Consider the following 57,671-nt stretch of genomic DNA (forward strand, 5'->3'; position numbering starts at 1 on the left):
CAATGTCCGGCTATCGAGAGTATTCTACATGCGATATGGGGACCGGATTTACACCCTATTCAAGCCTTGAGTTTTATTTATGGTGAAGAAGGTAAAGGTTATAATAATTGTATTGAGCTGCAATTCAGACGTCAGATCACTGAGGAACAAATGGAGGATATCCCCGACCTGTTGCAGCATCTGTTGCAAAGTGCAGAGGAACTTGAAGTGATATAATTCAACATTCTAATACATTGCCATATTTCGACAACGAGGTGAACAACCATGAAATTTATGCCACCTGCCAAAAGCGAACGCTGGATCACATGGATGCTGATTTATGCCGTACTACTCTGGCTGCCCTTCATTCTGCATCGGTTCGTCCTACTAGGACAGACATTTAGCCTTACGATATCTCTGCGCTTCGCCCTTCTTGCCCTCGTAATGTCTGGTATTGTTAATGGTCTCGGATGGCTCGGTGTCCGTTTAGTATGGTTAATCACCACAATCGGAATTGTTATTGGACTGGGGCTTATGTTCATCTATTCCAACAGAGACATGTCTGGCTGGGCTGATCTTGCGGCCTTTTTGACCTTCTACTTATGTACATTAGGAGGATTTACCCTTGGCTTATTGACAGAAGGAATGTATTGGCTGATAAGGAAGCTTCATAAATCTTAATTATGGAACTATCAATGAGGTGATATTCGTGTCCAACTCTTTGCTGACAAAAAATGCTCTAGCCCATTCGTTGAAATCCCTGATGGAGCATACTACGATAAATAAAATATCTGTGCAGCATCTTGTAGATGATTGTGGACTGAACAGACAGACCTTCTACTATCACTTTCAAGATATATTTGATTTGCTTGGTTGGATTTACAAGACTGAAGCAGTCGAAAGCATCGCTCAATATCGTAGCTATAGTACCTGGACTGACGGTTTCTATAAAATTTTCTGTTATATTGAGAGCAACAAGGCCTTCTGTTGTAACACGCTAGATTCACTCGGTAGAAACCATTTAGACAACTACCTCTATTCCGTTACGAATGATCTCATAATGGGGGTTATTAACGAACTATCTAGCGGTATAAATGTCCGTCTCGAGGATAAGCAGTTTATTGCTAACTTCTATACTCTAGCCTTCACTGGCCTCGTAATTCAATGGATGAGAGACGGTATGAAGGAACAACCTAAGCAAATTATTGAGAGGCTCAGCATTCTAATCGAAGGAAATTTTCTAAAGGCTTTGCACAAATATGAGAATAAGTAGTCGTAGCATAAATCGTCATCCTCATACTAAATTGATATACATTAAGCTCCTCTTACCTTAAGATAAGAGTAATTATCCAATAGGGGGTCACTTAATAACGTGAATCATAAATTCGGTTATACTCAATACTTAGTTAGAAAAAAGATCATTTCCATCGTCGGTGCCAAGTTCCATATTTATAATGCGAATGAGGAGCTAGTGATGTTCTCCCAATTGAAAGCCTTTAAGTTGAAAGAGGACATTCGGCTATACAGCGATGAGAGTATGACCGAGGAGTTACTTACAATTTCAGCCCGTAGCATGGTGGATTTCTCCGCAACCTATGACGTTAAAGATCCGAGCACTGGAGAACATGTAGGTAGCTTACGCAGAAAGGGATTCAAGTCCATTCTGAAGGATGAATGGATTATAATGAGCCCGAATGAGGTTGAAATTGGACGGATTAAGGAAGAAAGCAGCGTTCTTGCCTTATTACGTCGTTTCTTATCCAATCTGATCCCTCAACAATATAATGTATTGATAAATGGGAACACAGTTACTACTTTCAAACAAAATTTCAATCCATTTGTCACGAAAATGAATGTCGATTTCTCAGCCGATCCAAGTCATGTTCTTGATCGCCGGTTAGGGCTTGCCGCGAGTGTATTGCTCTGCGCAATCGATGGGAAACAGAACTAGAACTTATATATACACAATAAGCAGGATGAATTTCATCCTGCTTTTATTGTGTTAAATTATTTAATTCAATTGATATGCAATAGCTTCGTAAGGTTTCAATACAAACTTATCATCCGTCTGCCCAACACGTTCATAATTGGAGAGAATGACATGCCTACTCCGTTCGTTTAGCTCCTTCGGCATCGCAAACATTGGCGTATTCCCGAAGAAATTTAGCAAGATTAGAAATGTCTGATCTTCGAACGTCCGTGTATATGCGAAAATTTCTGGATGCTCCGTAAGCCTACTCTCATATCTTCCGTATATAAGCGCTTCATTCTCCTTACGCAGAGCGATTAACTTCTTATAATAATTCAGAATCGAGTCTGGGTCCGACATCTGCTGATTCACATTAATCTCATGATAGTTAGGGTTAATGCGAATCCAAGGTAATACTGTAGAAAATCCACTGTTTGGAGTATCATCCCATTGCATTGGTGTTCTTGCATTATCACGCGCCCGGTACCTGATCCTGCGCATCGTATCCTCTATATCTTTTCCATCCATCAGACGTTCACGGTAAAAATTATAAATCTCCACATCGCGATAATCACTAAGTTCATTGAACACTACATTCGTCATACCAATTTCCTGTCCCTGATAAATAAATGGGGTTCCCTGCATTAACATATAGAAGGTGGCAAGCATTTTGGATGATTCTTTATGATAGTGCACAGGATCACCAAAACGCGAAACAGAACGTGGTTGATCGTGATTTTCTAGATATAACGCATTCCAACCCACACCTTCCAGACCCGTCTGCCATTTGTTCATAATCGCCTTTAAGTCGACCAAGTTCCACGGAGCGCAATCCCAGCGCCCCTCCGGACCAAAGTCTATGTTGACATGTTCGAATTGAAAGATCATATTAAATGCGCCGTTCTTTTCGCCAATCCACGAGTCAACTTCAGTTATAGGGATTCCACTCGCCTCACCAACCGTCATAATATCATAACCAGCAAACCCTTCACGCCTGAACTGACTAATAAACTCCCCAATTCCTTCGATGTTTTGGTGTCCAGCCATAGAATTTACGAAACGGAGATGATTCGGATTTGGCATATTTGGTAGTCCGGGTAGCTTCTTAATATGTGATATCGCATCTACCCTGAATCCATCAATCCCTTTATCCAACCACCAACGGATCATTTGAACTAATTCCTGCCTTACGACTGGATTTTCCATATTTAAATCTGGCTGTTTCCTCGAATAGAGATGCAAATAATACTGATCCGTCGTCTCATCGTATTCCCATGCCGAGCCATTAAACATCGACTCCCAGTTATTTGGTTCCGCCCCATCCTTTGCGTCCTGCCAAATGTAATAGTCCCGTTTCGGGTTGTCCCGGGAAGACCTGGATTCAACAAACCATGGATGTTCATCCGATGTGTGATTAAGTACCAGATCTAAGATGATTCTCATATCGCGCTTATGAACTTCTCGTAAAAGTGTGTCAAAGTCCTCCATAGACCCGAAATCATCCATAATATCCTGATAATCACTAATATCATAGCCATTATCATCATTTGGAGATTTATAAATGGGACAAACCCAGATGACATCAATCCCAAGTTCCTTCAAGTAATCCAACTTGGAGATAATCCCTTGCAAATCCCCTATACCATCACTATTCGAATCCATGAAGCTTCTTGGATATATTTGATAAGCTACTGCTTCTTTCCACCATATTTTACGCATGCGCTAACCCCCTTAGATGCTATAACTCTGGCACCTAGTTTAAGTATTTATCTTGAATCTTCAAGTAAAACAGACACTTTCCCGATCTGCATATAAAAGAGTATGGTCATCCTCGTCCAAAATATCCGGTGCATCTCCCAAAATAGCTAACTCTTGGGTTACATTACCCATAATTGTCTCATCCTGCTTACGGAGGAACAAAAAAGGCTATGATAATTTCTTATCATAGCCTGTGCCCCATAAGGGTCATGAATAATTATTATATTTACTCGTTACCTGATTTATCTTCCGTGATCTCCGATTTCCAGCCAAGTTGTCTACACATCTCATTCATTTTGCGGATATCGCGTCTTGCCTCTATTTGGGTTAGCCCCAATTTGGATGCTGTTTCCGCAGCCCAGCGGAGAAGGTACACTAATGTATCCGCTTGCGCTTCTCTAGCCGCATAATCTAATAATACAAGACTATCTTCTGTAACGCCGGCACGTACATAACCCCAATACGTACCTTCGAATTCACGGATGGCAAAGAGCTCACGATTCTCCGTAATACCGAATTCTTCAAGAGGATTCTTCAGATGTTCAAGCCATTCGCTCTTCGAATTAAACTGCAGCGTATACTCCGGAATATCCCATTTAACCGTCTGAGCTGCTAACTCGGCAAATTCCTCGTCCTGCAAAGTGATCCAGTTATCTACGGGATGATCCAGCTCAGCAGGAACCTCTACAGTAATCTTCCAAGGTCTGTAGCCCACTTCTACTCCAATGGACTCAAGTATTTCGGGAATCCCTACACCTCTTAGTCCTCTTTGTTTGGCTATCTGGATAAGTTGTCTTAAGGCTTCAGGTGAACCTACCGCAATATCATTGCTATGTTGGACAACAATCGTTCCATTTTCAAGACCAGGCTGGACCTGTGCTACGATATCCTCTGCAGATATGCCTTTCCAGTCTCTAGAATCGATGCCTTCGATATCCAGATATCCGCCCCACTCAGCAAGCCAATCCAGATTTTCTTCACGAAACGAACAATAAGGAAAGCGCATAAAATTGGGGCAAGGGAGACCCGTTGCATCCTGATAGGCCAGCTCAGTCAATTTCAATTGCTCCAGAAATACGTGCTTCGGCACTTGTGCCATGCGGCGGTGATGATACGTATGAGGGGCAAGTACGTGACCCCGGGAAAGGACTTCTCTTGCTCTATCCGGGTGTTTATCCATCCACTCTCCGGTGAAGAAAAAGGTTCCAACGACTTCTTCTTGTTCCAGAACATCTAACCACAACTCTAGTGGTAGCCTGGAAGGTCCGTCATCAAACGTAAACGCGCAGATTGCTTGGTTAACATCCCCTCGCCAAACCGCTTTTGTTGACATATTGCCGCCTCTTTTCTATCTTGTTATACAATATATTATAGACGGGTAGCTAAAGTTATTCTACTATTGTCCTCTCTCTATCTAATACTATCTTACTGTTCTTATTTCAATACGGTGCTCTTGTCGATATTCTGTAGGCGTAACGTTAAACTTTTTACGAAACACCTGTGTAAAATGCTTCACATCCTGATATCCAACCTTTTCTGATATATCGGCAAGCTTAAGCTGGGGATGAAGAAGAAGTTGCTTCGCTTGTTCCATACGCAAATGAATCACGTATTCCTTGAAACCATAACCCGTCTTTTGTTTGAACACTTGACTAAAGTAAACAGGATTTAAATAAACAATCGAAGCGACCTTTTCCAATGTTAAGTCGGTATTATAATAGGTTCTAATGTACTGCAATGCTACCTCGATGACTCGGCTCCCGCCTGTTGCATAATACTCAAATTCATGGGATATCGAATCCTGATGCATCCGCCGCACTTCATTAGGTATGACATCAAAGTCGTACAACACTTCGGTCTGTAGGATTTGGAAAGGTACTCTTAAATACTTTTTCAAATGAATACGGAGTTGTTCCAACATGGCCTTTATACTTTTCTCTTCATTAATCGTTATGAGACCCAATACACTTTTAGCATCAAAGCTAGTAGCAAACCCCTTACCATACGTATCCATCATTTCAGTGAGCACGTTATCAATAATAAAATGTTCTAGATGGACTAACTTATCACTTTCCATCTTCACCATAATTAATTGAAACTTCTGGTGATTGGCTATAACTGAAGCCATATCCATGCCTCCAATATTAAGGCCCGATGCCCAGCGCTGAAACACCGCTTCACGGAGAAATTTCAAATTATTCTTTAACATTTTGGATTCCTTAACAATCTCTACTTCGCTCCCAATTTTGTCACTTAGCCTCACAATCATCTCAAGCAGCATATCCTTGCCTATCGGCTTAAGCAGATAATCCACCGCTCCCAACCGAACCGCTTCCTTAGCATACTCAAATTCAGAATACGCGGAAATAATCACCCATTTTATATTAGGATATTTGGCTTTAGTCAGTTGCATCAATTCAAGTCCTGTCATACCTGGCATTAGAATATCCGTCAGCACAATATCGATAGGGCGACTTCGCAGTAATTGTACGGCCTCATCTGGATTGGCTGCCAGATAGATACCGTACTTCGGATAAGCCTTCTGGATCGTTCGTTTAATACCTTCCCGAATGGCCAATTCATCATCCACGATGAGGATGTTCATCTCCATATCCCCCTTTTAAATAAATCGAAACCGGTATCGGTAGCACAACTATAACGGTTGTTCCTTCCCCTTCTTTGCTCTCAATACACACGCCATAAGCTCCCCCAAACATCATATTGATTCGGGCGTGAACATTATGTAATCCGATGCCTCTTCTCGGACGGTTTATTGGCTCCAATACCGAGTTAGGATCCATTTGCAAAGAAGCTCTAACCTGAGACAGTATTTCTTCATCCATTCCCATCCCGTTATCGGTAATTCTAATATGAAGTTCACGATGATGTTGAGTCGCAGATACCAGTAACTTACTCGGACTACCTAGCATAGGCTCCAAACCATATTTCACAGCATTTTCGATAATCGGTTGAATGGTCACTTTCGGCAATACGACTTCAAGCCACTCCTCATCCACTTCAATTTTCGTCTGAACTCGACCTTCTAGACGACTCTCAATAATGGTCAGATAATGCCGGATCTGCTCAAGCTCCTGACCAAGTGTGGTTTGAGAAGCCTCCTCCCAATCACTGCTGTAGCGAAACATTTGGGATAGAGCAAGGATCACTCGACTGAGTTTTTCGTTTCCCTTTTCATCTAACATCCAATAAATCATATCTAACGTATTGTATAAAAAGTGAGGATTTACTTGAAATTGCAGCGCCTGCAATTGCGCATTCTTCTCACTAACTGACGATACTTTGATACGCTCGATCAATTCATCCATTCGATGAACCATGCGATTAAAGGAAGAGACAAGGCTGTTGATCTCATCAAATGAGTCTACGTTCACTGAACCGCTAAAATTCCCTAATTCAACTTTTTTCATTTCACGAATCAATAATTTTAAAGGTGAAGCAATCGTTCGCGATACAATTGAAGCTAACACCGTGGATAAGACAATGAGGACAAGAACAACAACGATTAAGTATAGTCTCGTCTGGTTGATCTCAGCGTTAAAATCACTCTTAGGTGTAAGACCGTATATTGTCCAATCTGCAAGTGAAGTTTTTGCCGCAACGATCAATTGATCTGATTTATCATCGACGATAATTGCCTGCTCATCCGTAGGCATAGGGAGTTCGGTGAATTCAGGTAGTTCATCCCCTTGCTCGCCATTGCTAGCAATCACCACGTCATTAACTCCCGTAATATATACCTTACTATCAGGACTGATACTTACATTAGATAACGCCTCTGTAATTGGGGTTGGGTCCGTCTCAATAACAATGATTCCTATAGATTTATAATCCGTGAGGTCATAAAGCTGCCGACCAAATACGAAAACCTGATCTTGCTGTAACGTGTTAATGGGTGACCTATCATACATTCCAAGCCAAACCATATTCCCTGAGGACGCTTTCAACTTGCTATACCAGTCGGTTTGCGCGTAATTAATATCAATAACACCGGCAAATTGTTTCTCATAGCTGTAGACTTTACCAGTATTCGTAATGATATGGATCCCCACAATCTCCTTGCGGGAATAGTAGGCCGCACCAATGATATTCGTAATCCATCGCTCATTGATAACCGAAACCGCCGGATTACCAGAATTCTCTTGGAGCAGCCGAGTTAACTCATAATTTCCGTTCAGCGATTTCGTGACACTATTATAGCCCTCTAGCATGAGATCGAACAGACCCGCTGTTTGGGAAATGTTCTTCTCTGCAATGTCACTGATTTTAGAATGGATAATGCTAATCGCACGTGTATAATACAGGAAACTAACGAGGATTAGGATAACAGTCATACAAGTTAAGAAAAGCAGAAAAAGACGGCTATGAATAGAACGGAATCCTCGAGTAATCATGGTATCTCCTTTCACTCGATATGTTTCCATTTTATCACAATACCCGTCATGCAAATATTACCCTTTTACAGCTCCTGCTACCATGCCCTCTGTAATTTTGTCTGCTAATAAGAAATAAACTACGATGACAGGTAGTGCACCTAATACTAGAAAAGCCCCAATAGCTCCGTAGTTTACTGAGTATTGGCTGACAAAGCTGTTCACACCAAACGGCAATGTCTTCAGTCTTTCTGCCGAAATAAATGTTGCCGCCAAGATGTATTCGTTCCATATATTAATGAAAGTTAGAATACAGACGGTCACGACCGGTGGTATAGATACTGGTAATATAATGTTCCAGTAAACCCGAAATACACTTGCACCATCCATAATCGCCGACTCTTCAATCTCTGCCGGAATCGTCTTCATGAAACCATGGAGAATGAACACAGCGATGGGAGTTTGAAAAGCAATATAAGGCAAGATGAGCGATAAATGCGTATTGAGAATGTTCATGTTTTTAAAAATAATCATGAGGGGTAATAAAGTTGCTTGCATTGGAATCATCATACCCACTAGAAACATCAGCAATAGCACTTGATCATAACGCCAACGGAAACGACTTATTGCAAAGGCAGCCAGTGAACTGAAGATAATAACACAGATCATCGTCACCGAAGTAACGAAGAAGCTGTTCCCTAAGTAGCGGAAGTATCTCCCACCTGCAAGGGCATTGCTGAAGTTGACCCATTGCGGTGAGTGTGGAAGTGAGAAGAAGCTTCCAGATAAAATCTCCTCATTCGTTTTGAAGGAGTATAGGACGAGCCAGATCAACGGGTAAACCTGCGTTATTACGAGCACCGATAAGAATAGAATAACGATTCCTTTTGTAAGGGAAAATCGCTTGCGTTTCTGTTCGGGTATGACTTTCTGATTCCTAACACCCACTATACTTGGTGTATCCATATCGATTTCCCTCCTTTATGAGAATCGTTTCTCTAATTTATTAAATATAAAATTAATGATCACTGTGGCGATTAAGCATACGACAACTAGAACTGCAGCTATCGAACTACCATATCCATACTTCATGGACAAGAAAGACATATTATACATATGTGTGGAAATCACATCCGTAGCGTGAGCAGGTCCTCCGCCCGTCATGACCATAACCATATCGAACGCCTGAAGCGAACCGATAAACGCCAACACAATGGAAATTTTAAAAATGGGGATGATCATGGGGAAGGTAATGTAACGATCTGCCTTAAAGCCTTCTGCTCCATCAATTCGTGCTGCCTCATAAATTTCAGCCGGAATATTGGAAATTCCAGTAAACTGGATGAGCGTATGATAGCCCAAGTACTGCCACAATGCCACGAAATATAATGCAAACATAGCTACCTTTGGTTCGGTTAACCATGATCTCGTCCATGATTCAAGTCCAACTGTCTCTAATATTTGATTCAACATCCCACCCATCGCCGCTGGATTGTAGATGGTTTTCCACAACTGGCCAATGATAACAACGGATAGAATAACAGGCATAAAATAACTAGAAACTAAAAAGTTAGGTTTGCGAATATATCTTCGAAGAAAGATAGCTACCATCAATGCAAGCGGAATCTCCGCCATCGAGAATACTGCAAACATAAGAGTTCTCCGTACGGAAGGCCAAAATACTGGGTCCTGGAAAAATAAATTTCTGAAATTCTCAAGTCCTACAAAGGAAGATTGACCAATTCCATTCCATTCCAACAACCCGCTATATAACGATACAAGTATGGGCACGAATACAATGCCGAAATAAATTAGTGTACACGGAAGTATAAAGGCTACAATCGTAAAACGGGAGACCTTAAGTACATTCACGCCCCATCTCCTCCTTCTGTCTATCATGATAGAGATGAAGGGAACAACTAGTGTCCCCTTCACATCAGGTTTCAAATCTATTTATTATTGTCCTCATACGCCGCTTGATGTTCTTTACCTACTTCAGCAGAATCTATCTTCTGTACGAATAGATTTTGAATACTGTTCAAGTGAATTTGGGCTGTACCCGGATTCATCGTATTATCAAATGCCAAGTCTCCGCCTTTTACTTCTTTGAATAGACCTAGTACCTCCATAGCCATATCGGAATAACCAGCAGCTGCAAAGTCACCGTCTACGATCTGGCCAACTCCCACAGCGCCTTTTGCTTCAAAAGCTTCTTTCGGGAAGTTCAACATGAAGTAGTTCAAGAAATCCTTCGTTTCTTGCAGATGTTCGCTATCCGCAGAGATCGCGAATGCACTACCTGGTGCTAACATAAATTCGTTTGGATCACCCTTACCGTTAATCGTTGGGAACTTAAATACTCCCACTTTCCCATTCACTGAAGATGTCTCGATCCCACCTGTTGCCCATGTTCCCATGAAATACATAGCAGACTTTCCTGTTTTAAATAAGTTCTCGCCTGCATTGTAGTCAAAGGAAGTTGCTCCCTCTTGGAATGCTCCAGCAGCGACTAAACTTTGGAATGCATCAACTGCTTCGGTAAAAGCAGGATCTTCAAATGTCTTCTTCTTATCTACAACATCCTGCAAGAACCCAGGACCACCATTCGTACGAAGTAGCATATTCATGAACAAGAAGGAACCTGTCCAGGAATCTTTTTCACCAATTGAGATCGGCGTAATGCCTTTACTCTTAAGTGTCTTAACAACCTCAAGCATTTCTTCATAAGTTGTCGGTACTTTCACACCTGCTTGTTCGAATAGTTCCTTATTGTAATAGACAACAGCAATGTTATTTCCATCTGGAAGAGCATAGGTGTTGCCATCAAAGCTATAGAAATCCAATAAACCTTCTTGGAAAGTAGCCTTCAAGCCGTTTTGATCCAACATATCATTTAATGGAGCGAACAGCTTAGCATCCACAAAAGGCTTCATTTGTGCTGCTGGGTTTACAATGGTGATATCAGGCACTTCTTTCGATGCCGCCTGTGTTTTTAACTTCAACTTTTGTTGATCCGTGTTAAGGGAATCCAGTTCAATCGTGATGTTAGGGTGATCTGTATGATATTGATCTACTAGTTTCTTCATAATTTGATTCTTCGGATCAGTAGGGTCTGGATAAATGTTCTGGAATGTAATCGTAACTTTCTTATCTTCAACCTTTTCTGCTGGTTTCTCAGTTGCATTTGTGGAACCTGAATTTGCGCTGCCTGTATTCTCTTTCGTCTTGGCATTGCCTCCACACGCCGCTAAACTAAGTAATAATGTAGTTGCTAGTACGAGACTTAACAATTTAGATGTCTTAACCAATTTTATTCCCCCCTTGTAAATGCTTACCTTCATTATGGAGGCGATTACATCCCTTGGGGAGGTGTGATATTAAGGAGTTAGGTTTGTTTTATTCAGATATGCTGGATGGGATTGTAAACCGTAACGGGCCGTTTATAGTACAATGGGTTACATATAACAGTACAAGTACATATAATTATGAGTATATTTAAGAACCATAAGTAGCCGATCTAAAGGTTAGAGGAGTAGGAGTATGAAAAGGCCCAGATCACTGAGAAGTAAAATTAATGTCTATTTTATTACGATGCTCATCGTCATTTTGGGTATTTTTAGTCTCGCTATCACCCAATATTTCAAAGAGACTTTTCGTGAAAATGCGGTCAGCAACGGGGAACAAATCGTTGGACAATCGATATCAACTATGGATACTTACTTCAGTCATCTCAAGAAGATCATCCAAGTCTTAGGCAGTAATGAAAATATATTAAAAGCTGTTGAATATCGAAATTCGGTCGACGAGGTCGACTACAAATACGAGCTAGGTAATAAGTGGACCGTCGAATATGCGATGCAGAATGCAATTGGTTATAACTATGACATCAAAGACATTATAATCATCGGAAAAGATGGTAACGCTTTATATCATTCTGGAGGCTCTATCAGACAGGATTATAACTTTTGGGAGCAAAACTGGTTTCCGTCAATTCAAGATGATTATGCCATCGTAAATTTCTCAGGCTTACATGCACAAGACTATTATTTCAATAAGACGGATGAGCAAACGATCTCCATGTTCATTCCAGTTAAAGACTATCGAAACGTACATAAAAACTATAATGCTACATTAATGTTTAACTTTTATGTAGATAAGATGTTTTACTCCGGGGATTTATCCTTTTCTCATGCTATCATCATCGTTGACTCACAAGACAATATCGTCTGGGATACTTCGAATGGCTTAAATGACGAGCAAATGAATCAATTAAAGCAGCAACTTACCGATGATAAAGGTAGCTTTATTGTTGATCAGACGGACTCGAATACATCCCCCTACTCTGTTGTGTACGATACTTCACGGATCACAGGTTGGAAAAATATCGGTCTGAAATCACTTGATGAAGTGGATCGCCACATTCATGTGTTGATGATGTTCTCTTTATATTCCGTACTGGCTACCATCGCAGCCGTATTGATCTCATCGATGATCATTTCGAAAAGTATTACGAAACCGATTACAAAGCTAGCTCAGAAATTCAAAAGGATTCCATCAGAAAGTTTAGATATAGATTTATACGATGACAGCACCAAGGAAATTCTCATTCTATCCACCACGGCAAACAAAATGATTCAGAAACTCCATGATCTTAATCTAGAGGTTTTACTGGAGCAAGCCAGTGCCAAAGACGCCCAAGTACGGGCACTACAGCATCAAATCAATCCGCATTTCCTGAATAATACATTGCAAAATATTAAAGCTTTAGCCTTAAGTAATGACTCCCAAGCGATTTCGGAAATATCAACAATTCTAGGTAAAATGTTGACATATTCCATATACCAGCCGTATGAAATGGTTGAATTGCACCGAGAGATTCATCATGCGGAAAATTTTATTAAAATTCAAATGTATAGATATCCGGGCATGTTTGATTACGAGGTCGCTTGTCCCGAAGATTTATCGAGTGTAAAAGTTCCTAAATTGATACTCCAGCCGATTGTAGAAAATGCAATCCAGCATGGGATTTTAAAGAAGGGTCACGGATATATTGTGATTTCGATTCAAGAAGAACAAGAAAATATATTTATATCAGTCATTGATAATGGCGGAGGTATTTCAACGGAGAAAAAAGAACAGCTGCAAAATGAACTGAAGCACAATCAAGTTGGAAGTAAATCAAGCAGTATCGGACTCGCTAACATTCACGAAAGAGTTAAAATCACCTATGGAGGACACTACGGTATCCGTATTACCTCAGAATATGGCAAACATACAACGATATCTATTGTTATTCCAAAATAACTATACTACGGTAACAAGAAAAGGGGACAGCTATGATCAGCGCATTAATTGTAGATGATGAACTTTTAACGGTGCGTATGTTGGAGAATACCATTGATTGGAACTCTTACGGCATTCAAGTTATTGCAACTGCACAAAGCGGAGAACAGGCCTTAGCCCTGTATCGTAATTATCAAGTTGAGTTGATCATTACCGATATTAATATGCCCGGAATGAATGGAATCGAGTTCATTAAACAAGTAAGAGAAATAAACAAAGAGACCCGGATTATTCTACTCAGTGGGTTTGGAGAGTTCCAGTACGCCAAACAAGCATTGAAGTATGGAGCTTCTGCTTATATTTTAAAGCCTATGGATGAGATGGAATTAGATTTGGCTTTAAAAGAAGTTATTAATGAAATTTCCTCTAACAAAAAAACACAGAAAATGATCCAGCAAAATAAAAATATTTCTCGAAGTAGGCTGATTAAAGGGTTCATGAAAAAAATGGTCTCGGAGAACTCCCTTCACGGCATCGCCAGTGAGCTCCGTTTTCATTTTGATAATTATATGTTGTTCAGTATTAATATAGAGAATGAGACCATGAATGAATTTATGGATATTAGTAACTTGCTACATTCTAAGAGTACCTATATTCAAGATAGTTTAAGTCATGTGCTGCTCGAGTACGGTGACAATATTATTTTGGAATTTGAAGAGGATAGCTGGTATATCCTAATATCGCATATGGATATGGATCAGGCCCCTCATTGTGCGCAAAATATGATACGCGCATTCTTGGAAACGTTTGCAATAAAATCTAACGTATGTTTTAGTAGCATTTATCATGCAATGAACGAACTCCCTATAGCCTACGAAGAAGTAGAAAAATTGAAACGTCTAAATCAATATACAAATAACGGTTCGGTTTTAGGCCACGGATATAACTATGAAGCTACAACATTCGATAAACTACAAATGATTGAAGATGAGAAAACGATCGTGTCCTACATTCTGAGTGGTAAGATCGTCTCGGCACGTGAAAGATTAGTTGAAATCTTACAACATACCATTCATATCACCCCTTCTTCTCTGGATGATGTGTATGATTTTTGTTTTAATATTCTAGCTGAGATTAGGAAGTATCTACTAGAGGAAAAATATATATCTTCGATTTCCAATGTGATTATGAACGTGAATTATCAAGATTTGCTTAAGCTATCATCCATCGACCAACTCACCAACTTTATGGTGAAAATGATAAATAGCATTAGTACTCTGGGTACTAACGGAAATTCTAGTATAAATAAGCTTGTGGAAAAGAGCATCCAGTATTTAGAGGATCACTACAGCGAGAATATTTCCTTAGAAGAGGTATGTGAATATGTAGCGATGAGCAAAAACTATTTTTGCTATTTGTTTAAACGTGAAACGGGTAAGAGTATGTGGGTCTTATTAACCGAGATCAGGATGGAGAAAGCTAGATATATGCTAGAGCATACCGATATGAAGAGTTACGAGATTTCTTATAATATCGGCTATGACAATCCAAGCTACTTTTCTAAACTCTTCAAAAAGATGCACGCCATGACGCCTAATGAATATAAGAATAAACACAGTAACATAACAAAGTAATATAAAACGATAATATACTTCATGTAATAGTTTTTGAGTCGATGATACAATGACGACAACATATAGAAGTATAAAGGAGCGAGCTTTTTGAACATCACATTCCAACTATTAGCGAACGAGTATTGGTATGGCGGTTATTCCCATTACGGCTGGGCCCAACCTTGGGGAGTAGAATCTGAAATAGATATGGATATGGAAATTAATAGTACAGTAAATCAAGCCATGCCCATTATTGTTTCGACAAGAGGAAGGTATATTTGGTGTGAAGATGGTTTCCATATTCATTTTAAGAAAGGCACTCTTTCAATTGATTATCACAAGAGTGAACCTAAATTGTTTGATGGGTTTAATACGCTTAAAGAAGCATACAACCATGCATGCACCAAGCACTTCCCTGTAAAAAGCGGCTCGATTGGACTAGAATTGTTTACAGCACCACAATATAACACTTGGATTGAACTAACATTTTATCAGAATCAGAAGGATGTTATGAAATATGCTGCTAGCATTACAGAACATGGATTGCCAAGCGGCGTTCTGATGATTGATGACGGTTGGAGTGACTATTATGGGAAATGGTTGTTCAGCAAAGAGAAATTCCCAAATCCCAAGCAGATGATTGATGAATTACACGAACAAGGCTTTAAGGTGATGTTATGGGTATGCCCATTTATAACCCCAGATACAACGGAATTCAGATATCTAAGAGACCACAACATGCTTATTTCAACTCCAAATGGTGATTCCTTTATCGTGAAATGGTGGAATGGGTATTCGGCGGTTTTGGATATGTCTAATCCTGATACCATCCAATGGCTAGACCAGCAACTAGCTGCCCTAATCAATGAATATGGAGTAGACGGTTTCAAATTTGATGCCGGTGACAGTCCTTTTTATAGCGAAGATATGGTGACCTATGGAAATACAGATCAGAATACTCAATCCCGTTTATGGGCGGAGTATGGCAGTAAATACGAATACAATGAGTACCGTGTAACGTGGAAAGCAGCAGGCTTACCTCTCATGCAGAGATTAGCGGATAAAAACCATAGTTGGGACGAGCACGGTATACAATCTCTGATTCCTAACACGCTTGTACAGGGAATAACAGGTCATCCATTTGTTTGTACCGATATGATTGGCGGGGGAGAATATTTAAACTTTCATCAGAACCAACATAACTTGGATGAGGAATTATTTGTTCGCCATGCAGAGATTGCCTGCCTGCTTCCTACCATGCAATTTTCTGCAGCTCCATGGAGAGTCTTGAGTCCAGAGAACTTTGAGCTTATTAAGAAAAGTGTTCAAATCCGTAATGAATATATGACTTTGATCCTTCAACTGGTAGATCATGCAAAGCTTAGCGGTGAGCCGATCGCTAGGTTCATGGATTACGTCTTTCCTAATCAAGGTCTGGAGAACATAACGGATCAATTTATGTTAGGTAATCAAGTATTGGTTGCCCCAATTCTTCTAAAAGGCTCAGTTGATCGATTAGTGAAGCTGCCCAAAGGAACTTGGAAGGATCGACACGGTCATCTATTGGAAGGTGGAGTAACAGTTACCTTGACCCCGCTAGCAGGTGAACCTATCGTATTGGAGTTGCTGCAATCATAAACCGTTCATAACGCTCACGAATCGTTGGTGCTAATATACCAGCTGATAAGTGAGCTTTTTTTAAGATCATGCCGAACGTAATATAGTGCTAGAATATATTTGCATTAGATTACTCCAGCGTATGATTCATTAACTTTCTGCCCCGATTAGATCTTAAAACCATAATAATGTCATAAAAGATCACGAATATTATTGATTCATCGCCCCTATAGAAAGCGCTATCATTAAGGTGTAAAGAAGAGATTACAATACTATATTTCGGAGGGGTACAACATGAAAAAGGCAATGGCGATATTGCTTACGGCTATATTACTCATTTCTGTAGTTTCTGGTTGCGGAAAGTCGGAATCGAAACAAACGGCTAATTCTGATAATAAGCCGGCCGCAAATTCTGCGGAGAAGGATGGCAAGAAGGTTAAGGTACGTCTCATGGCTTACAACCAAGAAAGTATACGAAAATCGTACTTAGAATTCTTAAAACAGGAACTACCGAATATTGAAGTGGAGTTTCAATTTGTAGCATTGGATCAATTTAATAGTGTTTTAAATACACAACTTGCTTCCAAGGAAGGTCCGGATCTGATTGAGACCGGCGGAGAAACAACTCTGTTAGCTTCAGCGGGATATCTGCTAGATCTTACAGATCAAGATTTTATCAGCAACTATACAGATACAGGGTTTCAAGCTTATACACTCAAAGATAAGATCTATGCCACCCCGCTACAATCTTGGTTTGAGGGAATTTATTATAACAAAGGCATCTTTAAAGAAAACGGGCTAACCCCACCACAAACATTTGATGAGTGGATGCAAATTCATCAAACCCTAAAAGACAAAGGCATTAAACCGCAATCGATGGGAGCCTCATCTTGGGAACCTATGATGAAACAATCCATGGGTATGATACTGAATGAATTTTATTCCAAACAAGAAAACAAAGGTTTTGATGACAAGTTTAATGCTGGCGAAGTGTTGCTCGCAGACAACTGGAGTGAAGCACTCACAGAATGGCACAAAATTATTGAACTGGGATATATAGATTCAAAAATGCTGGGCATGGACTACGATCAGGCCTTGGATGAGTTCGCAACAGGCAAATCAGCTATGTGGCAATCAGGCCCTTGGGCGTTAGAAACAATCAAGCAAAAGAATCCAAACCTCGAACTAGGCATGTTCCCGTTCCCTGGTACCGAAAAAGGAACAGGCTGGATGATTGGCGGACCTGGTAGTGCATTAGCGATTAATAAAGATTCAAAAAATGTAGAAGCAGCGTTAGAAGTACTTCGAGTTACCGCTACTCCTGAGGCCCAAAAAGCTCTGATCGCAGATAATGTAGGCAGTTCCTTCGTAAAAGGCGTAGAAGTTGATTTAGGTGAAGAATTTGCAGACTCTTCGGCCGCCTTCGAAGCAGGGAATGTATATGGTCCGTGGTTGTACTGGTTAGGCGGAAATCCAATTGTTGAAAGCTATGGAAAAGCACTTCAAGAAGTACTCTCTGGCTCTAAAACAACGGATGAAGCATTAAAAGATGCCGATAAAACGGCAAAAACTATTAGAGACTCAATGTAAAGCTACAGAATAGATAAATGGTAACCACGGGGGCTAAATATTAGTCCCCTTTCCATAGGGAGGAACATGTATGAAAATAGGCTTCGCGAAGACCCTGCGGAATCATTATGTATATTTGCTGATGATTGCACCGGCACTTATTGGTTTTAGTATTTTTTTCATCTTGCCGACACTAATGAACTTTGGATACAGTTTGACGAACTGGTCTGTATATAAACCTAATTATAGCTTCATTGGTCTGAAGAATTTTGTTGAACTAGTCCATGACGTTCAGACGACAGCTGCGGTCAAGAATGCATTTATCTATGCGATTGTTATGACCCTTCTGCAAAATATTTTAGCTATTCCTTTGGCAGTCGCTCTATCTCTAAAGCTTAAATCCGCTAATTTATTAAAAACGGTATTTTTCGCTCCAGCAATTCTTAGTGTATTAATTGTAGGATATCTGTGGTCATTTATTATGACATCTGCTGATCACGGTTTGTTGAATCAACTTGTACAGTTCTTCGGATTTGGGCCGATAAATTGGCTTGGTAATCCAAAGCTTGCATTATTCTCCGTTTTGTTTACGCAATTATGGCAATGGACGGGATGGGCTATGGTTATCTATCTAGCGAATATTCAAAGTATTGACGAAACCTTGTACGAAGCGGCGAAGATCGATGGAGCCAATGCTGTGCAACGATTCTTTAAAGTCACGCTTCCACTGCTCTACCCTTCCGTCTCTTTTAACGTTCTGATGAGTATGATCGGTGGACTAAAGGTGTTTGATATTATCTTCTCCATGACTTCAGGTGGTCCTGGATATTCTACAGAAACGATTACAACCATGTTGATTCGAAGAGGATTTACAGAGGGAAGAACAGCGTATGCAGCTGCGTTTGGCGTGGTTTTCTTTCTACTTGTATTAATAGTTTCCAAAGCTATTACATGGAGCTTTAATAAATGGGAGGAGAAAATATCATGAAGAAAAGCAGCCTGATTATACTAGAAATTGTCTTAATCATCTTGGCGGCCATCATGCTAATCCCGATCTATTATCTGCTTGTCACGACATTTAAGACACCAGCAGAAGCTGCCCTAAGCCCGATGGGATTGCCCAAAGTATTTATGCTTGATAACTATATTAAAGCCTTCACCGCAATGAATTATCCACGAGCACTTCTTAATAACCTTATTGTTAATGTGTGCTCTGTATCCCTGTTGGTAGCATTTTCATCCATGGCTGCCTATGTCATTGCTCGTAGACCAGAAAAAATTTATAAACGGATATATGGTATTTTCATGATCGGACTCATGGTTCCCTTTCAGATTTCATTAATACCGTTATACAAAGTTGTATCTGGATTAGGCGTAATGAACTCTTTAACGGGTGTCATATTAGTCAGTGTCTTCTGCATTAATATGTCATTCTCCATATTTCTGTTTAAGGGCTTTATTAACACCATCCCTTTCGAATTGGAAGAAGCAGCAGCCATTGATGGGTGTCGCAAATTGCGGATCTATTGGGTAATTGTATTCCCTCTACTGAAACCGATCATTGCTACCGTTTGTATTCTAAATGCGTTAGCTGTCTGGAACGACTTCATGACCCCTCTGCTATTTCTACAGAGTCCTTCCAAAGCAGTGATTCTACTAGAGGTATATAAAAATGTAGGACCATTCTCAACAGACTGGACCGCGTTCTTCCCTATGATGGTGTTGGGTGTTATTCCAATGGTTATATTCTACTTATTTATGCAAAGATTTATTATTAACGGAGTAGTTGCTGGTTCGGTGAAAGGATAAACGATTCAGGTTGAGGGTGGGCATTATATTGCTAACCCAAGTATCGCTGACTTCAGTGAATAAATGGCTCAAGCTCAGGCTGACTCTAAATAAACAATCTAATAAGTCTATTGTACAAAGCAGGGTGTCCCAGGCCATTTCCATGGTCTTTGGGACACCCTGTTTTTCTTCACTTATTTCACGGTAAAGTCGACAAGAATGGTTTCACCGTATTAGCTAGATTATAATTGCTAGTTTTATCCCAGTTAATAGACCAGGTCATCGCACCGCGGATATCCGGGTATTTGGCTACAGGCTTATAAGTCCCGCATCCATTACCAGTTGCCAAACATTTCAATGCATCGTTCACAACGCTAAGGGCGACATAACCTCCTCCAGCTGCAGAAGTTACGGCTGGAACACCTATTCCAAATTGGGAAGGTTCAATCCATTGTAACGTCAGATCTGAAAGTGCTGTCAGGAAATTAATTGTACCTTGGGAATAACATTGCCCATCACGACCCAGCATACAACCTGAATTGTAATACTGAACATTTACTACTGTTGTGATGTCCTTCAAGTTATTATATATCTGCATATAAGAGGTATTAGAGTTCTGCATATCAATCGTTTGCGGAGCCATAGTCAAGATGAAGTCGGAGCCGAACTGTTGCTGTATCTGACGAACCGCTAACGTTAAATTCGCCACATTCATGCCGCTTTCCAGATCGATATCGATTCCATCCAACCCAAACTGAGTAATCAGACCAGACATACTAGTAACAAAGTTGGATATGTTCGGTGATGCGCTGCCTAGATTGATGTTACCTTCCGCTCCTCCTATGGAAAGAATGACCTTTTTACCTTGTGCACGCTTGGCCTGGATATCACTAATCAAATTGGCATTGGTATACCCGCCAAGGGCAGTAGATAGTTTAGAGTCTACATTAAAGGTAACCCCACCTGGCTTCGTAAGATCCATATCAGCAAAAGACAATACTATAATGTCGTATTGGCTTGGTACTTCACTTAGTTTTATATTGGAAGAATTATTTATAAAATTATGCCAATATCCTGTCAGAATATGTTTCGGAAGTTGGTTAACATCTATAGATTGTGTTGTTACACTTATTGCTGCACTACTAGCCGAAACATTACCTGCGGCATCTTTGGCCACAATGGCAAAGGAATACGTTGTACTGGCCGCAAGCCCTGTGATCGTAGCTGTCGTACCCGTTGCCACGAATGCTAATGTCGTACCTTGATATACGTTGTACCCCGTAACACCAACATTATCCGTGGACGCGGTCCATGACAATGAAACACTGGATGATGTCGTTGAGCTTACAGTAACATTAGTGGGAACCGTCGGAGGTAGTAGATCACCTCCAGAGATAGAGTCTGTGGTTACGCTAATTTGATTACTATAGCCGGATACATTACCTGCTGCATCCTTGGCAGCAACTTTATACGTATAGGTCATATTGGCACTAAGCCCTGTATTCGTATAGCTAAGCGTGCTTCCTGAAACATTATCTATCAACGTCGAACCTTGATACACAACGTAACCTGTTACCCCGACATTATCACTTGAAGCATCCCAAGCTAATGTTATGCTGGATGTTGTGGTGCCCACCGCGTGTAAATTAGTAGGGGCGGAAGGCGCCACCGTATCACTTCCTCCTCCCTGAACCAGTTGCCACAGAGCAGGTACATTGGGCGGCTCCCAACCTGTTAGTGACGTATGGGGCTGAATATCCTTATACGTGTTACCACCATACGTAACTGTATCATTTAATGCATAAGATACATTTGGCGCCCATGCACCCCGGTCAGCCGCAATAGCCATGGACGGCAGCATGCCTAAGAATACAGCTATAATGATTACAAGCGGAAGTGTCCTTCTGAACCCTTTTACCCTTCTAATTAAAGCTCTTCTCATACCATCGCCTCCTACAATTTTTTCTTACAGTTTCATAGGGCTAGCAACCACACCTCCCATTCAAAATGCAGAGTAAGTAGATCGTAAGCAGATAGCTGGCTATGTTCTAGAAGAGTATATTTAATATGCGATAAGCATGAAGTATCACGGGGATGGTTTGATAACGCTTACATTTTCCGAGGGGAATGGGATCCATACTGTCTATGGACCACATTCATACGACTTACGTCAATTGTAATTAGTTGCTATATATTGGTCTATAGTCCAAAAGTTTCAATATCTCATATATACGTTGGATACACAGTGCTATTTCTCACTTATGATGAATTATGGCTCCTCCGTGGACAAAAGTATAAATTTAGAAATCCAAACAAAAACCCCTAACGTCAAAGGACGCTAGGGGCATTATCCATAGGGTATCCCTATATAGTTATAATTTTAGTTAGTTGCAGTCACTTCAACTGACTCCGAATTATTTCTTGAACCAACAGCTTTGATGACGAAGTCATAACTTTTTGCAGGATCAATTCCAGTTAAAGTATAACTATAATTCGATTGATTACTTACTGCTGGAACATAAATACTCCAGTTTGTGCTTACTTTATTGTTCTTTTCGTATATTCTAAATCCTCTTACAGCTTCCGGTGTACTTGTTGGAGTTTTCCATGAAATGAGCGCTTGGTTATTTGGTTTTTTAAGTGCAGTTGCATTCTCAACCTTGCTAGGTTTAGCGTCCGTTCTCTTGATGCTATATGCATCATAAACGGCTACGGATTGATTCTTAACCGCAGTGTAAGAAGTAAATTTAAGCACAGCTCCCGATATAGATACATCTACAAACATTTTCTTATTAGGTTGATCATTCTTAGCTGCAAAGAAATTGTCTGCGCTCGGGTTTATAGTATAAAATTTCGCAGCACCTGAGTTGCCCATCAGATATACCGTACCTTTAGGATCAACAACATTACCTTGATTATCCTTTACCACATTTTTGATGGCCACGTTATTTAACATTTGATAAGATCTCATATACATGTGATCATGGCCCTCGAATACCAAATCAATGCCCATTTCATCAAATACCGGAATCAAATATTTTCTATAGAATTTCACGCGATCTGATTCCGCTGATGCATTATCACCTGAAGAGTAGGCTCCCTTATGCATCGATACGAATTTCCACTTCTTATCCGTCTTCGCAACTTGATTTCTCATCCACTTCAGTTGAGCGTCGAATTGAGCATCTGCTTTGTACGGACTAACGTCACCTTCATATTGAGAATTAATTTGCATGAAGAGTGCATCCCCATATTCAAAAGCATAAACTGAGCCATCTTCCGTTCCCGTTCCAACATCCTTTGGCAAGTTAAAATGGTTATAATAATTGTTATTCGGATAATCCTCTATTTCATGGTTCCCAATAATAGGTGCAAAAGGAACATTCGCAAATTCTGTCTGCGGAACCCCAAGGAACCACTGCCATAGTTGCTCAAGATCGCCATCGTCCGTTAAATCCCCTGTCAGGAGCACAAATTTGGGATCAACGAGTGTATCGATTGCTTTTCTAAACGTATCCTGCCATAATTCAAAGTTTGATTTGCTTGAACCTTGTGTATCTGTCGTATACATAAAATGAAAGTCTTGATTGGCTGCTGGATCTGTAGTGAATGAGCCCATTTGGCCCCACCCATCTGCATCGCCATTACCTGCACGATATACATACTTGGTGCCCGGATTAAGTTGATTAGCGATCACCTTGTGACTAGCAAACTTTTTATACTTTTTGGAACTCCGATCACTAGCAGTCATTAGAGTGTCGATGATCGTAACATTACCAGTAAATGTAGTCGCTACCTGTTCAGGGAATGTCCCTCCTTGAACTTGAGAAGCTTCAACAACCTGGACCACTGTCCCTGTAATTGTCTCAGGGGTGTACCAAGCAAAAGCTATACTTGTCTTAGGATCACCGTTAAATGTCATATTTAATAATGTGGGTATCTTGTTAACATTCGGCGGAACTTGAGCTGCAGTTTTGAAACTCCAAATGATATCATTAACCGGAGCTATATTATCTACAGAGCCTTTTAATAGCCCCTTTGGAATCGTTACTTTGTAGGTTTTCCCATATGCGAGGTCTGGGTGATTTATTTTTACCGTATCATTACCTATCAATCCAACCGTTATATTTCCTACTGAAACGTTCGTATTATCTACTATGGTTGCATTAAAAGCGCTATTGAGCACAATTGATTTATTGAATTTGACAGATATCTCCGTATTGAGTGGCAAATCTACTGCATCTGAAGCGGGCTTTTTGATCAAGTCTAACGTAGGGACTTCCGTTCCTCCGTCACCCCCACTTTTACGTTCCCCTGTTATGGTAACATCCTTTATTCTACTTGACCCTGAGCTTGATGTAGTCCCGCCGCTTACATTCTTATTGGAATCAATAACCCAGCGGATATATAGTAAATCTTGATCATTTGCCTGACTTGGTAGAGGAACATTCACTAATTTACATGTACTACTAGAGTAGTTAGTCTGGGCCAAAACAAGCTTACCATTCGGTATATCGGTCCAGGTCTGTTGGTCTGTACTGAATTGAGCCTTAAAATCACGAGGGCCTGTGCTTGAAGAGGTTTGTTGAGAGGATATAGTTAAATTTTCAAACCCTTTTGAGGAAGTCGTTGCCAGCCAATACTTTGTGCCTATCCCATTATCCCAGCCTTGATTGCGAACACTGTTCTCACTCGATTCATAACTGTATTGATTTACATTCGTTCCTACATCTCTAATTGTAGAGCTCAATTTATAGACACCATCTGTAGCAGAGAAGACGCCATTCGTCCCCTTATCCTTAAATACCCATCCCGCTACCGTTTCTCTAACCGCAACTGCTTGTGCTGCTAACCCCGCATCTGCATCCGCACTTTCTTCCGCAAATATTGCTCCATTCATTGATATCGATAGGATCACTGTTAAAATACATATCATTCGAAGATATTTACTTTTTAAATTGTTAATTCCCCTCTTTCTCATTTTCATTACCCCTTTTCTCATTTTAGATAAAATGCAGAAGGTATGAATGCCTATGCGTTACAGGTTTCATCGAACTATCCCTAACACACTCAACGCTTCAATTCCATCTATCACCTCCCCTAAAAAGTAGAGTAAATCCTAATGTTTAAGCGCTTAAACATTTATAGTATACTATATTTAAGTATTTTTGTAAATATAAGACAATTATACCGTGTATCAAGTCCTACTCTCTCCTGCTTCCTAGTAATAGGATACCGACACGTAAAACCAACTAAAAACTCGCTAGAAACGCCTATTCATCAGTTAAGTACCCCGTGATTAAGTGCTTCTAGCGAGTTCTGTAAGTCACTTCTTATATAATGCTAACAGTACAGGCCTAGTAGAAATAATATGTTTTATTCAAAAAATGCAGGTAAATACGGCTTGTTACGCTCCAGCATCTCATCTAGTAATGTTCTAGCCACACTAACTGATGGAACTAGCGGATGGCTCACCATTGCTTGAAGCGCTATTCCTCTGTCGCCGGTTACCGCAGCTTCAATAGTGAGTCTCTCATAGGTTTTGACCGCATGGATTAATCCCTTGATTTGCTCCGGAACTTCCGTAACGGATAACGGAATAGGGCCTTTATTCGTAACGAGACAGTTCACTTCAATGCTCGCGTTCGCCGGTAGGAAATCAAGAATGTTTCCGTTCGAGACGTTTAAAGTCTGGATGTCCCGCTTATCGTTATAAAGTGAATCCATCAGATTAACGGCAGCTTCCGAATAGTACGCACCACCACGTTGCTCCAATTGCTTCGGCTTATCCTGCAAATTCGGATCCTTATACAGTTCAAATAACTCGTCTTCAACTCTCTTCACAACTTCCGCACGAGTTCCATTCGCTTTCATAGACTCCACTTGTTCTTCAAGCATAATATCCGTCATATAAAAATATTTCAAATAATAAGAGGGAAGTCCTCCTAATCCCTTCAGGAATTCAGGATCCCATTCGGATGGGGGAACATTCTTAGCTGAATAGTCTTCTCGGTTATCCAACATCTCTTGAAGTCTATCCACTCCGTCAACCTCGATACGCGTTACCCAGTGCAAGTGATTTAACCCTACAAACTCGGTATAAATGTGTTCGATCGGCGTTTGATATTGTTCACTCAACCGCTTCTGCAAACCAATCGGCGCATTGCATAGTCCGATACTTTTCACTTTGGAATACCGGTTAATCGCTTCCGTAACCATTCCTGCTGGGTTGGTAAAGTTTAAAAGCCATGCGTTAGGACTTAACTCTTCAATATCTCGGCAAATATCTAGCAGTACAGGAATTGTCCGTAGCGCCTTCATCATTCCGCCAGGTCCTGTCGTTTCTTGACCGATTACACCGTGCTGGTTAGGGATATGCTCATCCCATTTCCGGGCTTCTAGCAAACCAACCCTCATTTGAGTCGTGATAAAATCAGCTCCCGCTATCGCTTCGCGGCGATCCAGGGTTAAATGTACTTCGATCGGAAGCCCCGATTTGGCAACCATGCGCTTAGCGAGTTCGCCGACAATTTCAAGTTTATGTCTACCTTGCTCAATATCGACCAACCATAACTCTCTAACAGGTAGTTGCTCATACTTCCGAATAAATCCTTCTACGATTTCCGGCGTATATGAAGAACCGCCGCCAATAACTGCTATTTTCAAACCTTTAGAATTACCCACTGTAACCATCTTCCCTTCTACTGGAGAATTATGTTAATCATCTTTCTGAGTCATTACCTCATTACACCAAGCTATAATCCGATACTGCCCGAAGTTGATCATACACTTCCTTGGAAATCTCATTCCCATCCGCCTCAAAGGCCATCCATACAGCACCGACAACTGGTTCAACCTGAAGTTTGGCTAATGAAGCAGAAGGAGCACAATCTTTAACCGCCTGCTCGATATATGGATGAATAAATCTCGCTTCCCCGCGAGTAAGTACACTGCCTGCTAGCACAACATCAAACTTCTCATTCTCCATACCTAAGCGCTTGATGACAGCCACTGCTGTCTTGGCTAACTCTACGCCCTGCGCACGCAAAATGCGAATAGCTACCTCATCAGCCTGAGCCGCAGCTTGAAAAATCAACTTCACCGTACTAAGTGGTGGCATCTTATCTTCATCCAAACAATCGTTGAACAGGGTCGACATATTGTCGTAACCCATTTCCTGTAGCAGCATTTCAGTTAATAGGGTCGGTTGCTCCCGTCCGTCCCATGCGCGAATAACAGAACGGAATGCTTCGACACTAAGTGATTCACCACCGCCGAAATCTCCAAATTCGTAGGAGAATCCTCCGCACTGATAAAAGTCACCTCGCGGATTTACTCCCGCACTGTTCGTTCCCGTCCCACAGATCAATACAATGCCATAAGGGCGATCTGTCCCTGCTCGAAGGGCGATCATCGTATCGCAATTCACATCATGATGTGGTAATCCAAGTTCTGCGATCATCGGCCTTAATATCTGATAGTCTACTTCTCTATCAGCACCCGCTAACCCAAAATAAGCGAATGAAATATCGCTCTGACCAAGACCCGCTTGATTAAGCGCCATCTCTACGGACTCTCGTATATTGTGTTTTGCTTCCTCATAGTCCGTTTGATGATTGCCATTTCCGCTTTGCCCTTTACCTACGATCTTCCCAGATTGATCGGCGATCAGTGTATATGTTTTGCTACCGCCACCATCTACGCCCATATAATATTTCAACGGATTCACTCCTATAATTGCATGTTTGTCAGAGTCTACGGGCTGTCGATTCCCGAATAACAAGCTCGGGAATTAATTGAACCGTCACATTACGCTTGGCCACTCCGCTTATACTCTTAAGCAACAACTCAACTCCCGTCCTTCCGATTTGCTCCGCTGGTTGTCGTATCGTCGTCAACATAGGACGAAATTCCGAAGCGATGACCTGGTCATCAAATCCGATAATCGAAATATCCTCAGGCACTCTGATTCCTTCATTTCTAAATGCATTCATGGCACCAAGCGCTACATAGTCATCGCAAGCAAATAACGCAGTTGGTAAGTTGCCGGAATCAATCCAGCTACGGGCAATTCTATAACCCGTCGATATTTCGAAATTCCCACGTTCTATATGGAAAGGCTGTAATCCCGATTCTTCTAAAGCTGTACGGAATCCACGCTCCCTTTCACGACTACTAAGAAACAGCTCTGGACCGCTAATATGCGCAATTTCTTTATGGCCTAAATCAATTAGATGTTTCGTTGCATCATATCCGCCTTTGAAATTATCTACGATCACGGAAGTTGCGGACGAACTCATCAGCTGATTGTCGAGTAAGACAAACGGAATTTGGCTTTTTTTCAGCTCTAGTGTGTATTCATCCTCATGCATGGGCGACAATAAAAGAACACCATCCACACGGTCTTCCTTGAACAAATAATGTCTTTTATCTTGTAAACCAGAGGTAACTGATAATGCAACATAATACCCCTGTGCCTCTGCTGTATCTGTAATTGCTCTCACAATCTCATCCAAAAAGGAGTCTTTGAGCGTCGTGACAACTAATCCGATAATTCTGGTCTCTCCTCTTGCCAGACTGCGGGCAGCTGCATTCGGATGATAATCTAGCTCTTTCATCGCCTCTAAAACCTTTAACCTATTTTTCTCCCGCACACTAGTTGAATTATTTAAGACGCGAGAAACCGTCACAACCGACAAACCCGATTTTTTGGCTACATCAAAAATGCTTACCTTCATCTTATTTCGCTCCTAAAGCAACCGGTATAAAATGAAAAGGTATAAAATAGGGGAAGGAATTACTCCATTCCCCTACCATTTTCACTTATGTTACCTTGCCTTATTTGTTTACGCGTTCAAGAAGTTTATCCAGTTTCTTCTGAATTCCTTGCATAACTATGTCAACTGGACTCGTATTGTTCTCAGCAGCAGCAAACTCGTTAATGAACAATTCATTAATTTGCGAGTAGTTTGCTACCAAGTGATTGTAAGATTCTACGCCGTATTTATTCGCTCCGTCATATACATTCTTAATCGCTACTGGATCAACACCATCGAAACTGTTATAGTATTTTTCTTTGGCTTGGTCATTAATCGGAGGTGTACCCCCGCTCAATTCAATGGATTTCTCCTGAACGTCTTTGGAAATGAGGAATTTAATGAATTCATAAGATTCTTTTGGATGCTTGGAACCCTTCAATACGAATAATGGGTCAACATACAATACGCTTCTCTCTTTGTCATTTCCGCCGTATGGAACAGCTGCTACACCAATTTTAAAGTTGAACTGATCCTGGCTCGCCAAAGCCCATGAACCACCAACCGTCATGCCCACTTTGCCAGACAAGAACGGATCTCCGAATTGACCTGCTACAGATTTAGACCATGCTGGAGGAGGAGAAACCTTCTTATCCCAGATCAAGTCGATCAGTTTCTGGTAAGCTGCGATCGCTTCTGGAGAATCGAAATGCGTTTCGCTTGGTTTACCACCATTTGTCCATGTATCATCGGAATATACATTTACCCCGAAGTAAGCTGGTCTCATATCCAACTCGCCCCATCCGAAGTTAACGCCGTATGCTGATTTCTCAATATCATCATCACGAACTGTCAACTTGTCAGCCACTTCAACCATTTTGTCGAAAGTCCAACTTTTATCTTCATAATCTGAAGGAGGATAAGGTACGCCTGCTTTATCAAACATATCTTTGTTATAAAGTAATATGGTAACGTAGTTGCTGAAAGGAATGCCGTATGTTTTACCGTCAACTTTGTAAATGTCCATTAACTCATCTGAAATCCCAAAATCTGAACCTTTAAAGCCATCTTCACTCATAATATCTGTAAGGTCAGCTAGTAGATCCTTGTTGTAATACTCCGCGAATCCACCATAACCAAAGTGCGATGTGATATCAGGCGAGTTCTTTGCTGCAATGTTTGCTTGCAGTTTGGAGTCAAATTGTTCGTAAGGAGCTTTCTCTACTTTGACTTTAATGTTCGGATTTGCTTTTTCGAAGTCAGGAATCAATTTCTCTACATAAGTTCTATCTGGAGAATCGATCGTATAGTACGTAATAGTTACAGGACCCGAGTCCTTCTCCCCGCCACTATTGCTACCACCTCCACCACAAGCAGACAAGACTAACACGAACACCAAAATTAAACTTGGAAGTATCAACCACTTTTTCTTAGCTTGATTCATTCTAAAATCCCCCTTTAAAAAAGTTTGGTTTGTATATATATCAAATAATTGAACGTTACTGCATCTGATCAATTACTTAATACCGGTAAGAACAATACCCTCAGTAAAATGCTTCTGTGCAGAAGCAAAGATCGCAACAACTGGCAAAGTCGTCATGATAGACGCACACATCAACAAGTTGTAAGGGGCAATCCGGAACTTAGACGACATCATAGCCGCTAACCCAACTGGCAAAGTAAACTTTTCTTGAGAACTTAAGTACAGTACAGGTCCCAATAGATCGTTCCAAGTCCAGATAAACGTGAATATAGCAACTGTAGCTAAGGCAGGACCTGAAAGCGGAAGTGCTATTTTCCAGAACAACCTAAATTCACTACAGCCGTCGATTTTACCAGAATCATATAATTCATTTGGCAATGACATGAAGAACTGTCTTAATAGGAAAATTTGATAGGCTGAACCAAGGAAAGTCGGTACAATCAACGGCAAGAATGTGTTCATCCAGCCTAAATTAGAGAAGAGTATGAATTGAGGAATCATGACCGCAGGATAAGGTAACATCATTGTTGAGATCATCAACATGAACATGATCTTCTTCCCTTTAGCCCGGTATCTTGAGAAACCATACGCCACTAGTGCGGATGAGAAGACCGTTCCTACAACTGACAATCCGGCGACAATAATACTATTCTTATAAAGGATACCGAATTTAATTTCATCATTAGTAAACAGTGTCTTGAAATTGTCCCAAGCAAATGTTTCAGGAATAATAGTCGGTGGAAATTGTAGCATTTCTTTTGATGTTTTCAATGCGGTAGATATCATGAATATCACTGGAAACAACATCGTACAGGTGAGGAGAATCAATAAAACAAATGCGACTATTTCGCCCACAGTCATTCTTCTCTTCCGGTCACCTTTTACTTTTGTAGGATCAATTATAATATTCGGAGTTTTATCAATCACGGTATCACTCATTAATCCCGTCCCCCCTCGTAGTAAACGAATCGATTCGAAGATTTCATAATGATCACGGTTACGATCAGAATTGCAACCAACAATAACCACGCCATCGCAGCAGCATACCCGAGACGAAAATCTTTGAATGCGCTCACATATACGTTGAAGACGTAGAATCGTGTTGAGTAGTTCGGACCACCCTGAGTCATAACGTAAGCTTGCGTAAATACTTGGAATGATTCAATTACTGCCATAATCAATTGGAATAAAAATACGGGAGAAATCATCGGGAACGTTACGCTCCAAAATGACCGCCATTTTCCTGCTCCATCCAACTTTGCAGCTTCAAGCAAACTAGCTGGAACGCCCTGCAAACCGGCCAAGAATATAATCATCCCAGCGCCTACGCCCCAGAACGTCATAATAATTAGGCCCCACATTGCAAACTTTTCGTCTAAGAACCAAGCAGGTCCCTTAACACCGAATAAGGAAAGAATGTAGTTGAAGATACCCGCTTCCGGATTAAAAATCCAGAACCACAAAAGTGACATCGAAACGCCGGATACCATACTCGGAAAATACATCGCTGTGCGGAAAAAGCCACGGGCAGGTATCTTCATATTAATGAGCATCGCGAAAATTAAGGATAGAAATAGACCGAGTGGAACACTAATAAAGGTATACTTCAGCGTGACGAGAATCGACTTGTAGAATAACTCGTCTTGGAAAAGCTCTCTGAAATTGTCCAAGCCGATAAACCTAGGACTACTAATAATGTCGTAATCCGTAAAGCTATAATACAGTGATGCTAAAATTGGATATAACGCAAAGACTAAAAATCCGATTAACCACGGCAAGATGAATAGGTAGAAATAAAAATTCTCGCGCTTGGACTCAGATAATTTCATCCTTACAATCCCTCCCCTTTTTTATTTTGCTTTACCAAGATGTTGTTCATAAAGTTAAAGGGCTTTAACTTTATATGTTATGAGCTTATAATAATCATATTCATGATGTTTGACAATACCTTTTTAAAAATAAACTGAGTTTTTCGATTAAATAATAAATTAAAGCGCTTTATCGATGTCATGTATTCTAATTATCGTCTAACAATATAGATCCAATAATACTAAATACGATGAGTTAAATATCTTTTTGATGAACTTAACATAATTACATTACATATAACGTTATATTTTTATTAAAACCCAACCTAATTTCATTATCATTGTCTTAATCCATTCTTTTATGTTATGTTATATAACACATTAGTCTTCATCTTTGTTCAATACTCCTTTTAATACGATTCCGCCTTTTCCTACACAAAAACTGCACTATTTTATAAAAATAGAAGGTGTAAATAATCACAAAATATATGCTTTTAAGTTTAAACGGTTAAACTTATACTTTGTGCAAGCATACCTTTTCGTATAATAATAAGACACAACCCCACACCCAGCGACACCATATTGAGCGTTTATGAGATGATTTTTAATCATACAAATAAAAAAGGAGCCTTCAGGTATACTACAAAAGTAGCAACCTAGAAGACTCCAGATATAAAGCTTATCCCATTTGGCATTATGCTTGAATTCTGTTTATTTATGAAGAGTGCCGTGGCACCCCTGAGGATTCTCTCACAATTAACTTCGGATCAAGTTCCACAGTCGCATTTCGTTTGGACGGATCCTTGATTAAATTCAGCAGGATATTTACGCCCTGCCTCCCGATCTTTTTGAATGGTACACGAATCGTCGTCAATGATGGATGAAACTCATCGGCATATACTTGGTCATCAAATCCAACAATCGATACATCTTGGGGAATTCGGATTCCCTCATTCTTAAATGCATCCATTACACCAATCGCCATAAAATCATCTGCTGCGAAAACCGCAGTAGGTAACGTGCCCGATTCAATCCAACGCTTCGCGACATTGTAACCTGAGGGAATATTGAAATTCCCTTGTTCAATACCAAATGGCTTCAGTCCTGCCTCTTCGAGCGCAAACAAATACCCTTTCTCCCGATCCTCGCTACTTGTGACTAGGCTAGGTCCACTTACGTGAGCAATCTCAGTATGCCCAAGATCGATCAGATGCTTTGTCGCATCATAGCCACCTTTGAAATTGTTTATAATAACTGAAGGGGCCGAAGGAGTACGCTGCTGATTATCCAGGATGACAAAAGGGATTTTTCTCTTCTTAAGTTCCATTATATACATGTCCGGATCTGTTGGAGACAACAGGATCACTCCATCTACCCGATCTTCCTGAAATAAGGAACGGTGGAATGTGTCTTCATGCTGTGAAATAGAAAGCGCCAAAAAATAATCATGCTCCGCTAAGTAATCGTTAATCTCCGTAATTACAGCATCAAGAACAGTATCATGTAATGTGTTCAACATTAGCCCGATAATACCGGTTTTGCCACTTGCCAGGCTTCGAGCAGATGCATTCGGGCGGTAATCCAGGTCTTTCATCGCCTGTAATACTCGTTCCCTATTCTTCGGCCGTACAGATGTCGCATTATTCAATACCCTGGATACCGTAACGACCGACAGACCCGACTTTTTGGCAACATCGAAAATGCTCACTTTCATTAGAAACCGCTCCCGTTTTAACACAATTTACATTAACATACCACATTTTGCGCCACATTTCACATATAACATAGGTATTTACATAGGATTATTATTTATTGTTTTAAAGTGGCTCAAAACGTTAACTTTGTCGCCATTTTTAACACAAAAAAGCCCGCAGGTATACCTGCAGGCTTCCATTCCAAAGTTATTATTATCCGATAAATTCTTGTACCCACACACCATTATAGTACGCTACACCGATTGTAGTGTAATTAGCACTTAGAATGTTTTTACGGTGACCATCACTATTCATCCATGCATTCATCACTTCTGCTGGTGTACGTTGCCCTTTGGCAATATTCTCACCAGCCGTACGATATTGAATACCTTGCGCGTTCATCAAATCAAACGGAGATCCAAGAGTCGGCGAATTATGGTCGAAGTAATTGTTGTTATACATATCTTTCGCTTTCAGCATCGCTACATTAGTAAGTGCAGAATCGGATTTCAAAGGTTGAAGTCCTACCTTAGCACGTTCTTGGTTCACTAGATCAACCACTTGTGCAGCAAAATCATCCTTCACAGCTTGATCCCCATTATCCGTTCCTGTTCCAGGATTTGATGGTTCTGGTGCTGGTGTACTTGGTTTCACTGGAGTGCTTGGCACTACTGGAGTACTCGGTTCTACTGGAGTACTTGGTTTCACCGGATCACTAGTTTCCGGTTTGCTAGATTCCGGAGTACTAGATTCAGGTTTACTATTGTCCGGTAATGTAACATCTGGTTGTGGGATAACAGGCTTAATATCAAGCACTAGCTTATCCAAAAGCTCAGACCAGTTCTGAGTATTAAAATAAAAGCCGTAGCTTTCAATGTTTATCATTTTGTAATTCGGAACCTGAGTAGCCACATTTTGTGAAGCAGCCATTGCCGGGCTTGCCGCTAGAACTGGTGCTAGAATAAGAGCTCCGGTGATAACCATATTTTTAAACTTGTACTTCATAAAATAAATCTCTCCCTTTGTAGCCTACGAGGTTAGCTGACGGGTTCGGGTCAAAGTGGATTCCCCTTGTCACATGCTTGCGACTTCACCCCAATAAATGGTTCCCCCGTGCCCGAATGGGCTTCGGCATGATTTTTGGTACGTCCAAATCTTAACATGGATCCCAACTCGAATCACTTCTAAATTAATGTTAATTGATACACATATACCCATAGTAAATATATGAAATCTAAAGAGATTCCCATACAAACTGCAACATTTCACGGGACCTCACCGTCTAGAATTATATAAACAAGCCTATTTGGCTTAAATTAACTTTCCAAGCACCTAGGTTGAATATCTACACAAATAATGGAGGTATGACAAATGAACAAAATGTATAAAGTAATAGCAACAGCATCTATTCTAACGATGGCAGCTATGCCAGTGGCAGCAAATGCACAAAGCATCCCAACCGCCGCACCAGCTCATTACGGACAAATTAGCCTTGGTAACATTCTGAGCCAACTCAAAGTGATTTCAGGTACTATGGGGCAAATTACTGACTTTACAAATGATAAAACCGGCAAGTTCATTACCGTAACAGGTCGTGGTGTTACACCGTCCGATCAAAGCGAAATCGTTCTTTCCATCACTAAAGATACTAAAATTATAGATTCTAAAGGTAAACGCGTAGCTCTACAAACGATTATGGATGAGAAGAAAGCCGTTAAAGCATTTTACAGTCCTAGTATCACAAAAAGTATTCCAGCACGCGGAACCGCATTGACACTTATTGTTCAAGACCAAAGCTTCACTGGAATTGACGGTAAGGTAACCGAAGTGCAAGAAAACGGAATTGTTGTAACAGGTAAAGACATCTATAACTCGAATGAGGACACGATGGTATTACACTTTGCCAACAAAGCTGTAATTATTGATCAAAATGGTAAAGCCATCAAAGCCGCTGATATCAAAGTTGGCATGAGTGTCAAAGCATTTTATGGACCTGCTGTAACCATGAGCATTCCGGCTCAATCCACAACCAACTATGTCGTGGTGAATACAGAAGTAGAAGAGTCCGTTCAAGAGGAGGTTGCCGGTACGAACGGTATTATTACAAATGTAGAGGATCACAGAATCACTTTGATCGGAAGCGCAATGAAACAAGGCGGAACCGATTATGTCATGCTTTCTGTTGATGAGAAAACTCAAATCGTTGACGAAGAAGGTAATGCATTAACTAAAGATGCATTGAAAGCTGATGTTCGTATTGATGCTTACTATGGTCCAGTGATGGCACTTAGCTTCCCAGGCCAAACACATGCTGACAAAATCGTCGTTAAGGCAGAAGCAACCAACAAAATTGAGGGTACAATCTCTGCAACAGACGATGTAGAAAAAGACCAAGTATATGTAAATGTAGGTTCTGACAACTCTCGTCAAAACGATGTCATTTTGAATATCTCGGAAGATACTAAAGTGATCTCTATACTTGGTGGTCAAGTAGATTTGAAAGCAGGTATGAAAATTGTCGCTTACCACTCATCCATGATGACTAGATCATTGCCCGGTATCACGAATGCTGAAATTGTGATTATCACTCAAGATGATAGCATGGCAGCTCCTAATCAATAATCGAATCATTAAATAGAAACAAGCCGATCTCCCATTTGGGGGTTCGGCTTGTTTTTTTCGAAGATATATTAAAGATGATTAGATTGCACCATATACATCATAATCCCTAATAGTCCGGCTAAACAAAAATAACTGATACCGTATTTCCAACGTACATTTGTGGGCACATCATAGTACTTATCATTATCGTAAACGGTAAAATTTATCTCACAATTCACCTTGAGATGTGGTCCGTCCTCCAAATAAACCTGATCCACTCCAGCTACACTTACTTTATGAATAATACTTTGCTGCGGAAGCTGTGCTATGCCTCGGAGTCCTAGGCTCTCCCAGAAGATGGTCACATGTTGCTGTCGGTTCAGGTCGCTATACGTAGCAAATGGTAAATTCCTTTTGTGCTCAGGTCCAGGTATCAGGTATCCTTCACTTTGCAGTTGCGTAAGCGCTATTACAAAACTCTTCATTATGAAATGATTTTTATGATTCTTACGCCGCCGAATATACTTATTAAATAAATCATAAGCAAATAGTGCCCAAATAATGAAGAATAAAAACGATCGCATATAAAAAATAACGACCAGACCACCCACTAATCCAACCAACCATAACCAGCGTGAAACTGCAGTAGAAATCCGTCCTCCATCAAGCGGATGGATCGGCAGCAAATTGATGAGATTCAGAAAAAAGCCAACATAAGCAAGTGAATACAGTAAGGGATGGTCAAGATACAAAGCCACCCAAAAAACAGCCGTCGCACCAACTGTCCCGAGAAGCGGTCCCCCAAAGGCGATATAAGCTTCTGTTTGCGCATCCAGCGGTCTTTTTTTCATAGATATTAATGCACCAACAAAGGGAATAAATAACGGTGCACTGACCGGCAGTCCCTTCTGTTTCGCTGCGATAACATGACCTAGCTCATGAACAAGTAACAACAATACAAACCCAATAGCAAAACTCCATGGATAGATTAATGCGTAGGCGCCTACCGACACCATCATAGAAATTACGGGTCCAGCAAATTTACTGAATTTAAGAACAGAAAGCAGCGCCTTGCCTTTGAGAAGCAGAAAGACCCCCGCCCCTCCCAGCCACTTCAGTAAATTTGATGACGTTGGTTTCCCATTATTTTGCTGCAACAGCACTCCTACTTCCTCTTAAATTATTTATTTGGCTGAATATATATATATGAGAGTATTCTAGCATACACCTTTTTCCTAACAAAGAAAAACTACAACACAATTGCGGCTTCTAATCTATTTTATTTAATGTTATAACAAAACAATGAGATCTTAACAGAAATTCTGTCTACAGCGGAAATGAGGAGATACTTCTTTGAAGACACTAGCAAGCTATTATTTTTTATTTTACTTGGCCATGTCTGTTCTTATGCCCTATACTAGCCTGTATTTTAGCGAGCGGGGTTACAGCTCTACTACGGTCGGACTCATCTTGTCCTTATGGGCTTTGGTAAGTATCGTTGCGCAGCCCATTATGGGGATGATCAATGACCGCATCAACAATCCTCGAAAAATTCTGATGATTTGTGCCATAACAGCTCCGGTGCTGGGCATGGGATTTCAATTTGTGGATGGAATGATTGGAATCATCGTATTGTCTATCTTTTTCGCGTGGTTTCAATCTTCTGCAGGACCGATTGGAGATTCAATGGCCGTAGAGATTGCTAGTAAAAAAGGATATTCTTTTGGTAGCATTAGGCTATGGGGAGCCTTAAGCTACGCGATAGGGACATTCGCAACGGGTATTATTTACAATAAATTCGGTTACAACAATATCTTTATTTATTATTTAATTATTTGTGCGACCGTATGCATCGTCATTATGTTCTTCCCCGGAGCTAAAGTCACCCGTAGTAAAATATCAATTTATGGTCAAATGGGCGCGGTCATTCGCAACAAACCATTTATGATATTCGTTGTCACAAGCATGCTCATGATGATGTCCGCCTCCATTAATATGAACTTTTTGCCGTTATACTTTAAAGAGATGGGCTTTAATAAGAGCTGGATCGGTAGCGCATTTGCAATTGCCGCCCTTATTGAGGTTCCTATGTTCTGGGTAGCGACCAAGCTTAGCCGAAAAATCGGCAGATACCAGCTACTATGCGTAGCTGCCGCGATTTATGGCGTTCAATATTTCGCAATGTTCATCTTCTCCAACGTCACTTTGACGCTTGTAGTTCAGTTATTAAATGGCATTGCATATGCTTTCGTTGCAGGTACTGCTGTTGAAGTCGTACAGAGTTATGCCACAAAGGGAACAAACGCAACGTTGCAAACGATATATGCGGCTGTAACTGCGGGACTTGGGGGCATTATCGGCAATACGTTGGGAGGCATTATCATCGATCGCATGGGAGGACAATTTCTATATTTGATCCTCTTCTGTCTATGTATTGCGTCTTCCTTACTGTTTATGGTGAACAGGCATCATCAACATCATCAACAATCGATTAGCGGTTAATTTTAGAGGAGGTTATCAGTATGGAATTTACTAATAAATTCACAGGAAAAGCGACTATTTATTCCAAATATCGTTCTAGCTACCCTATGGCATACATTGATTATCTAATCAATAGAAATGGATTAACCAATACTCACACCTTAGCTGATATAGGATCTGGCACGGGAATACTAACCAAGCAACTTCTCGATCAAAATTTGAAAGTCATTGCCATAGAACCAAATAACGATATGCGAATCTCAGCAGAAGATGAATTAAATCATTATGAGCAGTTTACTTCTCTAAATGCTGCCGCTGAAAATACCGGCTTACCCAATAGTAGTGTAGATTTAATTACTGTTGCTCAGGCCTTTCATTGGTTCGACAAAGATAAATTTAAATTGGAATGTCAGCGAATATTAAAACAAGATGCGAACGTCGCATTGGTGTGGAATAGCAAGGTCTCTTCAAGTGATCTAGTTTTAGAAAACGCCGAAATATGTAGGAAACATTGCTCTGCATTTGTGGGATTCAGCGGAGGTATCGAGGAAACACCTGAAATGTTTCAGCATTTTTTTAGGAATGGAACATATGAATACAAAGAATTTGAAAACCATTTAGAGTATGATTTGAATAGTTTCATCGGACGCAATTTATCATCCTCTTACGCTCCGAAAGAGACAGACGATAGTTATAGTCACTTTATCCAATCCCTATCTGAATTGTATTATAAATACAGTAAGAATAACGTGCTTATCATGCCTAATCTGACACGTAGCTATATTGGGCAAGTCTAATCCCAACAAAAATGACCCCCGTTATGAGGGTCATTTTTGTTTATCTGTACAACAGCCTACCTTACCAAAGTATATGTATTAAATTCTCCCTCAGGCGTGCCGTTGAAGTAACTTTTTCCGTTGACTTCGTATCTGATCGCATAAGTAATACCTCCACCACCGTCACGGATGCCCTTAATCTGAATATCACCAATCGCTGGTACCACAAATGTTTTTGGCTTATGCTTGATCATAAACGAATCTGTAAAAGGAACCCCATTCACCAATACCTGTACGTAATCACCATCTTCAGCTGCGTAATCCCAAACCCATATCTTAGTTTGTTCAGCTGTGGATTGATGCTTGACTGTATAATCCTGTGCTCCCATCTTTTCATCAGCAGGTAACAAAACAACTCCTGCTTTTACCGCTGCAGATACTTTGCTAGATAGCACATTTTGCGCTGATACGGAGGAGTCGTACACTGTAGACCTACCAGATATCATTAAAGGAACTATAATTGCAAACATACATATCGCACCAAATATCTTCATGCGTCGATCCAGCGGGTTACGAGATTCCTCTCCCCCAGGATCTCCACCTTCGAATGAGGGAGGTGTATTGAAGTCCATGTTTTGTGTCTTTGCTGATGTTTCATCTCTTTTAAAAATGTCCTGTTGTTGTTTGTCCACTAGCGGTTCTCCTCCCCTCGGATCTCAATGGCTTAACCTTGTAATATACGGACATAGCTAATCGACATATGACGATCTGCACAATCATTAGAATATAGAACGTAGTATGTCTCACTTCATTATTTACTTCATAGCCATAGTTCAAAATAATAAGTGCTACTTCTAAAATAACGATATTTATGAACCCTATTTGTACTAATGGAAATAACCAAGGTAACACTCGATACATTATGCGAAGTGGTGGGATCAGCAACGACAGGCCGATAATAAAGCCACATAATCCGACAATAATAAAGTCACCACTTGGCCCAGAGAATCCTGAAGTACGAATTGTGCTCACATCGCTTAAGAATAACAGGTGTATTATAAATATCACTAGTAACATAGGGAGTATCAGAGCAGCGAAATAGATGAATGCAAATGCGTTTGCAAAGAACGGTTTCATTTCCTTATCCTCCCCCTATATCAAATCCACTAATAGTAATTAAATCTTCTCTAGTCAAATCAGTATCCGCACTCAGACGAATGGCTTGATTATTAACTGCTTTTTCGTATACGTTGCGAACGTAACGCCCATTACCAAAGTATGGATCTCTTCTGGCACCCTCCAACAGATCACTTAGTTTGATCTTAGCTGATTCGTCCAGCTCATACCCTTTACCTATAAAGAATTTTTCAGAGATCTGCATCAATTGCTCGGTATTGTAATTCTCGAATGTGATGATGTTTGGAAATCTCGATTTAAGCCCTGGATTCACAGTTAGGAAACTGTCCATATTCCGACTATATCCAGCTAGAACTATAACAATTCGATCCCTGTAATCATCCATCAACTTGACTAATGTATCAATCGCTTCCTTACCGAAATCACTGATACCACCCTGCGCAAGTGCATAGGCTTCATCAATAAATAGTACTCCATCTAGTGCATTCATAAAGATTTCCCGCGTCTGAATTGCCGTCTGCCCTACATAGCCAGCGACAAGAAGAGACCTATCCGTTTCAACCAGTTTGTTGGTTTTTATAACACCTATGTTATATAGTACTTGGGCTATCGTGCGCGCAACCATCGTTTTTCCCGTTCCAGGGTTTCCTTTAAAAATCATATGAAGCGTCATGGATTCATCCACCGTAAGTCCGAGCTTTTTGCGCTCCTTCTGCACTCTTAACCTTGCATTCAAACTTCGAATGTAATCTTTAACTTCATCCAGACCGATAATCTTACTAAGTTCAGCTTCGAGGTCAAAGTTGATCAATTCCGTGCTCTTAGGTTCAATATCAGACGGTATAATCACATTCATATCTTCCAAGGCTATTTCGTTCATTGCAATTCGGGCCGATTGATTTCTTGTGATCTCTTCGATATAGTTTCGAATCATACGGCCATTTCCAGACGGAGTACTTTGATGCTTATACAAAATATTAATTTGTTCATTTAAAATGATGTTTCCGGCTTCAGCTAACATAAAGCCCTTGTCTGATATAAATTTAAGAGCAATGGCTTGCAACTCTGCTGCTGTATAATCCGGAAAATTGATTTTTAGAGGGAAACGTGAGTCTAGCCCCGGATTAACCTTAAGGAAATCACTCATTTCCTTCTGGTAACCTGCCAAAATGACAATGACTTCGCCACGATAGTCTTCAATAAGCTTAACGAGTGTATTGATAGCTTCATTTCCGAAACTATCACCGTCAGATGCTAAGGCATACGCCTCGTCAATAAACAACACCCCACCTAGTGCTGACCTGAAAACTTCCTCCGTTTTCTGAGCTGTATGACCGACATACTTGTCGACAAGGCCACCTCGGTCTATCTCAACCAGTTGCCCGGATTTCAATAACCCCATATCCCTGAACATATCAGCCACAATCCTAGCTATTGTCGTCTTACCAGTTCCCGGGTTACCACTGAAAACCATATGCAAAGATTGGGTTACATCAACCTGAATTCCGGCACTCTTTCGTTTTTCCTGTGCAATGAGTTGTCGGTACTGGGTCCTCACAAACTCTTTTACTTGTTCAAGTCCAATAATCGGTGCCAATCGCGCCTCAAGATCGAATCCACTTCTTTCATCAAACTTAAAATCTTCATATAAAAGCATATCGAGTGGTATCCCAGCATGCTCAAGCACCCGCTTCGATTGGTTAAGAATTGTAGCCTCTATTACATTACGAACCAGACGCCCATTGCCACTATCATTTTTCCCTTTGATTTGTTTTTGATCATATAGCTGAATGAGAGGGTCCTTACAGTCTTCTGCAATCTGATAACCTTTTGTTTTAGCTATAACCAGAGATATTTGGTACATTTCTTCAGATGTGTAATCCTCAAACTCAATGATATTAGGAAACCTTGATTTCAAGCCGCTATTTACTTTAAGAAAATCATTCATTTCTTCCTTATATCCGGCCAAAATAACTACCAAATCATCCCGGTTGTCTTCCATACTTTTAACAAGGGTATCAATAGCTTCAAGACCAAAAGTATCATACTTGTCTCGGCATAAAGAATAAGCCTCGTCAATGAAGAGTATGCCTCCTAACGCTGACTTGATCACATCTTGAGTAAGTTTTGCAGTATGCCCTACATATTGGCCGATAAGATCCGAGCGAGTTACCTCCCGCAATTGTCCGGTTGAGAGGATCCCTAAAGCTTTGAGATATTTGGCTACGATTCGTGCAATCGTCGTTTTTCCTGTGCCAGGATTCCCAGTAAAGATCATATGCATAGAAACTTGCGAATTCTTAAAACCTGCATTTTCACGAATTTGTTGAACCTTAAGATTATCCTCCAGCTGCAGGATATATTGCTTGACTGATTCAATCCCAATAATCTTAACTAATTCCTGCTTGATCTCTTCAAGGCCAGTGTTGCGTTTACGAGGGAGGACATCTGCCAGATGAACTTGGATTCCTCTGATCTCTGCGACGAACCCTCCATCTAGAACAGATATCTTGATGGATTCATTTGGCTGTAGCGCATTTCTCAATTTATACTCCGCTAGAGGCCTATAGAGATTATCTTGGATAAATATTTCAATGCCACTAGCTCCCGTAGCACTTCGATAAGCCATGATGATTCGTTCATGAACAGCTTGATCCCAGAACAGAGTAACTGCCAACTGAGCGACACATTTTTTGCCGAGAGCTTTCATGTAATTCATCGCAAGCTCCAATAGATCGCTATCGCTAAAATCTCCTGTAAAGATGAAGTCGCCCACTATATTCATAAACTTAATGCCAAAAATATCCTGAACCTCTTGCTCCGATTTGACTGAAGAAACCACAAAAATCTTGCCATTAACCCCGATTTCGCTGATCGAGTTGCTTAGAAGTGCGCCGGTTGCCTCAATCAAGTTATTATCCTGAAAGATATACCTTGCGCCAAATGTATATTTCCCTATTAAGCTCAATGTCGTAATGACATCAATTATACTAGGATGGCATTTCTCTGGGTTCTCGAATAGAACGATTTCTGGCGTATTATATAAACATTTGTATAAGTCAGATAAAAATAGCCTTAACTCGGAATCATGGGTATAAAGTGAGAGATCTATGATTGAAATTAGAGGATTGGTGGCAAGCCTACGCTCGTGAAGTAGACCAGCCATATGAGTAATACTGGTTCGTTTTCCTGTTCCTTCGGGGCCTAGCACAACGATGATATTCTTTGGCTTCAAGCGGTCATACCCGGTAACATAAGGTCTTTTGAATGCAAGGCACAACTGATCCAAATACTGCTGTTGCCCAACAATACGCCGATCTATTTCGTGTCTAATACCTTGGAATATTGCTGTTAAATTAGTATTATCGGGGGTTACTATTGTCTGAGAATTGGGAGATCCATCTCTTCTCCATGACGATCCCGTTCCTGCTGAGTTACTTCTTGCGTCCCCACTTGGAACCGACGGCCCCGCAGTTGGTGGCATCTGCTGATTCATCGTGGAAGCAGATCCTCCGCTACCTCTTGGTACAGGAGTTTGATTATTTAGTGGATGCTGATGTTTTGGATTATTAGGTCTGTATCTGGAAATGAACCCTTCCTCTTGTATCGCCTGAATAATATTCCATTCAGGAAATAGAAAACGGATTATCCCTTTGAAATCAAATCGCATTCTTGTGTCCGCCTTTCTTAGTCGTAGCACTTGAATCTTGCAATACTATTCTACAATAAAGGCAGATATTCCTTTATATTGGAACATTATACTTAAAGAGAAATTCCAACTGAATCATGTGAGTTGGTATTATATTTGAACAAATAACAATAATCGAATGCCACCCAGAGTCCGTTTTTGTTATTCAAAAAAGTTGACATATAAGTTTCCATAATTTATTATATCGGTAATGGATATATCCATTGCCGATATATCCACGCATGATATATAAGGAGGTGTAGAATTGTCTAGAAATGATTCCATGTTGACAGAGCAACTAACAGATTCGGCATATTATATTCTACTCTCGCTTCTTGTCCCCAGACATGGTTACGCGATCATGAAGTACATTGAAGAATTAACAGAAGGCGAAGTAACGGTAGGCCCAGCTACACTGTATACGCTAATTAAGAAAATGATGAAGAACGAACATATTGAAGCAGGGAGTTCGGATGACGAACGACGTAAACCTTATATGGTAACCATCAAAGGCAGAGAGATCGTCATGAACGAAATCGAACGACGCTCACGCATGGCACAGCATGGATTGAAGGCAATAGAATCCGCTAAGGAGGAGAACGAATATGAGAAAAACTAAAAGTCATCGCTATATAACATCACAAGGGACCGCCTTTGCAGAGAAAAAAGAGATGCTGAAGATGGGGAAATTGGCACAGCAAGGCTGGCAACTGGAGTCTTTTGCCTTTCTCGGTTATCGTCTACGTAAAGCGGAACCACAGAACCTCATCTATGAAATGGATTATCATGTAGTTCATAAAGCAGATATGAATAATTATGTAGATACCTTTGCAGCCGCTGGATGGAATCATGTCTGCTCTGCGGGAAGCATACACGTCTTTTCAGCCCGACCTGGCACAACTCCCATCTATTCTGACAGAAATACCTCTTACGAGAAGTATAATAGAATTACTAGATCTGTGGGAATGGTTACCCTTATTTTCGCGATATTTGCTGTCGTGGGTTTTGGGTTAACTGCCTATACAGAGAATAAAGATAGCTTTATAGAATCTATCTATTTCTACTTGGGCACTGTGGGTATCACCATCGCTGTACCCGCTTTGATGACATATACCGCCCTTATGTTCAGAAGAAGAGCCGAGAAGAAGGTATAAACCCATTTCGAACCGATTAATCATATAATCCCTTTCGGTATGTACCTGGAGAAACTTCGTAAAAGTTACGGAAAATACGGTTGAAATAAGTATAGCTACCAAATCCCGAAGCCTCGGCGATTTGTTCAAGAGTCATTGGGCTTGATTTCATCAAATCCATAGCTAGAGAAAGACGTAATTTATGTACGTATTGAAGAATAGACATCCCATACTCTTGCTTAAACACCCCCATTACTCTTGACATACTGAGCCCTACATGCTTTGCTATTTGCTCCAGCTCAATGGAACTCGTCGCATACGATTCCAAATAATGCTTAATACGCAGAGCATGATAGGCTGATATTGAGGAAGGCTCGGATACTTCAGACACCGCCCGATCTATTAAATAACATAAGGCTTGCAGTAGAGTAACCTTAAGTTCAGTTGATCCTCCATCCAATCTCCGTTTCTCTAACACTAATTGATGCCATAGTTCCCTTAACCTCCCCTCATCAGAGACCCGTGAAAGCTGCGGACGTTTCACTTGACCCCACCACCGATCTAGCCAAGTTCCGTTACAAAATACATAATAATCCGCACTTGTACCAGATCCATTCGACCCCATATTAATACGCAGATCGTACAGGTCTCCTGGACGTAAAAGTAGTAGGTCTCCTGGATATAATTGATAAGCACCTGACTCCAGAACTACTTGGCTACTACCTTCTGCTTGGAACCGAAATATATATGAATCCGTGCCTTTACTCATATTCATCTGGAAGGGATTTTTGTGTATTGAATAATCACATAAGATCACTTCAAGGTCAAAGTCCATTGTTCTTCATCCCCCTTTATATTTTCGATGTTATCATATTGTTCAGGTTTGTACATGTTTTGTTTCTTCTTTATCTCACTTAATCTTTCTATAATTATCCTATATGAACTTATGTTCAACCTATACGGCTAACAAAGGAGATAAGAACATGACTATGCACAAAATACGTGTAATTCAAACTGCTCAAGACACTGCGGATCGACTTACGGAACAAGAGGCTCTAACTTTCACTCCGGATCTTCATGATGATCGTGAGAACCAATTGATCAACGTTTATGACGATATTGAGTATCAGGAAATCATCGGATTTGGTGGTGCCTTGACTGAAGCTTCGGCTGTAACTATTGCCAAACTAAGTGAAGACAAGCAACAAGAGATCCTCCAGGCATATTTTGATAAAGCTACAGGTATTGGATACACCTTCTGCCGCTCCCATATCAACAGCTGCGACTTTTCATTAGGTAATTACTCTTATGTAGATGTTGAAGATCCTAGTTTGGAGAGCTTTGATATTTCGAGAGACCGCGAAGCGATTATGCCACTGATCAGTAAGGCGGCGAATATCGCAGGCGATGAATTTAAGTTGTTTTCTTCACCTTGGAGCCCACCAGCCTGGATGAAGACTAACGGGGAAATGAATAATGGAGGCAAGCTAAAACCAGAATTCCTTGAGGTTTGGGCCCAATATTTTGTGAAATATATACAAGCCTATGAAGCTGAGGGTATTCGTATTTGGGGTCTTAGCGTACAGAATGAAGCCAAGGCTAAGCAAATTTGGGATTCCTGTATTTATACAGCCGAGGAGGAGAAGGACTTTGTTCGCGATCACCTAGGACCCGCCCTTGAAGTGAATGGATTATCTCACGTTAAAGTCATGATCTGGGATCATAATAAAGAGCGGGTATACGACCGTGCAAAGGTCGCTTTTGAGGATGAGGCTGCTTCAAAATACATCTGGGGAATTGGTTTTCACTGGTACTCAGGTGACCACTTTGAAGCACTATCTGCTGTTCATGACCGTTTTCCTGATAAAGCTCTTGTGTTTACAGAAGGATGCCAAGAAGGTGGTGTTCATCTAAATTCTTGGAAGACCGGAGAACGCTATGCTCATGACATCATGGGCAATCTAAACAATTGGATGTCCGCTTGGACAGATTGGAATATCGTCTTGGATGAACAAGGTGGACCCAACCATGTAGGTAACTACTGCGATGCTCCAATCATAGCGGATACAATTCAGAATGAAGTCATATATGAAAGCTCTTATTACTATATCGGGCAATTCAGTAAATTCATCCTTCCAGGGGCTAAACGTATCGCTTCAAGTAAGTATACCGATCAACTAGAAACATCAGCCTTCAAAAATCCAGACGGATCCATCGTTGTTGTTATCTTAAATCGGACGGATAATACAATTCCCTACGCCTTACGTTATCAAGGGCAACTTGCGGATACAGCGTGTCCTCCACATTCGATTCAGACTTTGATTTTTTAATATCTTGTACGTGGAAAAGAGATGATTCCTGTAATGGGATCATCTTTTTTTGCGTCCTTCGGACTCCTCTCATCTTCGATAATTGGCCGAAGATACTATGTGGATTCCTCCCTCTTTCTATTAAACTAGGGATTAAATCGTGTCTTTATCAACCTCATGCCATAAATAATCAAGTAGGATCGGGGGAATATACATAGGTCTTATCCATTGATAGGTCAGATCAAGTAAGAGTTCTCCAAGCAAAAAGTTCCCTTTCGTACTAAGCTGCATCTTCCATTTTCCGCTAGCTACAGCCTTACCCTGCCCTACCCTTTCTCCGGCCTCTTCATAGGAGAATTCTTGTCCTTTACTTCGTTCGATATCCGCTAATGCAGATTCATAGTTTCGCTTCTGCTCTAACTCTTTCGCTTCGGTGAAATCAGAATCATACACCTGTGAAAAATCTAGTCCTTTAAGTTTATTTCGTTCGATTAGATCTTTGAATGCTTCAGTGACATAAACTCTAGTTGTTGCTCCCTGATTAATCTTAAACATATAAGTGTCTTCTGGCACTTTATGAAAGTCAAAAACAAGTTTATTAAATCCCGCCCATGAACCATCATCAAATGTCCTAAAATCAGATCTCTGCCAATCTACACAATCTAGCACATTAGTAACATTTACCATAAAAAACTCAAAATCATCATGAATTAGCGGAAGAAATTCTACTTCATTGCAGGTGAAAGGCTCCATAAGTTCCTTCACTCTTTTCGATACAACCGGCTGTCCAATGATATAATACGGAAAATCTTTATAGGTTCTTTTAAACAAGGTTTCTAGTTTAATTGGTGTCCAGATATTCTGTTTTGGACTACCATCAAAATCTGAATGAATGGGATGTTCATCATTATTAAACACTGCTGAAAAATTCATTGCCTTCGAATGTTCTCGAAACTTATAAACCTTCATTTAAAAAAACACCTCCTTAAATATGGATCTAGACTTCATAACATATGACTATCATTTTGCGACTGTTGCTGTATGAGAAAATGAGCTCTCTGTTAAAACTACATATTATCGTTTCATAGGATTCATCCAGAATAAGTAATCTTAAATCTCCGACTTCTCAACCTCATGTAATAAACAAGGTGGTTCTGATGAATCATCTTCCAAATCGATTGGCAGGGAAATACTCCATAGTCTATTAAATGTACAAAGAAGTCGCCCCTTTTGGAATGGCGATGTTACTTCCATTCTACAGAAAGAGGCGACTTCTTTGCATTGTTTTATATGTAAAATTGTGACAATTCATGTTCGAAGTAGCGTAGAGGATGGAACGATTTCGGAAAAGCGTTAGCGGTCGCCTAAAAGCTTTCCTTTGGAAAGCTACTTCGGAAGCATACGCTTGGTCTCCTAATTTCAACCGTTACACGGTTTCAATCCAGAAATTTGGAGACCGTAGCGATTGAAGGAACGTTCCATTCACGGAGCATCCACTCAAAACACTCCTACCATGAGAACCATTGCTCAATCGGCGGATTGGACACCGACTTCACATGATGGAATTCATTATTACCCGGGTGATAGACGTAGTCCTTCCTATATTCTTCAATATTCTGCATAATATCTCTGATCGCGTGAATGATGTACTCTATCTCACTGTTTGTCATAATAGGATGAAGCGAAATACGTACCCAGCCGGGTTTATACGACAAATCCCCTGTATCAATGGTATCCGTAATTTGTTTGGACACGGTCTGATTCAAGTTAAATAAATAGTGCCCAAATGTTCCTGCGCAGGAACAGCCTCCCCTTGTTTGAATGCCGTACCGATCATTAAGTAGACGGACCATCAAATTATAATGAATATTCTCCAGATAAAAAGAAACAATGCCCTTTCGTTCGCTAATATGTCCGTCGAGCACATGCAGGCCGTGGATTCTTCCCAGCTTGGGTAGAAGAATGTCGAGCATCTCCCACTCTCTATGCTGCATTTGCTGCGTACCCATTTTTTCTTTTAATGTAATACATAGTGCAGTTCTAATCGTCTGTAGAAAACCCGGAGTACCCCCATCCTCACGCGATTCCATATCCCAGTTATAACGTTTACCGCCCCATGGGTTACTCCAAAGTACGGTTCCTCCTCCAGGATGGTCAGGAACTGGACTTGAGATCAATCTTGAATCAACGATTAGAACGCCACTAGCGCCAGGCCCGCCCAAAAATTTATGCGGGGAAAAATAAATAGCATCCAGCTTCTCCAGCGGATGAGCAGGATGCATATTAATGTCGACATATGGCGCAGATGCAGAAAAATCGATAAAACATAGTCCTCCGTATTCGTGCATTTTCCGAGAAAGTGCATGATAGGGAGTTTGAACACCTGTCACATTAGAGCATGCAGTGAACGCACCGATCTTGAACTTACGATTCTGATAATCCCGGAGCTTCCGTTCAAGTTGCTCAGGATCTACTAAGCCCTGCTGGTCCGGTTCAACAATAACCACATCACCGATCGTTTCCATCCATGATAATTGATTCGAGTGATGCTCCATATGCGTCACAAAAATGATCGGACGTTCCTCTTCAGGCAATAGAAGTTTTTCTCGCAAATGGTTAGGTACTTTTAGCCCAAGTAAACGCTGCAGCTTATTCACCATCGCCGTCATTCCTGAACCACCTGTTAGCAATACGTCACATTCATCCGCATGAACATGACTCTTAATAATATCCCGTGCATGCTTATAAGCCAGAGTCATGGTCGTTCCCGTCACATTCGATTCCGTATGCGTATTGGCAACAAATGGCCCATACACATCTGTAAGTTTGTTCTCAATGGGCCGAAAAAGTCGACCGCTAGCCATCCAGTCGGCATACAGTATCCCCTTTTTACCATATGCCGTCATGAAAGTCTGATCGATTCCGATCATTTGTTTTCTAAAAGGATAGAAGTACGTCTCCAATCCACTGACACAGTAGGACTCACTTCCAATTCGCGCTTGAAGCAATGGTGTTCTCCCCCCGACATATCGCTACTCTAATGTATGCCCAGTGAAAGAATTGGGTTAATGCGGGTCAAATAAACATCTGTATATTAGATTCAAGAGCGCCCTTGAGAAAATCTTTAGCTTCAACAATCTTAACTTCAGGGAGAAATTCCTCCTGCTTAAACCCCATGACTTCCACGGACAGTTTGCATGCATAGAAATTAACTTGTTTTTTTCGAGCACCCTTAAGAAAATCAATCAATCGTGGTGCGTGATCGTCGTCCATCATATCCAATAGAATTCGCTTGCCTACACCGGCCCAGTTCATTTTGGATAAGGGTAGATCCTCAGGACCTTTGGGCGAAATGAATGAAAACATTTTTTCGTACAAAGTTTTATCATCGTTAGACATACTCTCTGGATCACGAATCAAAGATAATCCCCAGAACGCAAAGAATATATTCACTTCCACATCCATCTCCCGAGCCGTATTCGCTAAAATGAGCGCAGCCATCGCCTTGTCATATTCCCCACTGAACATAATGAGATCCATTGTTTTGGTCATACTGATACGTCCTCCTATATCATAGTTTGCTGTTATTGTTTACCATGAGGGGAAAATTTATAGCAGAGTCCTGTGACAATTGTGAGCAAACAAAAATGGACACCCAACCGTGTCCACAGCACTACATAATATATTTTGACCCAAAGGTAATCCCAATCCGAATAATTCATGTATAATTGTTATAACAGTTGAATAGTATAATTAAGGAGGATAATAAGGATGGGTAAGGTGAGTCAAATGGAGCGGAAAGTAACAAAGTTCGGAAATAGCCTCGGAATCACAATGACAGATGCATTAAAAGAAATCGGTCTTGAACAAGGTGACGCTGTTCAAATTGAAGTTAATCCTGGCAGTGGAGAAATTGTAATCAAAAAGGCCAATAAAGTATCATTACCCGATGGGATCAGTGCTGATTTTTTTGAAAATCTATCTGAAGTACTTAGTGAATACGACCAAACCTTGAAAGGATTAAAAGACAGATGAAAATACGTTACTTGTCCATTCAAGAAACTATTGCGATTAACTTTGCCATGATACAGAGATATAGTGAGGGAGAGCAGATTGGCGTAAAAAGCTCCAGTCTGCTTGAATCGGCTATAATGCGACCTCAGTCTTCGGCATTTGAAAAAGATGCCTATCCATCGATCTATGAAAAGGCGGCAGCATTGTTTGAATCTCTAGGCCAAAACCATCCATTTCATAATGCTAATAAAAGAACAGCTTTTACGGCGCTCGTTATTTTTCTTAGATATAATGGATTCCTCTTTAAAATGGAGCAGAAAACTGCAGAAGATTTCACAGTGGACATGGTAAATCATAAGTACTCTTTCAAACAGCTTGTTACTACCATTCGAGCCCACTCAATTAAGGGTTAATAGAATGATTTTTATGAATTGAACAGCTCAATTAAGAAATGTATGCGGTTACTACTTGTGATATAATAGCATCTATTAGATTAAACAAAGGTCACAATTCGAGAGAATAGATAGGAGTGTTGTTGGAGATGAGAGGTTACAACATTATGCGTCCACTAATGCTAATTATAGTCGCGCTGCTTACGAGAGGTTTGGTTACTAACCTTTGCATTCTATTTGGGATGACGCCTGAATCAGCTAGTAGCATCGGTATGTTTGGTATGATAATCGCTGCGATTTTCATGTATATTCGCTTGACCAAACGCCGTCCTAAATAAAAGAATAGGCACCCTTTTCCGTTAATTACCTTGTTATGATGCCCCCTCAATAGAAGATATTTTCCACTGTTGATCCCCGCCATCAAAAATGAGCGTAAACTGCACGACCACATTTTCTTTAGTCATGGTCATTATTTTAGTTTCTTTATCAGCCATTATTACCTTGTATTCAACGTCATCAAAGGCCATAAAGTAGTAAAACTCACTAGTATCTTCAAACACCGATAGGATATCAAAATCACTAACCATCTCGGGGGATGTCATTTGGTCAGTTTCTTCCTTTGCACCCAAAAATACAGCTTCAATATAAGTTTCGATTAAATCCTCAGTACTCTTCGGATAGACAAATCCGCTCTCATCATTCTTATACGAATCAACAGGCTCGTCAAAGCTTTGACCATTCCAATTGCTCGTACTTATCCTCTCAAAACGCGAGAAATGTCTATATGCGACAGCCTTATCGAACACGCCATCGTTGCTACCATCCTCTAATAGATCCTCTCCCGACCCCGTAGCTGAGGCTCCATAATAGAGTTGATTGACCTCGCTATCACTAATGCCATAAACCCCTGCGCCTTCAAGGAAAGCACCATTTGTAATGCCGGTATAGATATAACTTTGTCTAGAGCTCTCTAGATTAATCAGGTTAATATCATAGATATAATAGCCCCCAGATTCTATTCCAGGTTTCAACAGTTGGTAATTAGACTGCGTGTCACGGATCACATAGTTTGTATCATATATTTCCTTATCCGGGCCAAAACTTACAACATACTCTATATTCCCATCTTCATCCATATCCTTGCTTAATATTTGAATAAGACTATTATTTTTGTCATCATCCAAATCATTTAAAAAACTCAATAATCCTCTTGGTACCTTGACAGTTCCTTTTAATGTATCAATCGAAACGAGTTCTTCTCTGTCAACGTTCGTATCCTCGTCTGTAGTCATGAAATTGAAAGTATCTTCCTTCCAACCATTCTCATAAATATAATGTCCTTCATATGTATCGTAGGAATCATCAGCCGCATCAAAAACCTGTATTACTGCATCCACGCTCTGATCTCCTATAGCAAAATCGATCACCTTTGCCGTGTTCCAATCCGTTCCGTCTACTCCCTCCCAAGGTGCTATACCCATTGCCCCATTAATTTCAGCAAATAGTCCACTATCCGTTCTTGAACGAATCTGTTCTTGCGCATTCATTACAGTAAGTGCGGTTGTAAGATAGTTTATAATCTTGTCCTTCGTATTAAACTTCTCACACATATAATAGATATCAAATTGGGTGTCTGGTTCATGCAGGATAGCTATCTTCCCTTCATCATTTTCACTACAGCTCCAAGAATCAGATGACACGAAGATATCGTTCTCTACTTGATTCGCCTTCTTGCGAATAGTAAGCACATCAGCTTCAGTTATTACGGGAATTTGCACTGCAGAATTATTATGCTCTAATTGGGTCGTTTGCGAATCTTCTAGAGTTTCTTGTTGGGAAACTACCTCTTTGTCCTTACATGCCGTAAGCATTAAACAAACGATAACCAACATAACTATAAGTTTCTTCATTATTTCCATCCCCCAGACACTTATCGACAACTATTATATAGGCATTCTCCATCTATACATGATAGCTTTCAACTCTGTCCAACCACTCGCTAATTAGTGAATTAAAGACTTGTGCCTGCTCTATTTGCAAATTATGCCCTGCTCTATCTAATACAGCAAATGTTCCTCTTGGGAACTTTTCTAATATTTCAAAGGCATCTTTATAACCCACTACAGAATCTTGTTTGCCTAATAAAAAAATACTCGGTTTCTCAAATTCCATCTGGTCTATGCGAAATGAAAATCCATATTGTTTCTTGATTATAGCCAAAAAATGATCATCTGCAATTTGACATCCGGCCAAAACCTCATTTTTATATCTGCACCAATTATACTCATCAAGAACCACTTGATTAGAGCTAAAATCTGTGACTTCTTCCTCTGTTAATGTGGCAAGGAACCCGTTATCTCTATGTAATACAGCATGATTAGGTACTATTCTGTCCTCGTGATGGGGTAAAATGACTGGACAAATAAATGCAGCACCTCCCACCCTTTCCTTTTGTTTCGCCAGGATCCCCCTAGCCAAGTAACCACCATATGATTCGCCTATAAGCAAGTAGGTTTGATCCTTAATCAAAGATTCAATAAGTGACAACACGGCATCCAGCATTTCATCCGCATTGTGGATATCGTCATAATCCCTTGTCATCCCCATTCCTGGAAGGTCAATATAGATTCTTCTCCATCCATTTCGATCGCTAAAGATAGGTTCCATGCATGCGCTCATTAGTCTATGATCAGGAGAAAATCCATGTATCATAATAATCGGGATACCTGTTCCCAGATCTTCATAGTAAATATCGGCGTTTGCAACTTTACAATAAGGCATATGATCTTCCCTTCTATTGATGTTCTACCAAAATTATACTATAAATGTTTGCATCCTATTAATAGCTTCTACAAAATCACATAATAGCATGAAGCCGAATGATCGCTTGCGCCCGGTCAACGACCTCCAATTTTCCATACAGATTGCTAATATAGTTACGAGCTGTACCTTCGGCAATATGCAGCGCATCCGCAATTTCACGATTGTTCAATCCTTTGATTATAAGCTGTGCCAATTCCTCTTCCCGCTCTGTCAGCTTGATGTGTTCCAATCTGGATGTTGGTAAGTCTTCATAATCTTCCGTAAATCTATTCAGCCTTGCCGCCAATTTGGCCGCCACTGCAGCTGGAAGAATAAACTGGCCTGATACTGTGTCGCGGATCGAAGCAATCATTTTATCCCCGTCCATATCCTTCAGCATATATCCACTAGCGCCATACGCCATTCCTTCTATTATGTAATCTGCATCTATAAAGGTAGTCAAAATCAAGATGAATATATCAGGACAGCTCCGTTTAATTCGCTTCAACGCACTAATTCCGTCCATAACTGGCATCTGAATATCTAGCAGTACCAGATCAGGATGTAGCGATTCCACCATTTCGCAAGCCTCTTGTCCATTCTTAGCTAAGCCTATCACCTCAAAATCATCTTCCAAATCCAAAATAGTTCTGAGTCCTTCCCGGGTCAACATCTGATCGTCAGCGATCACAATCGTTATCTTATCCATTTTCTATCCCCAATTCATCGCATCGGGTACGGCAGATCCATCGTCAACAAAAGGCCTTGGTTAGGCCCGGAGTCGATAGATAAGCTACCGCCCAGCTGTTCAGCACGCTCTTTCATCGATTTCAATCCAAATCCCATCGTAATATTGCTCGTACCAATTCCACGATCTTCTAGTCTAAATTGCAAATTCGACTCGACAATCCCCAGCTTGAAATGGAATTCCCTACTCCCTCCGTGCCTCATCCCATTGGTCAAGCCTTCCTGCAGCGCATGATAGATCGTCTTCTTATGGGCTGTCGTCAACTCGGGCAAATCACGAATAGCCGTATGGATGACAACTCCCGTATTCCGCTCCGCATCTCGAATAAGCTGAATCAACATACCTCCGAGATCGGCATACTTGTCCTCTTTCAACAAATGAACAGAACCACGGATTTCATTCAGACTGTGTCGAATAAGATCCTGCGCCTCTTTCAGCCGTATCGAAGCGCCCTCCGTATCTTTGTAAAGTAGCCTTTTCCCCGCTTCGATCTGAAGAATCGTCGATGTGAGCGTGTGCCCGACAATATCATGAATTTCTTCAGCGATACGATTTCTCTCCTCATACACGGAGACTTCCGCCAGAGCCAAGGTTGTCTCACGCATCGATTGCTCTAATCTGCGAGTCCTTTCTTCAACTTGATCCTCCAAGCTATCTTTAAGATACTGTATCCCCGAGTATAGCTGGGCATTTGCAATGGAGATAGCACATTGAGAGCCGAGCATCTTCAACACATCCAACCGCTCTGGAGTGAATACGCCCGCTGACAGATTATTCTCCAAATAGAGCAAACAAATTAACTTATTCTGATGCATAATCGGCAGGCAGAGAACTGATTTCAATGCCTTGTTCCTTACATACGAGTTTCGGACAAATATCCCTTCTTTGGCCGCATCATGCAGCACGACTTCCTCTCTCGTTCTTGCCGCATATCCGATAATGGCCGCTGGAACCAAATCTGACTCGTCCTCAATCTGGACTGACTTGATATGTTGCTCCTCTGATGTTCCGTAAGCTTCAACAACCCATTTACCGTCATGGTCGAAAATGATCGCTCCGGAGTCTGCACCCGCATTGTGAAGCATAATACGCATCAGCGTGTCCAACAAACGGCTCATCTCCATCTCTTCTGTTAACGCTTGTATGGACATAACAACAGAGAGATAATCTACTTTCTCCAAGTCCGACCCTTTACTCACGTGCAGAAGATGGCCATATTTGTGTTCCATATCCACCGCTTTCGCCATCGCACCCCACTTGATATAGGCTTCATACGCTTCAGTCATATAGATCTTTGCTAGCTGTAGCTTGCCTTGGTTAAGACCATATCTACCGTAGCACTCTGCGATCATTGCTAAGTCATGGATTAGACCATATTTATGTGCAGCCTCAATTGATTGTTCGTATAACTCTTCAGCTTGGCGATTCTTCCCCTTCAACCTGGCCATTTCAGCTTTGATCATTAAATATTTGTGCTGATAATTCTCTGGGCACCGCTTGGCGAACTGCTTCATTTTTTTTAGACACTTGCGTAGGTTGACCCAATATTCGTTTTGTTTCTGGGCTGTAGCTTCTTCATAAAGTTGGGCCCAGACTAAAGACTCATACGTGTATTGAGCTACATTCTCGATGTTGTCACCACGCGACTCCAAAATGGCAGCCGCCTTCATCAAAGCCGCATTCGCATCGTGGTACTGACCGAACAAATAACCGGGTACATATTGCAGAGAGCAGACAAGTTCTTCAATCATATGAAACTCATCTCCATGAACCGATTCAGCAAATTCCCCCCAATTAATATCTGTTGCCTCAAATGGGTCATCTGGTGAGCGGTATCCCGTCAAGCGGGTGAGAAGAGCGGCAATAACTGTCGCTTGCTTCC

At 40.8% G+C, this 57,671-nt stretch carries 48 protein-coding genes and 1 riboswitch (2 of these 49 cut by a window edge); of the genes, 19 read left to right on the forward strand and 29 right to left on the reverse strand.

Annotation, left to right across the window (positions count from 1 at the left end):
- From EJP82_RS16155 to EJP82_RS16170, 4 genes are all read left to right on the forward strand, one after another.
- Positions 1 to 216, forward strand: the 3' end of a protein-coding gene (locus EJP82_RS16155; RefSeq protein ID WP_127193109.1) for a hypothetical protein. It extends 300 nt beyond the left edge of the window; the window shows 216 of its 516 coding nt (coding positions 301-516); its start codon lies off the left edge, out of view; it ends in the stop codon at positions 214 to 216.
- A gap of 48 nt (positions 217 to 264) precedes the next feature.
- Complete coding sequence (locus EJP82_RS16160; protein WP_127193110.1) at positions 265 to 660, forward strand: hypothetical protein; 396 nt, start codon at positions 265 to 267, stop codon at positions 658 to 660.
- 28 nt (positions 661 to 688) lie between these two features.
- On the forward strand, positions 689 to 1,252 hold the full coding sequence (locus tag EJP82_RS16165; RefSeq protein ID WP_127193111.1) for a TetR-like C-terminal domain-containing protein: 564 nt from the start codon (positions 689 to 691) through the stop codon (positions 1,250 to 1,252).
- Positions 1,253 to 1,351: 99 nt separating this feature from the next.
- Entirely contained in the window at positions 1,352 to 1,930 is a 579-nt protein-coding gene (locus EJP82_RS16170) for an LURP-one-related family protein (RefSeq protein WP_127193112.1), read from the forward strand.
- A gap of 60 nt (positions 1,931 to 1,990) precedes the next feature.
- Here the strand turns inward: EJP82_RS16170 and EJP82_RS16175 are convergent, their stop codons facing one another.
- The 7 genes from EJP82_RS16175 to EJP82_RS16205 form a co-directional block, all read right to left on the reverse strand.
- On the reverse strand, positions 1,991 to 3,667 hold the full coding sequence (locus EJP82_RS16175) for a glycoside hydrolase family 13 protein (RefSeq protein WP_127193113.1): 1,677 nt from the start codon (positions 3,665 to 3,667) through the stop codon (positions 1,991 to 1,993).
- A 265-nt stretch (positions 3,668 to 3,932) separates the two neighbouring features.
- On the reverse strand, positions 3,933 to 5,039 hold the full coding sequence (locus EJP82_RS16180; RefSeq protein WP_127193114.1) for a polysaccharide deacetylase family protein: 1,107 nt from the start codon (positions 5,037 to 5,039) through the stop codon (positions 3,933 to 3,935).
- A gap of 87 nt (positions 5,040 to 5,126) precedes the next feature.
- On the reverse strand, positions 5,127 to 6,311 hold the full coding sequence (locus tag EJP82_RS16185) for a response regulator transcription factor (RefSeq protein ID WP_127193115.1): 1,185 nt from the start codon (positions 6,309 to 6,311) through the stop codon (positions 5,127 to 5,129).
- On the reverse strand, positions 6,289 to 8,118 hold the full coding sequence (locus EJP82_RS16190; RefSeq protein WP_246054194.1) for a sensor histidine kinase: 1,830 nt from the start codon (positions 8,116 to 8,118) through the stop codon (positions 6,289 to 6,291). The genes EJP82_RS16185 and EJP82_RS16190 overlap by 23 nt, the downstream gene beginning before the upstream one ends.
- A 57-nt stretch (positions 8,119 to 8,175) precedes the next feature.
- The gene (locus EJP82_RS16195; RefSeq protein WP_127193116.1) at positions 8,176 to 9,063 is read right to left on the reverse strand and encodes a carbohydrate ABC transporter permease; all 888 of its coding nucleotides are present in this window, start codon (positions 9,061 to 9,063) and stop codon (positions 8,176 to 8,178) included.
- Positions 9,064 to 9,078: 15 nt separating this feature from the next.
- Positions 9,079 to 9,969, reverse strand: coding sequence for a carbohydrate ABC transporter permease (locus tag EJP82_RS16200; RefSeq protein ID WP_127193117.1), 891 nt, complete (start codon positions 9,967 to 9,969; stop codon positions 9,079 to 9,081).
- Positions 9,970 to 10,046: 77 nt separating this feature from the next.
- Positions 10,047 to 11,405 carry an extracellular solute-binding protein gene (locus tag EJP82_RS16205; protein ID WP_246054196.1) on the reverse strand — a complete coding sequence of 453 codons (1,359 nt, stop codon included), beginning with the start codon at positions 11,403 to 11,405 and terminating at the stop codon, positions 10,047 to 10,049.
- A gap of 232 nt (positions 11,406 to 11,637) precedes the next feature.
- On the opposite strand from EJP82_RS16205, the gene EJP82_RS16210 reads away from it, so the two are divergent.
- The 6 genes from EJP82_RS16210 to EJP82_RS16235 all read left to right on the forward strand — a co-directional run bounded on the left by EJP82_RS16210 (position 11,638) and on the right by EJP82_RS16235 (position 19,988).
- Positions 11,638 to 13,401 (forward strand): sensor histidine kinase, encoded by a 1,764-nt coding sequence (locus EJP82_RS16210; protein ID WP_127193119.1) that lies wholly within the window; start codon positions 11,638 to 11,640, stop codon positions 13,399 to 13,401.
- 32 nt (positions 13,402 to 13,433) lie between these two features.
- Positions 13,434 to 15,014: a response regulator transcription factor gene (locus EJP82_RS16215; protein WP_127193120.1), complete on the forward strand. Its 1,581-nt coding sequence runs from the start codon at positions 13,434 to 13,436 to the stop codon at positions 15,012 to 15,014.
- Between the two features lie 87 nt (positions 15,015 to 15,101).
- Positions 15,102 to 16,631: a glycoside hydrolase family 31 protein gene (locus EJP82_RS16220; protein WP_127193121.1), complete on the forward strand. Its 1,530-nt coding sequence runs from the start codon at positions 15,102 to 15,104 to the stop codon at positions 16,629 to 16,631.
- A 273-nt stretch (positions 16,632 to 16,904) separates the two neighbouring features.
- The gene (locus tag EJP82_RS16225; protein ID WP_127193122.1) at positions 16,905 to 18,200 is read left to right on the forward strand and encodes an ABC transporter substrate-binding protein; all 1,296 of its coding nucleotides are present in this window, start codon (positions 16,905 to 16,907) and stop codon (positions 18,198 to 18,200) included.
- Between the two features lie 70 nt (positions 18,201 to 18,270).
- Positions 18,271 to 19,167, forward strand: a complete 897-nt coding sequence (locus EJP82_RS16230; RefSeq protein ID WP_127193123.1) for a carbohydrate ABC transporter permease — start codon at positions 18,271 to 18,273, stop codon at positions 19,165 to 19,167.
- Entirely contained in the window at positions 19,164 to 19,988 is an 825-nt protein-coding gene (locus EJP82_RS16235; RefSeq protein ID WP_127193124.1) for a carbohydrate ABC transporter permease, read from the forward strand. Before EJP82_RS16230 ends, EJP82_RS16235 begins: the two co-directional genes overlap by 4 nt.
- Before the next feature lie 178 nt (positions 19,989 to 20,166).
- On the opposite strand, the gene EJP82_RS16240 is transcribed toward EJP82_RS16235, so the two are convergent.
- The 10 genes from EJP82_RS16240 to EJP82_RS16285 form a co-directional block, all read right to left on the reverse strand.
- Positions 20,167 to 21,909: a fibronectin type III domain-containing protein gene (locus EJP82_RS16240; RefSeq protein WP_127193125.1), complete on the reverse strand. Its 1,743-nt coding sequence runs from the start codon at positions 21,907 to 21,909 to the stop codon at positions 20,167 to 20,169.
- A gap of 438 nt (positions 21,910 to 22,347) precedes the next feature.
- Positions 22,348 to 24,948, reverse strand: coding sequence for a metallophosphoesterase (locus tag EJP82_RS16245; protein WP_127193126.1), 2,601 nt, complete (start codon positions 24,946 to 24,948; stop codon positions 22,348 to 22,350).
- 395 nt (positions 24,949 to 25,343) lie between these two features.
- Entirely contained in the window at positions 25,344 to 26,660 is a 1,317-nt protein-coding gene (locus EJP82_RS16250; RefSeq protein ID WP_127193127.1) for a 6-phospho-beta-glucosidase, read from the reverse strand.
- 52 nt (positions 26,661 to 26,712) lie between these two features.
- Complete coding sequence (locus EJP82_RS16255) at positions 26,713 to 27,696, reverse strand: N-acetylglucosamine kinase (protein ID WP_342773688.1); 984 nt, start codon at positions 27,694 to 27,696, stop codon at positions 26,713 to 26,715.
- 19 nt (positions 27,697 to 27,715) lie between these two features.
- Entirely contained in the window at positions 27,716 to 28,705 is a 990-nt protein-coding gene (locus EJP82_RS16260; RefSeq protein WP_127193129.1) for a LacI family DNA-binding transcriptional regulator, read from the reverse strand.
- Between the two features lie 100 nt (positions 28,706 to 28,805).
- Positions 28,806 to 30,167 carry an ABC transporter substrate-binding protein gene (locus EJP82_RS16265; protein ID WP_127193130.1) on the reverse strand — a complete coding sequence of 454 codons (1,362 nt, stop codon included), beginning with the start codon at positions 30,165 to 30,167 and terminating at the stop codon, positions 28,806 to 28,808.
- Between the two features lie 72 nt (positions 30,168 to 30,239).
- Positions 30,240 to 31,145: a carbohydrate ABC transporter permease gene (locus EJP82_RS16270; protein ID WP_127193131.1), complete on the reverse strand. Its 906-nt coding sequence runs from the start codon at positions 31,143 to 31,145 to the stop codon at positions 30,240 to 30,242.
- On the reverse strand, positions 31,145 to 32,035 hold the full coding sequence (locus EJP82_RS16275; RefSeq protein WP_127193132.1) for a carbohydrate ABC transporter permease: 891 nt from the start codon (positions 32,033 to 32,035) through the stop codon (positions 31,145 to 31,147). Before EJP82_RS16275 ends, EJP82_RS16270 begins: the two co-directional genes overlap by 1 nt.
- Before the next feature lie 694 nt (positions 32,036 to 32,729).
- On the reverse strand, positions 32,730 to 33,728 hold the full coding sequence (locus EJP82_RS16280) for a LacI family DNA-binding transcriptional regulator (RefSeq protein WP_127193133.1): 999 nt from the start codon (positions 33,726 to 33,728) through the stop codon (positions 32,730 to 32,732).
- Positions 33,729 to 33,921: 193 nt separating this feature from the next.
- The gene (locus EJP82_RS16285; protein WP_127193134.1) at positions 33,922 to 34,713 is read right to left on the reverse strand and encodes a CAP domain-containing protein; all 792 of its coding nucleotides are present in this window, start codon (positions 34,711 to 34,713) and stop codon (positions 33,922 to 33,924) included.
- 6 nt (positions 34,714 to 34,719) lie between these two features.
- Positions 34,720 to 34,852, reverse strand: a riboswitch (cyclic di-AMP (ydaO/yuaA leader).
- A 227-nt stretch (positions 34,853 to 35,079) separates the two neighbouring features.
- On the opposite strand from EJP82_RS16285, the gene EJP82_RS16290 reads away from it, so the two are divergent.
- Entirely contained in the window at positions 35,080 to 36,330 is a 1,251-nt protein-coding gene (locus EJP82_RS16290; RefSeq protein WP_127193135.1) for a peptidase, read from the forward strand.
- A gap of 68 nt (positions 36,331 to 36,398) precedes the next feature.
- On the opposite strand, the gene EJP82_RS16295 is transcribed toward EJP82_RS16290, so the two are convergent.
- Positions 36,399 to 37,469, reverse strand: coding sequence for a site-2 protease family protein (locus tag EJP82_RS16295; RefSeq protein WP_127193159.1), 1,071 nt, complete (start codon positions 37,467 to 37,469; stop codon positions 36,399 to 36,401).
- 193 nt (positions 37,470 to 37,662) lie between these two features.
- On the opposite strand from EJP82_RS16295, the gene EJP82_RS16300 reads away from it, so the two are divergent.
- Both EJP82_RS16300 and EJP82_RS16305 read left to right on the forward strand, forming a co-directional pair.
- Positions 37,663 to 38,811 carry an MFS transporter gene (locus EJP82_RS16300; protein WP_127193136.1) on the forward strand — a complete coding sequence of 383 codons (1,149 nt, stop codon included), beginning with the start codon at positions 37,663 to 37,665 and terminating at the stop codon, positions 38,809 to 38,811.
- 20 nt (positions 38,812 to 38,831) lie between these two features.
- Positions 38,832 to 39,587: a class I SAM-dependent methyltransferase gene (locus tag EJP82_RS16305; protein WP_127193137.1), complete on the forward strand. Its 756-nt coding sequence runs from the start codon at positions 38,832 to 38,834 to the stop codon at positions 39,585 to 39,587.
- Between the two features lie 56 nt (positions 39,588 to 39,643).
- On the opposite strand, the gene EJP82_RS16310 is transcribed toward EJP82_RS16305, so the two are convergent.
- Genes EJP82_RS16310 through EJP82_RS16320 form a run of 3 tightly spaced genes read right to left on the reverse strand, consistent with a single transcriptional unit; the run spans position 39,644 to position 44,373 of the window.
- On the reverse strand, positions 39,644 to 40,258 hold the full coding sequence (locus EJP82_RS16310) for a hypothetical protein (RefSeq protein ID WP_127193138.1): 615 nt from the start codon (positions 40,256 to 40,258) through the stop codon (positions 39,644 to 39,646).
- Positions 40,230 to 40,703, reverse strand: coding sequence for a hypothetical protein (locus EJP82_RS16315; RefSeq protein WP_127193139.1), 474 nt, complete (start codon positions 40,701 to 40,703; stop codon positions 40,230 to 40,232). Before EJP82_RS16315 ends, EJP82_RS16310 begins: the two co-directional genes overlap by 29 nt.
- Positions 40,704 to 40,707: 4 nt before the next feature.
- The gene (locus EJP82_RS16320) at positions 40,708 to 44,373 is read right to left on the reverse strand and encodes an AAA family ATPase (RefSeq protein WP_127193140.1); all 3,666 of its coding nucleotides are present in this window, start codon (positions 44,371 to 44,373) and stop codon (positions 40,708 to 40,710) included.
- A gap of 301 nt (positions 44,374 to 44,674) precedes the next feature.
- On the opposite strand from EJP82_RS16320, the gene EJP82_RS16325 reads away from it, so the two are divergent.
- Positions 44,675 to 45,010, forward strand: a complete 336-nt coding sequence (locus tag EJP82_RS16325) for a PadR family transcriptional regulator (protein WP_127193160.1) — start codon at positions 44,675 to 44,677, stop codon at positions 45,008 to 45,010.
- The gene (locus tag EJP82_RS16330) at positions 44,997 to 45,545 is read left to right on the forward strand and encodes a DUF2812 domain-containing protein (RefSeq protein WP_127193141.1); all 549 of its coding nucleotides are present in this window, start codon (positions 44,997 to 44,999) and stop codon (positions 45,543 to 45,545) included. Before EJP82_RS16325 ends, EJP82_RS16330 begins: the two co-directional genes overlap by 14 nt.
- Positions 45,546 to 45,561: 16 nt before the next feature.
- Here EJP82_RS16330 and EJP82_RS16335 read toward each other — a convergent pair whose 3' ends face one another.
- The gene (locus EJP82_RS16335; RefSeq protein ID WP_127193142.1) at positions 45,562 to 46,359 is read right to left on the reverse strand and encodes a helix-turn-helix transcriptional regulator; all 798 of its coding nucleotides are present in this window, start codon (positions 46,357 to 46,359) and stop codon (positions 45,562 to 45,564) included.
- A 148-nt stretch (positions 46,360 to 46,507) separates the two neighbouring features.
- On the opposite strand from EJP82_RS16335, the gene EJP82_RS16340 reads away from it, so the two are divergent.
- Positions 46,508 to 47,854, forward strand: a complete 1,347-nt coding sequence (locus EJP82_RS16340; RefSeq protein WP_246054198.1) for a glycoside hydrolase family 30 protein — start codon at positions 46,508 to 46,510, stop codon at positions 47,852 to 47,854.
- A gap of 132 nt (positions 47,855 to 47,986) precedes the next feature.
- Here the strand turns inward: EJP82_RS16340 and EJP82_RS16345 are convergent, their stop codons facing one another.
- From EJP82_RS16345 to EJP82_RS16355, 3 genes are all read right to left on the reverse strand, one after another.
- A complete protein-coding gene (locus EJP82_RS16345; RefSeq protein WP_127193143.1) occupies positions 47,987 to 48,802 on the reverse strand; it encodes an imm11 family protein in 816 nt (271 codons plus the stop codon).
- 539 nt (positions 48,803 to 49,341) lie between these two features.
- The gene (locus EJP82_RS16350; RefSeq protein ID WP_127193144.1) at positions 49,342 to 50,841 is read right to left on the reverse strand and encodes an aminotransferase class V-fold PLP-dependent enzyme; all 1,500 of its coding nucleotides are present in this window, start codon (positions 50,839 to 50,841) and stop codon (positions 49,342 to 49,344) included.
- A 67-nt stretch (positions 50,842 to 50,908) separates the two neighbouring features.
- Complete coding sequence (locus tag EJP82_RS16355; protein WP_127193145.1) at positions 50,909 to 51,385, reverse strand: DsrE/DsrF/DrsH-like family protein; 477 nt, start codon at positions 51,383 to 51,385, stop codon at positions 50,909 to 50,911.
- Positions 51,386 to 51,604: 219 nt separating this feature from the next.
- On the opposite strand from EJP82_RS16355, the gene EJP82_RS16360 reads away from it, so the two are divergent.
- The 3 genes from EJP82_RS16360 to EJP82_RS16370 all read left to right on the forward strand — a co-directional run bounded on the left by EJP82_RS16360 (position 51,605) and on the right by EJP82_RS16370 (position 52,577).
- Complete coding sequence (locus tag EJP82_RS16360) at positions 51,605 to 51,868, forward strand: AbrB/MazE/SpoVT family DNA-binding domain-containing protein (RefSeq protein ID WP_127193146.1); 264 nt, start codon at positions 51,605 to 51,607, stop codon at positions 51,866 to 51,868.
- Complete coding sequence (locus tag EJP82_RS16365) at positions 51,865 to 52,260, forward strand: type II toxin-antitoxin system death-on-curing family toxin (protein WP_127193147.1); 396 nt, start codon at positions 51,865 to 51,867, stop codon at positions 52,258 to 52,260. The genes EJP82_RS16360 and EJP82_RS16365 overlap by 4 nt, the downstream gene beginning before the upstream one ends.
- A 128-nt stretch (positions 52,261 to 52,388) precedes the next feature.
- The gene (locus EJP82_RS16370) at positions 52,389 to 52,577 is read left to right on the forward strand and encodes a hypothetical protein (protein ID WP_127193148.1); all 189 of its coding nucleotides are present in this window, start codon (positions 52,389 to 52,391) and stop codon (positions 52,575 to 52,577) included.
- Positions 52,578 to 52,610: 33 nt separating this feature from the next.
- Here EJP82_RS16370 and EJP82_RS16375 read toward each other — a convergent pair whose 3' ends face one another.
- The 4 genes from EJP82_RS16375 to EJP82_RS16390 all read right to left on the reverse strand — a co-directional run.
- A complete protein-coding gene (locus EJP82_RS16375; RefSeq protein ID WP_170220210.1) occupies positions 52,611 to 54,149 on the reverse strand; it encodes a DL-endopeptidase inhibitor IseA family protein in 1,539 nt (512 codons plus the stop codon).
- A gap of 52 nt (positions 54,150 to 54,201) precedes the next feature.
- Positions 54,202 to 55,020, reverse strand: coding sequence for an alpha/beta fold hydrolase (locus EJP82_RS16380; RefSeq protein WP_127193150.1), 819 nt, complete (start codon positions 55,018 to 55,020; stop codon positions 54,202 to 54,204).
- 76 nt (positions 55,021 to 55,096) lie between these two features.
- Positions 55,097 to 55,750 carry a response regulator transcription factor gene (locus EJP82_RS16385; RefSeq protein ID WP_127193151.1) on the reverse strand — a complete coding sequence of 218 codons (654 nt, stop codon included), beginning with the start codon at positions 55,748 to 55,750 and terminating at the stop codon, positions 55,097 to 55,099.
- Positions 55,751 to 55,764: 14 nt separating this feature from the next.
- On the reverse strand, positions 55,765 to 57,671 hold the 3' portion of the coding sequence (locus EJP82_RS16390; RefSeq protein WP_127193152.1) for an AAA family ATPase. 3,166 nt of this gene lie beyond the right edge of the window; only the last 1,907 of its 5,073 coding nucleotides appear in the window; its start codon lies off the right edge, out of view; it ends in the stop codon at positions 55,765 to 55,767.

Source organism: Paenibacillus anaericanus, from assembly GCF_003994475.1.
Lineage (GTDB): Bacteria > Bacillota > Bacilli > Paenibacillales > Paenibacillaceae > Fontibacillus > Fontibacillus anaericanus.

Coding starts and splice junctions, on each gene's coding strand:
- EJP82_RS16160 (WP_127193110.1), top strand. CDS start 265: ATGAAATTTATGCCACCTGCCAAAAGCGAACGCTGGATCACATGGATG.
- EJP82_RS16175 (WP_127193113.1), bottom strand. CDS start 3,667: ATGCGTAAAATATGGTGGAAAGAAGCAGTAGCTTATCAAATATATCCA.
- EJP82_RS16180 (WP_127193114.1), bottom strand. CDS start 5,039: ATGTCAACAAAAGCGGTTTGGCGAGGGGATGTTAACCAAGCAATCTGC.
- EJP82_RS16185 (WP_127193115.1), bottom strand. CDS start 6,311: ATGAACATCCTCATCGTGGATGATGAATTGGCCATTCGGGAAGGTATT.
- EJP82_RS16190 (WP_246054194.1), bottom strand. CDS start 8,118: ATGATTACTCGAGGATTCCGTTCTATTCATAGCCGTCTTTTTCTGCTT.
- EJP82_RS16195 (WP_127193116.1), bottom strand. CDS start 9,063: ATGGATACACCAAGTATAGTGGGTGTTAGGAATCAGAAAGTCATACCC.
- EJP82_RS16210 (WP_127193119.1), top strand. CDS start 11,638: ATGAAAAGGCCCAGATCACTGAGAAGTAAAATTAATGTCTATTTTATT.
- EJP82_RS16215 (WP_127193120.1), top strand. CDS start 13,434: ATGATCAGCGCATTAATTGTAGATGATGAACTTTTAACGGTGCGTATG.
- EJP82_RS16225 (WP_127193122.1), top strand. CDS start 16,905: ATGAAAAAGGCAATGGCGATATTGCTTACGGCTATATTACTCATTTCT.
- EJP82_RS16230 (WP_127193123.1), top strand. CDS start 18,271: ATGAAAATAGGCTTCGCGAAGACCCTGCGGAATCATTATGTATATTTG.
- EJP82_RS16235 (WP_127193124.1), top strand. CDS start 19,164: ATGAAGAAAAGCAGCCTGATTATACTAGAAATTGTCTTAATCATCTTG.
- EJP82_RS16240 (WP_127193125.1), bottom strand. CDS start 21,909: ATGAGAAGAGCTTTAATTAGAAGGGTAAAAGGGTTCAGAAGGACACTT.
- EJP82_RS16245 (WP_127193126.1), bottom strand. CDS start 24,948: ATGAGAAAGAGGGGAATTAACAATTTAAAAAGTAAATATCTTCGAATG.
- EJP82_RS16250 (WP_127193127.1), bottom strand. CDS start 26,660: ATGGTTACAGTGGGTAATTCTAAAGGTTTGAAAATAGCAGTTATTGGC.
- EJP82_RS16260 (WP_127193129.1), bottom strand. CDS start 28,705: ATGAAGGTAAGCATTTTTGATGTAGCCAAAAAATCGGGTTTGTCGGTT.
- EJP82_RS16265 (WP_127193130.1), bottom strand. CDS start 30,167: ATGAATCAAGCTAAGAAAAAGTGGTTGATACTTCCAAGTTTAATTTTG.
- EJP82_RS16270 (WP_127193131.1), bottom strand. CDS start 31,145: ATGAGTGATACCGTGATTGATAAAACTCCGAATATTATAATTGATCCT.
- EJP82_RS16275 (WP_127193132.1), bottom strand. CDS start 32,035: ATGAAATTATCTGAGTCCAAGCGCGAGAATTTTTATTTCTACCTATTC.
- EJP82_RS16280 (WP_127193133.1), bottom strand. CDS start 33,728: ATGAAAGTGAGCATTTTCGATGTTGCCAAAAAGTCGGGTCTGTCGGTC.
- EJP82_RS16285 (WP_127193134.1), bottom strand. CDS start 34,713: ATGAAGTACAAGTTTAAAAATATGGTTATCACCGGAGCTCTTATTCTA.
- EJP82_RS16290 (WP_127193135.1), top strand. CDS start 35,080: ATGAACAAAATGTATAAAGTAATAGCAACAGCATCTATTCTAACGATG.
- EJP82_RS16305 (WP_127193137.1), top strand. CDS start 38,832: ATGGAATTTACTAATAAATTCACAGGAAAAGCGACTATTTATTCCAAA.
- EJP82_RS16315 (WP_127193139.1), bottom strand. CDS start 40,703: ATGAAACCGTTCTTTGCAAACGCATTTGCATTCATCTATTTCGCTGCT.
- EJP82_RS16320 (WP_127193140.1), bottom strand. CDS start 44,373: ATGCGATTTGATTTCAAAGGGATAATCCGTTTTCTATTTCCTGAATGG.
- EJP82_RS16325 (WP_127193160.1), top strand. CDS start 44,675: ATGTTGACAGAGCAACTAACAGATTCGGCATATTATATTCTACTCTCG.
- EJP82_RS16330 (WP_127193141.1), top strand. CDS start 44,997: ATGAGAAAAACTAAAAGTCATCGCTATATAACATCACAAGGGACCGCC.
- EJP82_RS16335 (WP_127193142.1), bottom strand. CDS start 46,359: ATGGACTTTGACCTTGAAGTGATCTTATGTGATTATTCAATACACAAA.
- EJP82_RS16340 (WP_246054198.1), top strand. CDS start 46,508: ATGACTATGCACAAAATACGTGTAATTCAAACTGCTCAAGACACTGCG.
- EJP82_RS16345 (WP_127193143.1), bottom strand. CDS start 48,802: ATGAAGGTTTATAAGTTTCGAGAACATTCGAAGGCAATGAATTTTTCA.
- EJP82_RS16355 (WP_127193145.1), bottom strand. CDS start 51,385: ATGACCAAAACAATGGATCTCATTATGTTCAGTGGGGAATATGACAAG.
- EJP82_RS16360 (WP_127193146.1), top strand. CDS start 51,605: ATGGGTAAGGTGAGTCAAATGGAGCGGAAAGTAACAAAGTTCGGAAAT.
- EJP82_RS16365 (WP_127193147.1), top strand. CDS start 51,865: ATGAAAATACGTTACTTGTCCATTCAAGAAACTATTGCGATTAACTTT.
- EJP82_RS16370 (WP_127193148.1), top strand. CDS start 52,389: ATGAGAGGTTACAACATTATGCGTCCACTAATGCTAATTATAGTCGCG.
- EJP82_RS16375 (WP_170220210.1), bottom strand. CDS start 54,149: ATGAAGAAACTTATAGTTATGTTGGTTATCGTTTGTTTAATGCTTACG.
- EJP82_RS16380 (WP_127193150.1), bottom strand. CDS start 55,020: ATGCCTTATTGTAAAGTTGCAAACGCCGATATTTACTATGAAGATCTG.
- EJP82_RS16385 (WP_127193151.1), bottom strand. CDS start 55,750: ATGGATAAGATAACGATTGTGATCGCTGACGATCAGATGTTGACCCGG.